Origin of the sequence: Brachybacterium sp. EE-P12, assembly GCF_003711805.1 — a bacterium.
Classification (GTDB): domain Bacteria; phylum Actinomycetota; class Actinomycetes; order Actinomycetales; family Dermabacteraceae; genus Brachybacterium.
This window is the reverse complement of the sequence record NZ_QXCP01000009.1, coordinates 500312-557982: the sequence shown is the minus strand read 5'-3', so window position 1 is coordinate 557982 and position 57671 is coordinate 500312. Positions and strand designations below refer to the sequence as shown.

Below are 57671 nucleotides of genomic sequence, written 5' to 3'. Positions count from 1 at the left end.
GCGGCCCCGAGGACCGCGGCCACCAGCGGGGAGAGCAGCCCGAGCAGCGCGGTCGCCGTCACGGGCAGGCGACGGATGCCGGAGAACCAGAGCGTGTACGTCAGCAGCGCACCGATCAGGCCCAGCCAGGCGTAGCCGAGCACAGCAGCGCCGTCGATGCCGGGCGGAACGCCGTCGACGAGGAGGGCGGGGAGCAGGAGCACGAGCCCGGCGGCGGTGAGCTGCCATCCGGCGAGACCGATCGCGGAGACCCCCGAGGGGCGTCCCCACTTCTTGGTGAGCACCACCCCCGTTCCCATCGAGGCGGCCCCAGCGAGGCCCGCGAGGACGCCGACGGGTGACATGGCCGCCTCCGGGCCGAGGACGACGAGCGCGACGCCGACCATGCCGAGCACTCCCCAGCAGAGGCGCCAGAGGGACAGCGTCTCGTGCAGGATCGCCACCGCCAGGAAAGCGATCACGATCGGCTGCGCCGCACCCAGCGTGGCCGCGACACCGCCGGGGAGCTCCTGCGCGGCGACGAACAGCAGCGGGAAGAACGCCCCCATGTTCAAGGTGCCGAGCACGAAGCTCTTCCACCACCACGACCCGCGCGGCAGACGCCGGGCGATCAGCAGCGCGATCAGCCCGGCGGGGAGGGACCGCATCATGGCCGCGAACAGCGGGTGGCCCTCGGGCAGCAGATGCGTGGTGACGATGTAGGTGGTGCCCCACACCGTCGGCGCGATCGCGGTCAGCGCCGTCCAGCCCACGCGGTGCGGGGTGATCGCCGGGGCGTCCGCAGGCGCAGGCCGGGTCGGCGTGATGTTCATGGATCCATCGTCGAGCCGCACTCATCCATGAGTCCAACAGATTGTTGTCATGGCAAGAATGAACTGTGACCATGGGTGTATGGAGTTGCAGCAGATGCGGTACGTCATCGCCATCGCCGAGGAGAAGAACTTCACCCGCGCGGCGGAGCGGTGCTTCGTGGTGCAGTCCTCGCTCAGCCACCAGCTCAAGGCGCTCGAGCGCGAGCTCGGGGTCGCGCTGTTCGCCCGCAGCAGCCGCCGTGTCGAGCTCACCGCCGCCGGTGAGGCGTTCCTCGTGCAGGCGCGGGCGAGCCTCGACGCCGCCGAGCGCGCCGCTTCCGAGGCGGCGGCGGCGAACGGACAGATCCGCGGCTCCCTGACCGTCGGCGTGATCCCGACAGTGACCACGATCGACGTCCCCGCCGCGCTCGGGCGGTTCCACCGCGCCCACCCGGCCGTGCGGATCAGGCTCAGGGGCGGCGGCAGCGACGAGTTCATCGCCGCGATCGGTGCGGGCAGCATGGACGTCGCCGTGCTCGGCCTGCCCGACAGCACGCGGCCGACGGGCGTGGACACGCGAGTGCTGGCCAGGGAACGACTCGTCGCCGTCGTCTCCGCCGCTCACCCGCTCGCCGGTCGGCGCAGGGTGCGGCTGGAGGACCTGGGCGATGAGGTGTTCGTGGACTTCCCCGAGGGAACGCCCGGCCGCATCCCCTCGGACCTCGCGTTCCACGCCGCCGGGGTCCGTCGCGACGTCGCGTTCGAGTTCATGAGCACAGACCTCATGCTCGACCTGGTCCGACAGGGGCTCGTCGTCGCCCTGCTCTCACCAGCGGTGATCCCCGGCGACAGCGACGACCTACGCACGATCTCGCTCACGGCGGGCCCCACCCGCATCGAGTACCTTGCATGGAGCAGCTTCAACCCCACGCCGGCGGCGCAGGCGTTCCTCGACAGTCTGCCGACGCCTCCGCACGAGTGATCGCGCGCTGATCGGCGTCGAGCGCGAGGCCGTCTCGGATCAGAGCAGTGGCGTTCTTGGTCATGTCTCCGAATCCACGCCGAACTGCCGCCGAGTGCTGCGTTTGGACCGCTTTCGGGCCGTCATAGCGGTCCAAACGCAGCACTCGGTGCACGGGGTCTACGTCTGGGGAGGGGGAGGGCGTAGGCCGCCTGGGCTGCGGGGCCATTGCTACCTGAGAGGCGTGGCTTCAGCCGTGTGCTCTGGAGTCTCGGAACCAGGCGGCGGTGGTCATTCGTGCCTGCTCAGTGATTCAGGCGGTGGAGCCAGTAGCCGGGTTCGCGGCGCTCGTGGGCGTAGGCGAGGATCAGAATCGAGTCCGGCTCGACGGTGTAGACGATCCGATACGGGTAACCGCGAACGGCTTTGCTGCGGATCACGGTGCCGTCGTCCGCGGTCGTGAACGGTGGTGCGGCATCCGGCCAGAGAGCGAGGTCTTTGCGCGCTTGCTGTGCCCGATCGATGAGCATCAGGCCGATCCCGGGTTCCTGCTCTTGGTACCAGCGCACGGAGGCGTCGAACTCGGCGGCGGCCTCGGGGTGTTCGCGCTGGGGCAGGGTCATTCGGCGAGTGAAGCACGCAGGCGGGCGTAGTGCTCGTCAGCCTCCACCAGCTCGACGTCACCGGCACGCACCTCGGCCAGTCGCCGGGTTGCCTCGGCACGCCAAGCTGCATCGACGTCGTTCACATCGCCACCCTCGTGAAGACTCTCGAGCAGAGCGTTGGCGACGACTGCGCGCTGATCGGCGTCGAGCGCGAGGCCGTCTCGGATCAGAGCTGCAGTGTCGGGAGTCATGCTTCCAAGGGTACGTCGAACCGACGTGAAACGCCCGGGGAAGCTCTGCCCTCTTTCACAGCTGCAGTGCCCGTCCCTCGTAGCCCCAGGCGGGGTCCACGGGGACGGCGAGGTGCTCCATGAGCGTCGGGGCGAGGTCGACGGGCTCGGCCGCCTCGCGCCACGGGTCCGTCGGCCCGCCGCCTAGGAGGCCTGCGATGAGGAACGACTGGCGCTCCTGCCAGGAGCCGCCGCCGTGGCCGCCTTCGTCGAGGTGGCCGTGATCGGTGCTGAGCACGACCAGCCACTCCTCTCGGTCGAAGGTCGAGCGCTGCCTGACCGCCTCCAGGAGCCGGCCCAGATAGCTGTCGAGCACCCCGATGGTCTTGCGGTACTGCTCGCCCGCGCCGTGCTCGTGCGCGATCTTGTCGCCCTGGCCGAAGTAGACGAAGGAGAGGTCGTGCTCCCCGGAGCCGAGCTCGCGCGCCGCGTCCTCGAGCACCAGGGGATCGGTGTCGTAGAAGCCCCGGGGGTGCTCGCGTCGGTCGTAGAAGTCGAGCACGTTCACGCCGGGTCCGAGGATCGGCCCGGGGCCGAAGTGTGTGCCGAAGATGAGCGCCGAGGCGGCGGCGTAGGTGCGGATCTCCCGGTCGGCGCAGTAGGCGCGGGTGAGCACCGACGGATAGCGGTGCAGCAGATGCAGCTCGTCCTCGTTCCCGGAGACCCGGTGGGTCGCCGGCCCGACCCCGGTCAGCAGCGTCGACCAGCCGACGGCGGTGACGGTCGGGGCGACGTCGACGTCGGGCATCGTCGTCGACCACCAGCGCCCGCAGGAGGCGAGATCCCGGACGGAGGGCGGGGCGAGCTCGCGCAGCACGTCGTCGCGCACCCCGTCGACCCCGACGAAGAGAGCCTTGCGTCGCTTGCCGTCGTGCGTGTACCTCATGGTCATCCTTTCAGTGCTCCTGACATCAGTCCTCGCTGCAGGCTCCGGACGCCGAACAGCAGCACCACCAGCGTCGGGACGATCGCCATCACCACGGCGGCCATCACCACCGGCCATGCCGTCATCTCCTCGCCCTGCATCATCTTCAGGCCGATCTGTACGGTGCGCACGCGGTCGTCGCTGGTCACCAGCAGCGGCCACAGGTACTTGTTCCATGTGGTGAGGAAGCCGTACACCGCCAGCGTGGCGAGCATCGGGCGGGACAGCGGGATCACCATCGTCACGAAGAACCGTCGGCGCGGGCAGCCGTCGATCCGTGCCGCGTCGTACAGGTCCTGCGGCAGCGTCAGGAAGGACTGGCGCAGCAGGAAGATGCCGAAGGCGGTGGCGAACGACGGCACGGACAGGCCTGCGAAGGTGTTGAGCCAGTCCAGATCCCGCACGGTCTGGAAGTTCACGATGATTGTCGCCTCCCAGGGGATCATCATCGTCGCGATGATCAGCCCGAAGAAGATGCCGCGTCCCCGGAACGCCACGAAGGTGAAGGCGAAGGCCGCCGTCGAGCTGGTGACCAGCAGCGCCACAGTCACCAGCAGCGACATGATCACCGAGTTCGCGAGGTACTTCAGCAGCGGGAAGCTCTCCATCGCGCGGGCATAGTTCGCGGGCTCGGGGCGGGAGGGGAGGAACGCCCCGGCGTTGAAGTCCGCCTGCGACATCAGGCTCACGGAGAGGGCGTAGAGCACGGGGAAGGCGGTCATCAGCGCGAGCGCCACGAGCACCGCATAGGTGAGCACCCTCGAGCGTCGGCCCATCACGGGTTTCATTGGTAGTGCACCTTCCTCTCCGAGATCTTGAACTGGAGGGCGGTCAGCACCAGGACGATCAGGAACAGGACCACCGCCTGCGCGCTCGCGAACCCGACCTCGTTCCTGGTGAACGCGTTCTGGTAGATCTCGTAGACGATGAGGTTCGTCGACCCGGCGGGGCCGCCCTGGGTGAGGATGTCGATCTGGCCGAAGGACTGGAACGAGTCGATCACCAGCACGATCCCGACGAACAGCAGTACGGGGGAGAGCAGCGGGACCGTCACGTGCACCAGCCGTCGCCAGCTGCCGGCCCCGTCGATCATGGCCGCCTCGTAGAGCTCGTCGGGGATCGACTGCAGGCCTCCCAGCAGCACCAGGAAGTTGAACCCGAGGCTCATCCACACCGTCGTCAGCGCCACCGAGATCAGGGCGAGGCTCGGATCGGTGAGCCAGCCGACCTCGGGCAGACCCAGCATCCCCAGGATCGTGTTGAACGCGCCGGCGCTCGGATGGAACAGAGCCCGGAACATCACCGCGGCCGCCGCAGCGGAGACCGCCATCGTCGAGGCGTAGGTGGTGCGGAACAGCGTGATTCCGCGCAGCCGACGGTTCGTCATCACCGCCAGCAGCAGCGCGATGACGATCGTCGACGGCACCGTCATGAGCGCGAACAGGAACGTCAGCCGCAGCGAGGGGAGGAAGGTCGAGGAGGTGAGGACGTCGAGGTAGTTCTCCCACCCGGCGAGCCTCACCGCTCTCCCGCGGACGTCGGTGATGAAGGCGCTGAGATAGCCGGTCTTGAGCAGCGGGTAGAAGAGGAACACCCCGAGGATGACCAGGGCCGGCGAGAGATAGCCGATCCCGCTCACCGCCTCGAGCAGTGCCCGACGCCGGCGCCGACGGGCGCGCTCGACCGGTAGTGCGCCTCGCGGGCGCCCGCTCGAGGACCCTGGACTCGCGCCGTCGGCAGGAGCCGCCGACGTCGCGGCACTCGACGCGGAGCCCGGACCCGCCTTCGCCGGCCCCGTGCCCGCCGGCCCTGCGCCCGGCGATCCCGCCTGCTCAGCCGTTCGCATCGTTGTACGACTCCAGCGCGCTGGTGACCTCCGCGGCGGCGGCGTCCAGCTCGGCCCGTGGGTCCGCGCCGTCGTAGATCCGCTCCCAGGCGTCGGCCACGTACGTCGTCACGCTGACCCCGGAGACGGTCCCGAGCGAGGCGGGGCTGGTCTCGCTGTCGCCGACCTGCTCGTTGGCGACCCGAATCGACTCGATCTCCTCCATCGCCTTCGTGAGCACGGGCTCGTCGTAGGACGCGGTCGTGATCGGGTAGTAGCCGGTGCCCGCGGCCCACCGGGCCTGCACCTCCGGGTCCAGCAGGTGGGCGACGAACTCGAACGCCGCAGTCTGCGTCTCCTCGGCGGAGTCGGCGAAGATCCACAGATCGGCGCCGCCGATCACCGAGCCCTGCGACTCGACCCCGTCGGGGACCGGGAAGTACCCCGCGCCGACGGCGAAGCTCGTCTCCTGGTCGTGGATGATCGAGGCGGCGCTGGTGTCGAGGATCATCGCGACGTCCCCCGCGTACCACGGCGGTCGCAGGTCGTCGAAGGAGCGGCCGAAGTTCGCCAGGAGCCCGTCGGCGTGCATGTCCCGCACCCAGGTCATCGTCTCCACCCCGGCCTCGGAGTCGAAGACCGCCGTGGTGGGCCGGCCCGAGCGTCCGTTGTCCTGGTCGAGGATGAGTTCGCCCTGATTGGCCATCATGTCCACGAACGGACCACCGTCGGTGAGCATCGCGATGCCCTGGGAGACGAGCCCGGCATCGACGAGCGTCTGCGATGCCTCGCGGATCTCGGAGAAGGACTGCGGTGGCGCGTCGGCGTCGAGGCCCGCCTCCTCGAACAGGTCGCGGTTGAAGAACATCACGGCGGCCGACGTCGCCTGCGGCATCGCGGGGAGCATGCCCTCAACCTGCCGGGAGCTGAGGATGCTGGGCTGGATCGCCGAGGTGTCGAAGCCGGCGGCGTCGATGAGCTCCTGCATGGGCCGGGCGATGCCGGAGTCGATGATCTCCCGCTTCGCCCCGGATCCCAGCTGCATCAGGTCCGGGGCGTCCTTCGTCCCGACCACCTGCATCAGCTTCGTCTGCGCCTCGTCGTACATGCCCTGGAAGGACGCGTCGATGCGGATCTCGGACTGGGACTCGTTGAACTCCTCGACGAAGGACTCGAGCTGCTCGGCGTTGTTGCCGCGCATCGAGTGCCAGAAGGTGACGATGAGCTCGTCGTCCGGTCCGCGCTCCGCGCCGCCGGATCCGCTGCAGGACGACACGGCGAGGCCGGCGGCCGAGACGGCGGCGGCGAGCGAGAAGGTACGGCGCCTCATGATCAGTGCTCCTCGGGCAGTTGGTGGAACAGGTCAGTGACGGGAAGGGCGGGATCAGCGGGATGCAGCGGTCTGCGGGGCAGCGCTCGATGGCACGCCGGCCGACGGCCCGAGTGCCGACTGGGCCGGCGCGCGGAGGCGCTCGCCGAGATACGCGCCCTGGTCCAGCAGGCCCTCCTGCAGCGCGCTCACGTCGATCTCGCGCGGGGCGAGATGGGCGTCGACGGCGCTGGCCGCGGCGGCGCCGGCGGCCTCGCCGAGCGCGAAGGCGGGCGGCATCACGCGGATCGCTGCGAGCGCCTCGTGGCTGCCCGAGATGCAGCGGCCCGCCATCAGCAGACCGTCCAGCCGGGCGGGGACGAGGGCGCGGTAGGGGATCTCGTAGACGTTCGCCGTCGACGGGACGCCGTCGTCGAAGGGGCCGTTGATCGAGGTGGGGCTGTGGATGTCCACCGGATAGCCGGCGACGGCGATCACGTCGTCGAAAGGACGGCCTTCGACGAGGTCCTCCAGGGTGAGCGTGTACTCGCCCTCGACCCGGCGGGTCTCGCGCACCCCGATGGTCCCGGCGGTGTCCAGCAGTCGGCAGTTCTCCATGCCCGGGAGCTCGCGGCGGAAGAAGTCCAGCAGCTGCACCACCTGACGGCGTGCCTCGACCTCTGCGCGGGTGAGGTCGTGGACGTCCGTGCCGTCGACGCCGGTGACACGCGTGGTGTTCACGCGCCACACGCCGGGCTCCAGGGTCTTGAACAGCTGCACCCCTCGGCGCGGCAGCGAGTACGTGCCCTCGCGGTGCACGCGCTCCACGACGGACTGGAAGGGGAAGCGCTCCTCGGGGTGTGCCTCCTGGTAGCGCGTCACCGCCTCGTCGTCCACGTCCCGGATGCGGAAGAACAGCGTCATCGGCTGGACCTCGCCGTCCTCCTCGCGCCCGTAGCCGAACTCCGCCCCGCTCCGCGCGGCGACGTCGCCGTCTCCGCTGGCATCGATCGTCACCTCGGCCGGGAGGAAGGAGAGGCCGCCCTTGTGCGCGACGATCACCCCGGTCACCGCCCCGTCCTCCACCACGGTGTCGATCACCAGGGAGTGCAGCATCAGCTCCACGCCCGCCTCGAGCACCATCTCCATCGAGACGCGCTTGGCGACCTCTGGGTCGAAGGGCGTCACCGCCTCGTGGCCGAACGTCATGAACCCCGAGTACGGGCTGCCGGAGACGGTCTGGGAGGGATGGACCGCGCCTCCGAGCGCCTCCATCCTGCGCACGAACTCGTCGAAGATCCCGCGGATCAGCTGGGTCCTCCCGTCCAGGGAGAACGAGGTCATACAGGGCCCGACGAGCCCGCCGGTGAGGTTCCCGCCGAGGAACCCGAAGCGCTCGACCAGCCGCACGGACGCCCCGCCGCGCGCCGCCGCGATCGCGGCGGCGATGCCGGCAGGGCCGCTGCCGACGACCAGCACGTCGGTGCTCGGCTCGGTGGTGATGCTCCGGGTGTACTCCCGCATGTCCCATCCCTTCTCGGTTCCGGCGCCGGTCCCTCGAGCAGTCCCGCGCGGCGCGTCGGACGGTGTGCCGTGCGCCGGGGGTGCTCGAGTCAGGTGTGCTCATCCAGAGCGTGCGGGCGGGCCACGACGGCCACAAGGGCGATGAACGGATGTTCGCGCTCTGTCGAGCGCTCGCCCTCTGTCACGTGGGCTTCCGTCCAGGGATGAACGCATTCGCATCCACAGCGAGGCCGAGTATGGCTCCGGCCAGGGAAGTTCTGTCCGGCAGGAGGGCGGGGGAGCAGCAGACTCGCAGGTGACAGGCGCATGATGAGCGGGTGAACGTCGGTTCACCGACGGGTGAGACCTCGGCGACGTCGGAGCGTGCCTGGCATGATCCGGGCATGCACAGCCCAGAGGAGCAGCCGGCCACCGAGCACCGCGCGGAGGGCCGGGACGGCCTGTCGGAGCAGGAGGGGAGAGCTGTTCGTGCGGCGGTCGCGTACTACATCGAGAAGAAGACCATGGACGCGGTGGCGCGTGAGCTGCAGACCTCCCGTGCCACGGTTTCCCGGCTGCTGGCGCGGGCCCGCGAGGACGGCATCGTCGAGATCAAGGTGTTCCAGCCCGGTGCCCGCGCCTCGCAGCTCTCGGCGCGGCTCGCGAGCACCTACGGCGTGACCCCTCACGTTGTGCCGGTCACCGAGGAGGTGTCGGCACAGGAGAAGCACGCGCGCACTGCGGAGGCCGCGGCCCGGCTCCTGCGCGATGTCGTGACCTCGGACGCGGTGCTCGCCGTGGCGTGGGGGACCATGGTCAACGCCATCAGCAGCAGGCTCCGGCCGAAGGCCGTCACGAACTGCCGCGTCGTCCAGGTCAACGGGATGGGCAACGGAACCGCCGTCGGCGTGCACTATGCGTACGCGATGATGGACCGCTACGGGCATGCCTTCGGTGCTAACGCCCTGCAGCGGCCGCTGCCGCTGTTCTTCGACACCCCGGGGCTCGCCAGGGCCCTGGAGCGGGACCGGCTGATCCTGCAGAGCACGCAACTGATCCAGAACGCCGACGTCTTCGTGTTCAACGTCGGCACCGTGTCCGACGGTCTGCCCAGCGCCCCGCACCTGTACGGGAACTTCCTCGAGGACGCCGACTTCCGCCTGCTCCAGGAGGACGGCGCCGTCGGCGACATCGCCGCCACCTTCTTCGACGCGGACGGGGAGACCGCGCCCGTGCGCCTGAACGCCCGCACCAGCGGACCGGACCTCGAGGCGCTGCGCTCCATCCCTCGACGGATCTGCGCCGTCTCCGGGATCCACAAGATCACCGCGCTGCACGCCGCGCTGGTCGGCGGGCACATCACCGACCTGGTGATCGACGAGCAGACGGCTGACGCCCTCCTCGACACCGGCGCGGGCCCGCCCGCAGCCGCCACCGAGTGCTGCGATTGAGTCGTTATCGGGCCGTCATAGCGGTCCAGATGCAGCACTCGGCGGTGGAAAGTTGTCGGGGCGAGGACGGACGGCGGTGGAAAGATGTCGGGGCGAGGACGGGCGTCGGTGCGGCAGCCCCGACCAGCCCCTGGCCCCGAACCCCCGCTCACCCCTTCACTGACCCCTGCATCAGCCCGGCCAGGAAATACTTGCTCAGCACGATGTACACCACGAGCGTGGGCAGGGAGGCGAGCAGGGCGCCGGCCATGGAGACGCCGTAGTTGGCCAGCAGCGCGCCGTTGGCGAGGTTGTTCAGCGCGAGGGTGACCGGTCCGTTCGCGGGCGAGGAGAAGAACACGGCGAAGAGGAAGTCGTTCCAGGCGTTGGTGAACTGCCAGATCAGCACCACCACGAAGGCAGGGATCGCCAGCGGCAGCGCGATGTGCCAGAAGGTGCGAAGCATCCCGGCGCCGTCCATGGTCGCGGACTCGATCAGCTCGTGCGGCACGGACTCGAAGTAGTTGCGGAAGATCAGCGTGGTGATCGGGATGCCGAACACCACGTGCAGCAGGATCAGCGACGGGATCCCGTTGGGCACGCCGACGTCCAGCAGCATCTGCATCAGCGGGATCATCACGGCCTGGTAGGGCAGGAACATCCCGAACAGGATCAGGGTGAACACGATGTCCGCGCCGGGGAAGCGCCAGCGCGAGAGCACGAAGCCGTTCATGCAGCCCAGCACGGCGGAGATGATCGTGGAGGGCACGACCATCTGCACGCTGCGCCCGATGGAGGGGCCCAGCGCCTCCCAGGCCTGGGTCCAGTTCTCGAAGGTCCAGGCCTGCGGGAGGGCCCAGGCGCGGGCGGCGCTCGCATCGCCCTGCCCCTTGAAGCTGGTGATCACCAGGACGTACACGGGGATCAGCACGACCACGACGCCGATGAGGACCAGCAGCAGTCGCAGGGCGCGCGCCCAGGGCAGTCCGCCGCGGGGCGGCGGGGCCGCGGCGGGGGAGGGGGCCGGCACGTCGGCCGGGGCGGTGGCGGAGGCGGTGCTCATCGGGTGCGGCTCCGATGCTGCTGGACGAGATAGGGGACGATCAGGAACGCGATGATGATCAGCAGGAACGCGCCGACCGCCGCCGAGTTCGCGTAGTCGAAGCCGGACTTGAACACGAACATGTCCACCGCCGGCACCTTGGTCTGGTACGCGGAGGCGGAGGAGATCGACATGATCAGGTCGAAGGACTTCAGCGACATGTGCGCGATGATCACCACCGCGCTCATCAGCACCGGGGTGAGCTGCGGGAAGATCACCAGGCGGTACACCTGCCATTCGGAGGCGCCGTCCATGCGGGCGGCCTCGCGCAGCTCGTCGGGCACCCCGCGGAAGCCGGCGAGGAACAGCGCCATCACGTAGCCGGAGAGCTGCCAGATCGCCGGCAGCGCGATCGCCATGATGCCGAAGGTGATGTTGTTCCACCACGGGTTCTGCAGGAACCCGATCCCGAGCATCTGGAACAGCCGGTTCAACCCGGAGGCGCTCTCGCCCTGGTTGGAGTTCAGCAGCCACCGCCACACCACGCCGGAGGCGACGAAGCTGACCGCCATCGGGAAGAGGTAGACGGTCTGGAACAGCCGCCCGCCCTTCATCGGCCGCTCCAGCAGCCACGCCCAGACGAAGCCCATCGCGAGCGCGCCGATCAGGAACGTGGCGGTGAACAGCACGAGGTTCGCCAGCGAGTGGCGGAAGTCCTCGGTCAGCAGCAGGTCGATGTAGTTCCTCAGCCCCACGAAGGCCGACGGCTCACGGCCCGAGGCCTGCGCCGCGGTGTGGTTGTCAGTCATGGACGTCCAGAAGTTCACCCCCAGCAGCCCGTAGACGAACACGCCGATGAGGATCAGCGAGGGCAGGATCATCAGCAGCGGCGCGCCGTAGCGCGCGGTGAAGGCCTTCACAGGTGCTCCTTGCTCCCGGACGCGCCGGGGCTCGGTGACGACGGCGAGCCGACGCCCGACGACGGGAGCGGGCCCGGGCGAGGCGCGCTCCCGTCGCGGCGGTCGGCTCAGGCCGAGGCGTGCTTCTCGGCGATGGTGGCGAGCTCCTCCTGGTATCCGGCGACGTCGCTCGCGCCGGTGGTGAACTTGCTCGTCGCGTCCGAGATCTCGTTCAGCCAGGCGACGGGGGTCGCGGCGCCGTGGGCGAGGGACGGGGAGATCGCGTCCTCCGCGTAGGACGTGATGGCCGTCTGCTGGTAGGCGGGGAACTCCTCGGTGTCCACGTCGGTGCGGGCGGGGATCGAGCCCTTGGCGAGCGAGAAGGCGAGCTGGCCGTCCTGGGAGCTGATCGTGTCCAGCCACGCCTTCGCGCCGTCGGGGTTCGGGGCGCCGACGGGCAGGGTGAAGGAGTCGGCGAGGAAGCCGAAGATCGCCTCGCCGCCGGTGAGCGGGAAGTAGCCGAAGTCCTTCCCGTCCTCCCACTCGGCCTGCTGGAAGGAGGCCACGGCCCAGTCGCCCATCACGCTGTAGGCGGCGGTCCCGTCGATCTGCATCTGGGTCGCGTCGGTCCAGTCCAGGCCGTCGCGGTCCGTGTTGGTCAGCGCGATCAGCTGCTCGAAGTGGCCCACGGCGGTGGTGACCTCGGCGCCGTTCCAGTCGGTCTCCCCGGTCCACAGGCCGTTGTACGCCTCGCTGCCGAGGTCGGCCATGAGGATCGCCTCGAGGAGGTTCACCTGGGTCCAGGTGGTGCCGATCGACAGGCCGGTCACGCCGGAGTCCGCGGCCTTCTGCACGTCGGCGATGAACGCGTCGACGTCGGACGGGACGGCGGAGGGGTCGATGCCTGCCGCCTCCAGCAGCTCCACGTTGGTCCACACCACGTTCGAGCGGTGGATGTTGGAGGGGACGGAGTAGATCTCGTCGTCCAGGGTCAGCAGCTCCACGAGGTCGCTGGGGAACGCCTCGGTGAGCCCGTACTCGTCGTACAGGTCGGAGACGTCCTCGAGCTGGCCGGCGTCGATGTAGTCGGCGAGCTCGAGACCGGCGTGGGCCTGGAAGGTGTCCGGCGGGTCGCCGGCCTGGAGGCGGGACTGCAGCATGTCCTTCGCGGCGCTGCCCGCGCCGCCGGCGACGGAGCCGTTGACGAAGGTGAGGTCGGGGTAGTCCTTCTCGAACTGCTCCACCAGCGCGTCCAGGCCCGCCTTCTCCGAGCCCTGCGCCCACCAGGTGAAGACCTCGACCTCGGAGCCGCCGCCGCTCTCACCCCCTCCGCCGCCCGAGCCGCCGCAGGCCGCGAGACCCGCCGCTGCGAGGCCGCTGCCGGAGAGGAGGAGGAAGTTCCTGCGCCGCATGATGTTCTCCTTCGAACATGACGAGCGCGTGGGGCATCCGGGGGTCGTCGTCGACGGTCGGGTCCACGCGGGCATGGCGAACGTACCGCACGGAAGTCCCTGGTCGCGAGCGTTCCGGGACACAGCTTCACAACGATGCGGCGGCGGCCCGGGAGCGACCGCGCACACGCCGACGGGCCGGGCGCCCGGCACCGCTAGACTCGCTGACCGTGACCACGACCGAGCCGAACCGGTGGACCGACCGCCGCAGCGACGCCGTGTCCGCGCGCAAGGAGGCCTACGAGCAGCTGCGCCGGGCCAGCACCTGGCGCCTGCTCGCGGCGACGAAGGCCCCTGCGGTGCTCGCGATCCTGCAGGCCACCTTCCCGGCGGGGGACCGACGCCTGCCGCGCAGCGAGCTCGTCGCCCGCGTCGGCGCGCATCTCGCGCTGCTGCACGACGAGCAGGACGACGCCCCGACCGAGGGCGCCGACGGGGACACCGGGGCCGGCGGGGAGGCGCGCGGCGGGCGCAGCGCGGCCGAGTACGTCGACGCGTGGGTGCGCGAGGGCTATCTGACCCGGCGCGACGACCCGCAGCACACCGAGACGACCTTCGAGCCGAGCCCCGCCACGATCGACGCGATCCAGTTCATCGCCTCGCTCGAGGAGCACCGCCCCACCACCACCCAGTCCCGCCTGCAGTTGGTGATCCAGCAGTTCGACCGCCTCGCCCAGGAGACGGAGACCGACCGGGACGTGCGACTGGCCGATCTGCAGCGCCGCCGCGAGCGGATCGAGCAGGAGATCCGCGAGCTCGCCGAGGGGGAGCTGCTGCTGCCCAGTGCCGAGGCGTCCGTGGACCGTCTGCGCGACATCCTGCAGATCGCCGCGGAGCTCTCCGGCGACTTCCTCCAGTACCGCGAGGACCTGCGCGCCGTGGACCTGCACCTGCGCGAGCAGATCCTCTCCCCGGAGGGCTCGCGAGGCGAGATCCTCGAACAGCTGCTGGCCGGCGACGACCTGCTGGGCCAGTCGACGGTGGGCCGCACCTTCACCGCGTTCTTCCGGATGCTCAACGACCCCGTCCAGACCCGGACCACGCAGGAGCTGGTGGACCGGCTGCTGGAGCGGGACTTCGCCCGCTCCCTCTCCCGCGACGAGCGGGAGCGCCTGGCGAACGTGTTCAGCGACCTCTACGAGCCCGCGCAGGAGGTGCTGGACGTCAAGACGGAGCTGTACCGCTCCCTGGCCCGCTTCGTGCGCTCCCAGGACTTCCGCCAGCACCGGGTGCTGCTCGAGGCGCTGCAGGAGGCGCAGGGCCTCGCCCTCGCCCAGAAGGACGAGGTGCCCACCCGCACGCCCTTCCCGCTCGAGCTGGACCTGTCGCGGGTGCTGATGAGCTCGGTCGCCCAGCACCGGCTGAAGGACCCCACCGACCCGGGTGCGCCCGCGGAGGCGGAGGTGCACGATGCGACCTCGCTCAGCGTCGAGGTGCTCCAGGACCTCGTGCGCACCAACGACATCGACATCGTGGGCCTGACCACGCAGGTCAACGACGTGCGCGGCCGCTCCGGGCAGGCCTCGATCGGCGACATCCTGCGGGAGAACCCGGCCGAGCAGGGCCTCGCGAGCGTGATCGGGCTGATGTTCCTGGCGACCACCCATGCGCAGGAGCGCGAGGGATCCACCGAGATCGTCACCTGGCGGGAGCTGGACGGCCACGAGTACGCGGCGAAGGTGCCCTCCTTCTACTTCCTGGACGACGTCCCGGTGGAGTGAGCGCCGCAGCCGCGGTGAGCGCCGCGGCCGCGCGGTCTCAGCCCTTCGACATCCGGCGCCGCAGGCTCTCCTGGACCTCCGCGGGGAGGTCCTCGAAGCGCTCCGCCTGCTGCGGGGCGGGCCAGCCGGGGATCTCGGTGCGGTGGGAGTCCTTCCGCCCGGACAGCCGGCCCGGGGGCAGGGCGGTGCGGGGCACCTCCTCGGCACCGGGGACGCCGGCCGCGACCAGCAGCGGGACGAGCGCGCCGATGAACCGCTCCGCGGAGCCGCCGAGCGCGAACAGCTCGACGGTCCCGCCGAGGGAGGCGACCAGGTCGTCCTCGACCAGGCGCCCGCCCTGGAGGCGACCGGAGCGGCGCACCCGCAGGGTGACCCCGAGCCCGGACAGCGGGGTGATCAGCTCTCCGCTGGTAAATGCGGTCCTGCCGGAGGAGCGCAGATAGGCGCGCAGGTTGGACCAGGTGCGGATCGTCGAGGTGTCGACGTCGGAGTAGAAGAGCACATTGGGCGCGACGCCGGGGACGAACGCACCCATGACGATCGCCCGGTCGGTCAGGATCATCCGGTGGCGTCGCAGGAACCAGGTCAGCGGCAGCGAGATCACGAGCCAGAGCACCACCAGCAGCGCGACCGCCGTGCCGGGACTGCCGGTGGCGAGGATGAGCGCGGCGACCACGAGCGGGGTCAGCCACAGCACGGCCCAGACCACGGCGGGCCAGTGCATCCGGAACTGCGCCCGGGGCGCGCCGAGCTGGTCCTGGGCGCCGCGCAGCGAGGGGCTCATGCCTCGGCCTCCACGAGGACCTCCCGGAGCAGGTCGACGGCGGTCGCCCGGGCGACCTCGACGAACTGCAGATGCGGGTCCTCGGCCCCGTCGCCCTCCTCGGCGAGGGAGACCAGCAGGCGGTCGCTGGTGGCGTAGAAGCTGTACTGGACCGGATCGGCGTCCCGGCGCACCGAGGACAGGACGGTCAGCGCCCGGGTGTCCGAGAGGATCGTCGCGAGCTGGGGGTCCTGGTCGACCTCGGACAGCCGTGCCCGTCGTCTCCCGCCGTCGTCGGCGGCGACCTCGTCCTGGTCGATCACCATCATGGCGCGGTCCGGCGCGGACTGCGCGGGCAGCACCGTGAAGTGGTGGAACCCGTCGTGGGTGATCTCCTCCTCCAGCATCCGCCCCTCGCCGAAGTCGTAGTGCACAAGCGTGTGCGACTGGATGTCGACGATGCGCTGCAGGGTGGTCACGGCCGAGGCGGAGCGGCGCAGGGTGAGGATCCCCTGGACCGGATCGACCGCGTACAGGCGGCGCGGGTCGTCGCCGAGGTCGTCCCAGTCCTCGGCCAGCAGCTCGGCGGGAAGCACCAGGCGGCGCGCGATGAGGGAGCGCAGGGAGACGCCGGCCGCGACCTCGGCGGGGACCCGCTCCTCGTTCTCGCGCAGCCAGGGGAGCGGGACCAGCTGCTCGGTGGCGAGGCCGTCGAGGGCGGTGAGCTCCTCGTCGGTGAAGACGCCGAGCGCCGTCGGGCCGTCCTCGGCCCCCTCGAGCACGAACAGGGCGCAGGCGGCGCCGCGGTCGGGGCCTGCGGTCGCGGTGGGCTGGGACATGGGGTTCCTCTCCCGTCGGTGGGGTGGGGCGCGGCGGCGCGGAGCGGCGGCGGGTCCTGGGCATCCTCCCACGGGTGGGGAGGCGGTCTCGGTCAGCCGAACACGGAGGCGAACCCGTCGCCGATCTTGCCGAGGCCCTCACCGATCGCGCTGCCCACGTCCTTGACGGCGCCGACGGCGGAGTCCACGGTGTTCTGCACGGCGGGGATGTTCTCGTAGGCCATCTTGCCCAGGTCCATGCCCGCCGAGACGACTCCGAGCCCGATCCCGACCCCGGCGACGATCGGTGCGGCGGGCCCGGCCAGCGGCGCGGCGAGGGTGAGCACGCCGCCCACGGTGGAGAGGCCGCCGGAGAACTTGTCGTAGCCGGTGGAGTCCGGGTCCATCATCTGGCGGACGCCCAGGCCGATGTCGAGGCCGGGCAGGACCTTCCCGAAGGTCTTGGAGCCGAGCTTGACCCAGGGCTTGGTCGCGTCGGTGATCTCGTCCATGTGGGAGAGCATCTTGCCCGCCCATTCCTTGCCCGGGATGTTCACGCCGAGCAGCGAGCTGATCTTCTGGGGGATGGCGTTGCCGAGCTTCTCCCAGCCCCTGCCGAGCAGCTCGTCGGCCCATTCGGCGCGGATCGTCCTGCGCTCGAGCGCGCTCAGCGCCGGGAAGACCTCGTCGAGGTTCTTGAGGTCCTTGAACGTCTGCCGCAGCTCCGGGAAGCGACGGAACATGTCCATCATCTTCTTCGGGTCCTGGATCAGCTTCTGGAGATTGCGGGCGAAGCGCGTGACCTGAGCGGGGACGTGCAGGAAGTCGTTGATCTTCTCCCACGTCCCGCGGGGGTCGGAGGCGTCGTCCTGCTCGCGGGCGTGCTCGCCCAGCTCCTCGGCGCGACGGCCGAGGTCCTCGATCGCGGTCGAGATCGGTGCGGTGACCCTCGAGCTCGCGTCGCCGCGGAACGTCTCGGCGTCGGGGCCGGTCCACTCGACGGTGGCCACGCTCTGGACGATCTGCCGCTGGATGTCCTGCAGCGTCATCATGCTCACGCGCATGCGCTGGCCCATGTCCATCAGCTGCGCGGTGTCGGCTCCGTAGAAGCTCACTGCCATCCCCCGAGGTCGTTGAGCGCCGGGCCGCGGGTCCCCGCGCGGTCGGCATGCTGTGCGTTGCGGATCGACTCTAGGCGCGCACGCCCCGCAGCGCCTATGGGGAGGACTCCCCATCGAGCTCGGCCAGCGCCGGGCCGGCGTCGGTGCGCAGCTGCGCGAGGTCCGCGCCGAACTGGGCCATGCGGCAGCCGCGCCGGTTGGGCTTCAGCACGATGCCCTCCTCCTGCCAGTGCGGCAGCGCGCGGGCGAGCAGCGGATGGTCGCCGTAGCTGTCGGTCACCCGCCACCACGGCACGGAGGAGCCCCAGGTGCGCATGATCCGGCCGACGAGCCGCGGTCCGACGCCCACGATCGCGCCGACCTCCCCGTACGCGGCGACGCGGCCGGGCGGGATCGCCTCGACCACCCGCAGCACGCGCTCGACCGTGAGGTCGTCCATGCGGGTGCGGGGTGAGCGGTCGGTCATGGCGGAAGTCTGGCATGACGCGGCCCGGGGACCCTCGGGTTCCCGGGCCGCATGCTGCGTGGGAGAGGGCGGTCAGCGGCGCGGCTCGGCGCCGTCCTGCCCAGTGCCCTCCTGCGCAGGGCCGTCCTGCTCCGTGCCGGGCTCGGGCCGCTCCGGCGGGAGCTCGTCGCAGCCCTCGTGCAGCAGCCGCTCCTGACGGAAGAACGGGTCGTCCTCCTCGGCAGGTGCGGCGGGTGCGGACCAGTCCTGGACCCCGCCGGGCTCCTCGACGGGGGCGGTCTCTGCGCCGTCTCCGGTCGCGGCGTGCCGCGCGGAGCCCGGATGGGCGGGGTCGTCGGCCGCCGACGGCTCCTCGGCCACGGGGCGGGCGGCGTGCCGCCCGCGCAGTCGATCCTCCGGGCGAGCGTCCGGGCGGTCCTCGAGGCGGTCCTCCGGCCGCTCCTGCAGGCGCTCCTCCGAGAGCGTCTGCAGCCGGTCCTCGGCACCGGCCTCGGCCTCGGGATCCAGGCGGTCGGCCTCGGCGCGCCGCTCCTCGACGTCGTTGCGCTCCTGGTCGACCTCGCGGCGCCGTGCCTCGGCCTCGCTGCGCCGACGCTCGGCGGCGATCTGCTGCTGCTGGGCGTCCTTCGTCTTCCGCTCGGCCTCGAGATGCGCCCGATCGGCCTCGAGCTCGGTCTCGCGCGCCTCGAGGTCGCGCTCCTGGACGGCCTGTTCCTTCTGGGACGCCTGCTCGCGGATCTCCGCGGCGCGACGGCGGTCCTCCTCCTGCTGCCGCTGCCTGCGACGCCTCGAGACCCCGACGCCGACGGCGATGAGGACGATGACGACGAGGACCAGCAGGATGATCCCGATGATCACGGGGGTGGAGAGGTCGGACATGGTCGTCTCCTTCGTGGTCGACGGCTCCGCCGCCTGGCGGTGGAGCTCGCCCCGACCGGGTGCCCGGTCGCGGGCGCTGTCCCGATTCCACCAGACATCGGGTGCTCGTGGTGCACATACCGACCAGCTGTTCGGGGTCCGGGCGTGTCGATCTCCGTGACCTCGACGTGAGGAGAGCGGCGACGAGAGGGGCGAGCGCTGCGAGGCTCCGGGGAGGTCAGCTGCGGCGCTCGGCGGAGCTCTCGGGGGCGATCTCCCAGCTCTGCGCCGTCGGCCGGCCCTCTGCGGAGGGGTCCTGCGCGGAGGGCGGGGGCAGCTCGCCGAGCAGCGGCCGCGAGGCGCGCCGGCCGTGCCGCTCCCGCCAGGGGCGCGGGTCGTCGTCCACGGGGGCGGCCGGAGTGTCGGGCGCTGCGCCGTCGAGGGTAGGGCCGCCCGGGTCCGTCTCCTCGGAGGCTGCGCTGTCGGGGCCCGCCGCGTCAGTGGCTGCGGCCTCGGCGTCCCCCTGCGGAGCATCCGACGCCGGGTCGTTCGGCGATTTGTTGGCCGACGGGGCGGGCGCAGGGGCGTCCCGTCGGCCTCGCACCACGAGCGCGATCAGCACGATCAGCACCAGGAGCGCGAGCACGAGGATCGCGAGGACTGCAGGGGCGGGCAGGGTGGACATGACGGCTCCTCGTGGTCGTCGGCGGAGCTCGGGCGGAGGACGGTTCCCGGGCGTCCCCCGATTCCACCAGAAGCATGTCCGTTTTGGGTGGATTTCTCACCAGTCGGTCAGATTCCGGCCCCGGGCCCGCTGCGCCCTCCCGCGGCGGGGGAGCGCCGGTAGGCTGGGTCGCCGTGACCAGTCCTGCGCACCGCCCCGATCCCGACGATCTCGCCGCGAGCGAGGAGGCGAGTCCGTCCGTGCCCGGCGGCGCGCTCGTGGACGACTCCCGCCGGGTGCTCGTGCACCTGCTCCAGGGCCCCTTCCTCGACGGGCGGCGCGACGGTGCCCGCTACGCCCAGCTGCTGCGCGACCGCTCCGCGATCGAGGCGCGGCTCGCCGATCTCTTCCTCGAGCTGATCGTCGACGACGACGCCCAGGTCGCCTTCGTGCGCCAGAGCGAGGACGATCCCGACGCGCCGAAGCTGCTGCGCCGTCTGACCGGCATGAACCGTCTGGACTCGGTGCTGCTGCTGGTGCTGCGCCAGATGCTGCTCACCCAGTCCTCCCGGGGTCAGCGCACCGTCGTCTCCGAGGCGGAGATCCAGCAGGCGCTGGCCGCCTACCGCCGCACCACGTCGACCGACGAGGCCGGCTTCGCCAAGGAGGTTCGCGCCTCGATCGCGAAGGTCCAGCGCGCCGGGCTGCTGGACGAGCAGGGCGACGACTTCGAGGTCTCCCCGGTGCTGCGCCTGATGATCGGTCCTGACACCGCGCGGGAGTTCATCGCGCTGTACCGCCAGGCGGGGGTCGACGGCCTCGAGGACCCGGATGACGCGGACGTGCCCGGCGACGACGCCCCGGCAGGGGGCGAGAGGGCGGCCGGGGACGCCTGATCCCGAGGTGATCCGCGCCGCACGGCGCGGCGGCCCCGAGGCTGCAGCGAGCGGGCTCGTGTGATCCCGCCCCCGTGGGCGTCCGGAAGCGACGCAGATGATTGAGCGCGCGCGCCATTGCGTAATAAGGTCAGGCTCACCTCACCACATCGTCGGGATCGCTCCGCCGATGATCCGTGGTGCCGTCCCCGCCGCATTGGAGGACCCGATGACCACGACCGAACAGGCCGCCCCCGCACTCGTCGTCGCCCACGAGGCGTCTCCCACCCTCGCCTACGAGCTCACCGTCGGCGCCCGGGAGATGGTGGGGAAGAACCTGGTGCGTCTGACCCTGACCGGTCCCGAGCTGCGCCACCTCGGCGTGGGCGGTCCGCTGCTGGACCTCCGCGTGAAGCTGATCATCCCCGCGCCGGGATCGACCCGCGACCTCTTCGCCGCGCTGCGACCGGACGCCGTCTCCGATCCTGCCGCCTTCGACGGCTGGTACCGCGACTGGCTGCAGGTCGACACCGCCGAGCGCGGCTGGATGCGCACCTACTCGATCCGGGAGCTGCGCGGCGCCGGCCACCCGGGGAACCTGGGCCCCGACCCGGAGCTCGACATCGACATGGTGCTCCACCTCGAGGAGCCCGTCGTGCCCGGCTCCGGGGTCGCCGCCCGCTGGGCCGCCTCCGCCCAGGTGGGCGACACGATCACGATGCTGGGCCCGAACCGCCGCCTGATCGGCCCCGACTACGGCGGCATCGAGTTCCGCCCCGGCCCCGCCCGGCGCCTCCTGCTCGCCGGGGACGAGACCGCCCTGCCCGCGATCTGCGCGATCCTCGAGACTCTCCCGGCCTCGTTCACGGGTCACGCCCTGATCGAGGTGCCCGACGCCGGGGACGAGCAGCGCGTGCTCACCCGCTCCTGCGTGGAGGTGACCTGGCTGGCTCGCGGCGATGCCCCGCACGGCACGCTGCTCGACCCCGCGGTGCGCGCCCTGATCGAGGACCGCCCCGAGCTGATCCGCGAACCCGCATCGGAGCAGGCCGAGGAGACCTCCACCGGCGAGTTCGAGGAGGTCGACATCGACCACACCATCCTGTGGGAGACCACCGAGGGCCACGGCCCGTTCTACGCCTGGCTCGCCGGCGAGGCCGGGGTGATCACCACCCTGCGCCGCCACCTGGTCAAGGAGCTCGGCGTGGACCGCAAGCAGGTCTCCTTCATGGGCTACTGGCGCAAGGGGCGGGCCGAAGGCTGATCGACGTGCTGTGAGGGACGAACGGCAGGAGATCAGCAGGTAGACGGAGGCTAAGACAGGGCAGAGCCTGACAGACTCTCCCTCATGCGCGCCGTCGTCATCGAGCAGTTCGGTCTCCGCCCCGAGGTCCGGGACCTCCCGGCCCCTGCGGCTCCGCCCGGCGGCGCGGTCCTCGACGTCGAGGCGACGGGGCTGTGCCGCTCGGACCACCACGCCTTCGCCGGTCACGACTCCGACGTGACCCTCCCGCACGTGCCTGGCCACGAGCTCGTGGGGCGCGTGGCCGCGCTCGGCGACGACGTGCGCACCGTGAGGGTCGGGGACCGGGTGACCACGCCCTTCGTCGAGGGCTGCGGGCGCTGCCGCTGGTGCCGGGAGGGGGCCTCCCAGATCTGCCCGGACCAGACCCAGCCAGGCTTCACACACGACGGCTCCTGGGCCGAGCAGGTGGCGATCCGGGCCGCCGACCACAACCTCGTCCCGGTGGGGGAGGACCTGCCCGCCGAGGCCGTGGTGACCCTCGGCTGCCGCTTCGCGACCGCGTACCGGGCGCTCACGGCCCGGGCCGGGCTCCGCGCCGGGGAGGCCGTCGTGGTGATCGGCTGCGGCGGGGTGGGGCTCTCGGCCGTGATGATCGCCGCCTCCCTCGGCGCGCGGCCGATCGCCGTGGACGTGGATCCGGGAGCGCTCGACCTCGCCCGCGCCCACGGCGCCGAGGTCGTCGTGGACAGCCGCGGCCTGGACTCGGCCGCCACGGCTGCGGCGATCCTCGACGCGGCGGGGGAGCGGCCGACGGTGAGCGTCGAGGCGCTCGGCCGGGAGGAGACCACCGATGCCGCGCTGCTCGCCCTCTCACCGCTCGGCCGTCACGTGCAGATCGGCCTCTACTCCGCCCCGCCCCGGCTCGCCATGCCGCGCGTGATCTCCGAGGAGCTCACGGTGCTGGGCAGCCACGGCATGGCCGCCGAGGACTATCCCGGGCTGCTCGCCCTGGTGCGGGAGGGATCGCTGCGCCCCCAGGACCTCGTCACCCGCACCCTCGATCTCGAGCAGGCCTGCGACGCGCTGGTGGAGCTCGGCCGGCGCACCCGTCCGGGCGTCGGCGTCATCCGGCCCTGAGCGTGCGCGGCGGGGCGGCGCGCTACCCTCGACGGATGCCTGATCCTGCAGCAGGGGTCCGTGCGAGCGGGCCGGACGCCGCAGCAGCGCGCCGCGGCACGGAGAAGCGATCGACGTTCCGCCCCGACGTCCAGGGGCTGCGCGCGATCGCCGTGCTGCTCGTGGTGCTGTACCACTCTGGCGTCGAGACCCTCTCCGGCGGGTTCATCGGGGTCGACGCGTTCTTCGTCATCTCGGGCTTCCTGATCACCACGCACCTGCTCGAGTCGCTCGCGACCCACGGACGGATCTCCTTCCCCGCCTTCTACGCGCGCCGCGCCCGACGGATCCTCCCCGCGGCGCTGCTGGTCGCCGCGCTGACGACGGTCGCCGCGTGGATCTGGATGCCGCCGCTCGCGCTCGAGGAGGTGGTGCGCGGGGCGATCGCGACGGCGTTCTACGTCCCGAACTTCCTGTTCGCGGTGCAGGGCACCGACTATCTGGCCGGGACCAGCCCCTCCGTGTTCCAGCACTACTGGTCCCTCGGCATCGAGGAGCAGTTCTACCTGTTCTGGCCGGCGATCCTCGCGGCCGGCTTCGTGCTGTGCCGGCGCCGGGAGGGGCGCCTGTTCGCCGTCGCGGCCGTGTTGACCCTCGCCTCCTTCCTCGCCTGCGTGCTGTGGATGGGCATCTCGACCCCGTGGGCCTTCTTCGGCCTGCACACCCGTGCCTGGGAGCTCGGGGTCGGGGCGCTCATCGCGTTCCTGCTGCGCTCCCGCGCGGCACGGCGGCTGCAGCATCCCGCGGTGGGCCTGCTGGCGTGGGCGGGACTGGCCGCCCTGCTCGCCGGCGCGCTGCTGTACGACGACGCGACCCCGTTCCCCGGGACGGCCGCCGCGCTTCCCGTCCTCGCGACGGCGGCGATGATCGTGGGCGGCACCGCTTCCGGCGGCCTGCACGCGACGCGGCTGCTGGGGCTGGCTCCCTTCCAGTTCTTCGGGGCGATCTCCTACTCGCTGTACCTGGTCCACTGGCCGCTGCAGATCATCCCGCAGGCGGCGGTGGGGGAGGAGTCTCCGTTGCCGCTCACGGTGCGCCTGGCGCTGGGGGCGGTCGGGGTCCCGCTCGCCTGGCTGCTGTACCGCTTCGTGGAGCGACCCGTGATCTCCTGGCCGGCGCTGCGGAACCGCTCCTCGCTCCTGACGGGCGCGGCGGCGCTCGCCGCGTCGCTCGCCCTCGTCGCGACCGCCGGCGGCGTGCACCGCGCCGCCGACGACGCCGAGCTGGGCACCGACGAGACCGCACCGGAGGCGGGGACGCTCCGCACCGATCCCGAGGGGACGGACTTCGTCCCCGAGAACCTCGAGCCGTCCCTCGAGGACGCCGCAGATGACAATCCCTCGATCTACGACGACGACTGCCACCGCACCCAGGCGAGCACCGACGCGAGCGGCTGCCGGATCGGCGAGAACCCCGACGCACCGCTGGTGTTCCTCTTCGGCGACTCCCATGCGGCGTCCTGGTACCCGGCGCTCGCCCGACTCGCCGAGGACGGCGAGATCCGCCTCGACACGAACACGAAGAGCTCCTGCCCCTCGGCGGACGTGCCCCTGCTGATCGACGGGGTCGAGTACGACGAGTGCGCCCAGTGGCGCAGCGGCGTCATCGAGCGCATCCAGCAGGAGGAGCCGGCGCTGGTCCTCCTCGCCAACCACGGCACCGAGGAGTGGGAGATGATGGACGGCGACGATCCCGCCGCGCAGTGGCGGGCGGGTCTGGAGTCGACGATCCAGGAGGTCGACGGCTCCGGCAACGTGGCCGTGCTCGCGGACGTCCCGCTGCAGGGCGCCGACCCGGCGCAGTGCCTCTCGAACAACCTCGAGCACGCCGGCGACTGCGACGCGACGGTCCAGGAGGCCTTCTCCCCCGAGGTGATCGAGACGGAGAAGGCTGCGGCGCAGGCTGGTGACGCCGAGTACCTCGACCTCACCGACTACCTCTGCAACGAGGAGACCTGCCCGACGATCATCGACAACCTGCTCGTGTACCGGGACGAGCAGCATCTCACCGCGACCTTCAGCGCCCGGCTCGCCGAGCCGCTCGAGGAGCAGATCCGGCCGCTGCTGGAGTGAGCAGGAGAGGCGCCGCGCTGACGAGGTCCTGAGCGGACGCCCTCCTGGGTCGACGGCCCGGGGCTGGCCCGGGGACACGGTGTCTGGAAGACTCGGCGCCCCCGAGATTGAAAGGTTGACGCTGATGTCGCAGTCCGCGGAGACGCCGCTCGTCTCCCTCGTGATCCCGGTCTACAACGCGATGCCCTATCTCGTCGAGCTGCTCGACATGCTGCCGAAGCAGGGCCTGGATCCATCGCAGCTCGAGGTGATCCTCGTCAACGACGGCTCCGACGACGGCTCGGAGAAGGTCCTGGCCGAGTACGCCGCACGCCACCCGAACTACCGTCTCATCGATCAGCCGAACTCGGGCGGGCCGGCCGACCCGTGCAACAAGGGCATCGCGGCCGTGACGGGCAAGTACTTCTTCGTCGTCGGCGCCGACGACGTGCTCACCGAGAACACGCTCGGCGACCTCGCCCGGTACGCCGAGGAGGAGGGCTCGGACATCGTGCTGGCGAAGATGGCTGGGCTGAACGGGCGTCACGCCCCCAGCTCGATGTTCCAGCGCTCCGTGGATGATGCCGACATCGTCGCGGACAAGCTCTACAACTCGCTCACCGCGATCAAGCTCTTCCGCACCGACCTGGTGACCAAGACCGGTGCGCACAATCCCACGCATCTGCGCGTCGGCTCGGACCAGCCCTTCACCCTCGCCTGCTATCTCGTCGCGGAGAAGATCTCCGTGCGCGCCGACCGCGACTACGTCCTGGTCCGCAAGCGCGACGACGGCAAGAACGTCACCTCCTCGTACCGCAGCGCATGGGACTACGCGCAGCTCGTCACCGCCAGCTTCGAGGTGATCGAGAAGTGGAGCGAGCCGGGGCCTCTGCGCGACGGGATCCTCCGACGCCCCGTGCGCGGGGCTCTGACCAAGGCGCTCTGGCCCCGGTTCCTCGACCTCGACGAGGAGCAGCAGCAACGGGTCGTCGACGAGCTGCGCCGCGTGGTGCCCCCGCTGCTCACCCCGGCCGCGGCCGCGCACCTGAGCTCCCTGCCACGCCTCAAGCTGCGACTCGCCCTCGACGGGAAGATCGACGCGCTGCGGCGCGTCATCGCCTGGCAACGGGACTCCACCAAGGAGCTCCTCGTGCCCGACGGGACCGGCTTCCGCTTCGACCTCCCTGCCGATCTCGCGGCGGAGATCGACGACGAGCTGCTCCACGACGTGCAGGTCAACGGCATCGTCGCTCTCGAGGACCTCGAAATCGACGGGATGACCCTCCACCTCGTGGCCAGCGCACGAGTCTCCCGCAGCACCGCCCCGCCCGACGAGGTCGCCCTGAGGTTGCGGGATCGTGCCGAGGACGACTGGGAGGACCTCCCGGCGATCGACGTCCAGGAGGTCGGACGCTCGGGCACGCCCGCTCTCCAGTTCCGGGCGACGCTCGACGCCGCGCGTTACCCGAAGGGGGTCCAGGACCTCTACGTCGTGCACCGGTACGGCAGCGTCGAGCTCGTCAACCGCCTGGGGAGGCATCGCTCCGAGCGCATCGAGGAGCGGCCCCGCCGGCTGCTGGATCCCGTGCGCGGACGAGACCTGGGGATCGCCTATTTCACCAAGGGGTACGGCAACCTCTCGCTCGACATCGGGTACACCGTGAACGACAAGCCCGGCCCCGACGCCCGCCTGCTCACGGTGCTGCGCAGCGGAGCGGAGGAACGGATCGCGATCCTCGGCGGCGACGAGACGGACAATCTCCGCGCCGTCGCGCACGCTGAGAAGGACGCGCCCGGAGACGGGGAGGAGGTCCGTGTGGTGCCTGCGGGGGAGGGGCTCGCCGCCGTGCCCCTTCCCCGCAGACAGGCGTCGCAGCTGAGGTGGCTCAGCGTGAGCGATCTCTCCGGCACCGTCACGCTCGAGCTGCCGCCGGCGGTCGTCCTGCCCTCCGGGACGGAGGCTGAGACGCTGGTGACCGGCGCACTTGCCGGGGCGGGGAAGGCGGGCCGCTCCGTCGCCAGGCGCCTCGGCTTCGGCGGACACCGCTGACGGAATGCCGGGCGCGCGCGGCCGCTCGTGACAAGATCATCGAATGCTCGGGCGTCTCGTGACGCTCGCGGCACGGTCATGCCCCTGAGAAGAGAGGTGCTGCGCAGTGACAGCGATCAGCCTGCGGAAGGCCGCGGACAAGCTCTCCCTGTGGCCGGCGGCCGTGAACGTGCTCGCCGCGGTGTCCGCAGTGGTGGCGGTCGCGGCGGGCGATACGACGGTCGCGCTCTTCCTGGCGCTCGTGGTGCTCGCCGCCGTCGTGCGGCGCCAGCGGAAGACGCTGCGGCGCGTGCCTCGAGGGATCGGCGGCGCGGGCCGGTACCTGACCTCCCGCTTCCTCCTGGTGGCGACATCGGCAGCGCTCCTCAGCACCGAGGGAGCTCTCACGCCGCTGGCCGTGGTCGTGCTGCTGCTCGCGATCCTCATCATCGCCGCGGAGCCGCTGCTGCGCACCCTGAACGGGATGGCGGTCCCCTACGGGGCCAACATCCCCGGCCGGCTCGCGCGGAACGCCGCGACCTTCCCCTATGGCTGGCTCTTCCCGCTGAACCTGCTCATCGTCCTCCTGCTCGTCCTCGCGACCCTCGCCCCGACGGTGCTCGTCCCGGTCGCAGCCGGGCTCATCGTGGTCTCGCTGGCGACCGTGGCGGCAGCGACGTTCGACGTGCTGCGGAGGATCCGGGCGCGGCACTCCTTCCAGCAGGATCTCCCGCAGATCCTCGAGGAGATGGAGCCCGTCTTCTACATCTACTGGCATGCCCCGGCGCGATCCGCCTTCCAGGTGATGATGTGGCTGCCCTATCTCGAGCGGCTCGGCGTGCCCTTCGCGATCGTGGTGCGCACCGTCGGCAACTTCCGCCAGCTGCACCGCCGCACGGAGCATCCTGTGATCCTGCGACGCTCGATGTCGGATCTCGACGCCCTCATCGTCCCCTCGGCGCGCGGCGTGTTCTACGTCAACAACGCGATGCGGAACACCCACATGATCCGGTACTCGGCCCTCACGCACATCCAGCTCCTGCACGGCGAGTCCGACAAGGCCGCGAGCGCGAATCCGATCACCAGGATGTACGACCGCGACTTCGTCGCCGGTCAGGCGGCGATCGACCGCTTCGACACCTTCGGCGTGCCCATGCCGCGTGACATCTTCCGCATCGTGGGTCGCCCGCAGGTCGAGAACGTGCTCCAGGCACGGGGTCCGATCGGCGAGCTCGAGGACCGCGCCGTCCTGTACGCCCCGACCTGGCTCGGGTACCAGGCCGAGACCAACTACTCCTCGCTGCCCGTCGGCGCGGACATCGTCCGCACGCTGCTGGAGCGCGGCTGCCGCGTCGTCTTCCGGCCGCATCCGTACGCCCGTCGCGCCCCGGAGCTGCGACAGGCCTGCCGGGAGATCACGGAGATGCTCGCCGCGGATGCCGCGGCGACCGGGCGCGAGCATCTCTTCGGCTCCGTCGCCGAGAGCGAGATGGACGTGGTGGACTGCTTCAACGCCGTCGACGCGATGATCTCCGACGTCTCCGGCGTGGTGGGGGACTTCCTGCACTCCGGGAAGCCGCTCGCGATGGTCTCCCCGCGCGCCGGCGCCGAGGAGTTCGTCGAGATGAACCCGATGGCCCGCGCCGCCTACGTCCTGGTGGCCGTCGACGGCGTGCTCCAGAACCTCGACTCCGTGATGGACGCGCTCACCCGCGATGATCCGTACCGCGCCGAGCGGGAGCGCTGGGCGACCTACTACCTCGGCGACATCCCTCGTGACGGGTATGCGCAGCGGTTCGTGGACGTGGCCCGCGAGGAGCTCGGCCTGACCGACGACTGATCCCCCTGGAGGACGTCGGAAGCTTCCGACGTCGAGCGGGAGGCTCCGCGCCGCTCCTGGCCGCGGAGTCGAGCCTCGGCGGGGGAGGGCCTCGCAGCAGTGCGCGCACGAGAGGAGCCCCGACCGCACCGGAGTGAGGTCCGTCGCGCGGATCCGAGGAGAACGGAACGCGTCGTTATGATGAACGCCAGGTTGCGACCGGTCGTGACCGTGAAGCAATGCCTCGGCGAGATTGGAGCTGCGTCTTGACCGTCGACGAGTCAGGGCCGAGCGCCCCGCCTGCACCGCCTGCGCCGCTGGAGAGAACCTTCGACCGGGACTCGGTGGACAAGGCCGTGGCCGACAACCACCTCGAGCAGATCGGGGTGCGTCCCCCTCTCGGCGCCTACTTCCGGGAGATGTGGCGCTACCGCCCGCTCGTCCAGACGATGGCGATCGCCAAGGCCGAGTCGGACAACCAGAACACCTACCTCGGTCAGGTGTGGGCCCTCATCTCGCCGACCATCAACGCGCTCGTGTACGTGCTCATCTTCGGCTTCCTGCTCAAGGTCGGCCGCGAGGGCATCGACAACACCATCGCGTTCATCGTGGTGGGCGTGTTCATGTTCCGCTTCTTCGAACGCTCCGTGATGGCGGGGGCGCACTCGCTGCAGAAGAACATGAACCTGGTGCGTTCGGTGCAGTTCCCACGGGCCGTGCTGCCGACCGCCGGCGTCCTCGCCGAGCTGACGGTCCTCGGGCCGGCGCTCGTGGTCATGTGCGTGATCGCGTACTTCTCGGGATTCCTGCCCATCGCCGGGCGGGTCACGATCGACTGGTACTGGCTGCTGCTGCCGGTCGCGGTGCTGCTCACCTGGGTGTTCTCGACGGGCTGTGCCTTCATCTCCGCACGGCTGGTCGCGCAGACCCCGGACATCGACAACCTGCTGCCGCACGTCATCCGGATCCTCATGTACGCCTCCGGCGTGATCTTCTCCGTGGACCGTTTCGTGAGCCAGTTCAGCTGGGGCTGGCTCATGGAGTATCAGCCGGTGGCCGTCTACCTCTACCTGGTGCGGTCCTCGATCCTGAACGAGACCGCGTACCCGCCGGACGCGTTCATGTGGCTGCTCGGCGTGATCTGGGCGGTGCTCTTCAGCGTCGTCGGCTTCCTGTTCTTCTGGGCAGGGGAGGAGAGGTACGGACGTGACTGACATCGAGGAAGAGGTCGACTTCGAGGTCGACCCCGAGGACCTCGGCGACGCTCCCGCGCTGCAGGTCGACTCGGATCGGCTGTCCCTGCTCGTGAACGACCTGCACGTCTCCTATCGCGTCTTCGGCGCGAAGAAGGTGGGGCACGGCCCTGCCCGGGACTGGGGGCTGCTGGACCGTCTCGTGCGCCGGGGTGCGAAGCAGCCGGCGATCCGCGAGGTCAAGGCCGTCCGGGGCATCACCTTCGCGGCGAACCACGGCGAGGCGATCGGGATCATCGGCGTGAACGGCTCGGGCAAGTCCACACTGCTCCGTGCGATCGCCGGCCTGATCCCGCCCGTCTCCGGCACCGTCCATGTCGCGGGGAATCCGGCGCTGCTCGGCGTGAACGCCGTTCTGATGAAGAACCTCTCCGGTGCCAGGAACATCATGATCGGCGCACTCGCCCTGGGCCTCAGCCGCAACGAGGTCAAGGAGCGCTTCGACGACATCGTCGAGTTCGCGGAGATCGGCGAGTTCGTGAACCTCCCGATGAAGTCGTACTCCTCCGGGATGGGTGCCAGGCTGCGCTTCGCGATCTCCGCCAGCGCCGTCCCGGACATCCTCATGATCGACGAGGCGCTGTCCACGGGGGACGCCGGCTTCCGGGCCAAGAGCAAGGCGAAGATGGACGAGATCCGCGAATCAGCGGGCACGGTCTTCCTGGTCAGCCATTCGCTCGCGACGATCCAGTCGATGTGCACCCGTGTGCTGTGGATCCACGAGGGAAAGCTCGTGATGGATGGGGAGCCGAGGGAGGTCTGCGGCAGCTACAAGCAGTTCGTCGCGGACAGGAAGAGGCACGCCGCGTCGCAGAAGTGACGTGCGCCTCCAGCTCCGGAGTAATGATCGACACGCCCGCGCGCTGTGTCCTCCGACCACGTCGCACGTCTACGATCGCACGATGTTTTCCGCACCGCTCCCCGTCTACCACCTCGGGGACAGTCATGTCCGCTACTTCAAGAAGGCCGCGAAGCTCGGGCTCCTCTCACCGCATGAGCTCTCCGGCGTGGAGGTGGGCGGCGCGACCGCCGTGGGCATGCGGAACCCGAACGCGAAGACGAACGCCCTCGGGCGCTTCCGCGACTGGATCCGGGACAAGCCGCGCAAGGCGATCGTGGTCCTCCATCTCGGCGAGGTCGACTGCGGGTACGTGATCTGGTACCGGGCCGACAAGTACGACGAGCCGGTCGAGCAGCAGATGAGGAACTCCATCGACGCCTACTTCGAGTTCGTCGACGAGCTCAGGGGTCTGGGCTTCCGTCGGATCATCATCACCGGTGCCACCCTGCCCACCATCACCGACGACGACCAGGTGGGCGAGGTGGTGGCGAAGCGGAGCTCGATCACCGCGACCCAGCGGGAGCGCACCGACCTGACGCTCCGGTACAACGCCGCGCTGAGGCACGAGGCCGAGGCACGCTCGCTGCCGTACGTCGACATCGACGACGACGTGCTCGACCCCGGCACCGGTGTCGTCGACGAGCGGATGCGGAACCCGAATCCGAAGGACCACCACATGAACGGCCCGGTGGCCGCCGTCCACTGGGCACGTGCGCTCCGGGGTGCGATCGCCACGTACCAGGCACCCGCTCGGGCTCCACGCACATGGACCTGCACCCACGACACATATCTCAAGGCGTACCCGGGGCACTCGAAGGAGATGCCCGCCGACATGCGGGTCCGGGTCGCCGCCGGCGATGTCGTCTCCGGGGATGCGGTGCGGGAGAAGGGCCAGTACACGGTCGTCCGGGACGCCAGGATCAACGGCGAGCCCTACCCGCTCCTGAGCCTGCTGCACACGCATCACTACGGGCCGGCGATCCGCGCCCCGCGCTCATCCGCGTCGACGACGGGTCGTCTCGGTCGGCTGCTGGGCCTCTGACGCCGTCATGACGAGGCCCCGCCGCGGGATGTCGCCTCCTGAGCCAGGCAGGCAGCATTCCGACGACGGTCTCAGGAGCAGCCCCGGGCCCTCGGCACGGTGCGGGGCGACTGTGCCGGGAGGGCGGAAGGTCGCCTTGTAGACTCCCTGCGATCACCTGTTGTCCACCTTCGTCTGGAGATCCACGTGCCGAGATTTCGACGGCTCCGCCGCCTCGCTGCATCGCGGTTGCCCATCGCCACCAAGGATCAGCTGCGGGACGCAGCTCGATCGCAGGACTGGGCGGAGGCGTACGAGCAGCTCCTCGCCGCCGCCGAGGGGAGAGAGGTCGGCACGCCGCCGGCGAAGGTGCCGTCGACGTCCGTCGCCGATCGCGTGCGCAAGAGCGTCGAGAAGAAGTCCGCCGATCCGCTGATGCGCGCGATCATGCAGGGCAAGGGGCTGGACCGTGCCGCCGCGGAGAGGGTCCGCGCCCTGCTGAAGGAGAAGCGGCTCAACGAGGCGCAGTCGCTCGTCGACGCACTGGTCCGTGACGAGACGACCGCCGCCGCCGGTCACCTCGCCGCAGGGATCGTCGCCGCCTCGCGCGACCACTCCTCGCTCGCGCTGGAGCACTTCGACGCCGCCGATGCCGAAGCGGCGCTGCGCTACGCCCCGCTCGAACGGATCAGGACGCTCTTCGCCGCCGATCAGGCCCGGGGAGTCGACGTCGCGCGCGCCTGGCTCTCCGAGGATCGGAAGTTCACCGCCCGCACCTGGTTCGAGGTGTACCGCCACCTGTTCGTCGCCGACGAGCTCGAGCTCGCCGACGAGGCCTTCGCGAAGACCTCGGCCGCGTACACGACGCCCGCGGAGAAGGCGGGCTGGAAGACAGGTCAGGACGAGCTCGACTGGGGCAGGCGCTGGGTGGGCGCCCGTCGAGGCCAGGACGGCGCGGCCGCCGACGACGGCCACGTCTCCTTCGGTCTCATCGACTACGTGCAGCCCGGGCGCGGTCGTGCCTCCCAGAACATCGGCGATCAGATCCAGACCCTCGCCTCCCTCGGCCACGTCGTCCGGCATCAGGACCTGCGCTTCCACGGGGACGAGGGTGTCGTGGACTTCGTGAGCTCCATGCAGGAGCGGGTGCGTCCGGAGCTGCGACGCAAGGGCGTCTCCGCCGACGTCGACCTCCTGACGATCGACCGGGACTCCACGACGTACCAGGCGATCCCGCCGAACACCTGGCTGCTCGAGTTCGGCTGGCACATGCACTCCCTCTTCGGTCTCGAGGTCTACGACTTCCCGCTGCACCGGAACCTCAACCCGATCTTCGTCTCCTTCCACTGCAGCAAGCGGGCTCTGCTCTCCGACGAGTCGCTCGAGTACCTGCGGGCGCATGCCCCCATCGGCTGCCGTGACTGGACGACGGTCGACCTGCTGCTCTCGCTCGACGTCCCGGCGTTCTTCTCCGGCTGCCTGACCACCACGGTCAACACCGTCTTCCCGGACCTCGAGGAGAAGCCGGAGCCCGCGACGGTCTACGTCGACGTCGCGCGCAGCCCTGTCCCCGAGGGGCACGAGAACGTGAAGCAGTCCTACGGCGAGGTCAAGAAGCGCGACTTCACCGCGAACATGTGGGACGCGGTCGAGGTGCTCGAGCGCTACCGCCGCAACTACACGGACGTCGTCACCACACGCCTGCACTGCTATCTCCCGACCACCTCCCTGGGCTTGAAGGTCGACTTCGAGCCGAAGAACAACGCGGACGTCCGCTTCAACGGCCTGTTCCGCCTGTCGACGGAGGACTTCGACGCGATGCGCTCGGCCATGCGCGATCGACTGGAGCCCGTGCTCACGGCGATCTTCGAGAAGAAGAGCCGCGACGAGGTGTACGAGACGTGGCGTCGGACCGTCGAGCCGGAGGTGGAGGCCGCCCGCGCCCGGCACGCCCGACGTGTCGAGATCCCCGCCGCCGGCGCGACCGCCGCGCAGCTGGTCTCGACGGTCTCGGTGCCGTCGGCGGATGCGCAGGACGACGCGATCGACGTCGTGCTGACGCCGACCCCGAAGCAGCTCGGACGTCTCGCGCCCGTGCTCCGCTCGGCTGCGGACCACACCTCCCGCCCGCTTCGGGCCTGGGTGGTCTCGCGAGCGCCCCGGCCCGATGATCTGCATGTCGACGGCCTCGACCTCCGATGGATCGACACCTCCTCGATCGATGCGGGGCGGGTCGGGGTGCGTGACCCCCGAGCCCTGGACCGGACGCTCCTGGCGCAGCTCGTCCCCGCCGAGCGAGCGATCCTGCTGCCGGTCGATGCCGCCGTGACGGCGGACCTCGACGAGCTCGACGCGATGGAGCTCGGCGAGGCCCTGTTCGCGGCGCGCCGCACCTCCCGCCCGGAGACGAGCGGATTCGCGGTGCTCTACAGCGCCGCACGACGCATGGACCGGAGCCCGGAGACCGCCTACGAGTTCTACCGGGACATCCACGGCCGCCATGTCTTCGACTTCGACGCGTTCGACACCGACGTCATGGTCCTCGATCTCGCCGGCCAGCGCGAGGAGGGCACGAGCGATCAGATCCTGCCGGCGATGGAGCTCTACCACCTGGACGATCGTGATGCGCTCCACTACGTGGCAGGTCCCAGGAGGTGCGCCCTGCCGGACGAGTGGGCCCACGTCCCGGACCGCGAGTCCGTCCAGGACCCGAAGATCCGCCACTGGGCGGACGGCGTGAAGCCCTGGTCCTCCTCCTACGTGACCGGCTCTGAGCACTGGAAGGCGTACGCCGACCGATGAAGCGACCGTGAACGGCACCGCGGCGCCGCGGGCATCCCCACGACGGGGGCCGCGACCCGCGGTGCCGTTCTCCCGGACCGAGAAACGACCTCACCATCGCCGACCTGCGAGGACTGCACCATGGGGCACGATCGCCGAAAGATCTACATCATCGTCCACGAGCTCGGCGCCGCCGGGCGGGCGGGCGCCATCCTCGACCAGTGCCACATGTTCCTGGAGCTGGGCCTGACCCCGGTGATCGTGACGTTCAAGTACGAGCCCGACTACGACCGGCGCATCCGTGAGCGCAGAGGCGCCAACGCCATCCCGGAGGGGGCCGAGACGCTCAACATCCATAAGGACCTGGCGAGCAGGCTCACCGAGGACCCGGATGCGGACTGGTCGCGGGAGGAGGACGAGGACGCCACCGGGCTCACGGTCTCCGAGACCAGGGACGGCGACAAGGTCGACTACCACTATCTCGACATGAGGGGACGGCTCGTCAAGCACCGCCAGACGGTCGGGGGGACCACCGTCAGGACCACGTACTACGCGCTCGGATCACCCCATATCGTGCGCCAGTACGACGAAGCAGGATTCTGCGGGCACGAGACCACTCTCGACGTCGCGACCGGAGCGATGCTCGAGGAGAGGTTCTTCACGCCCGAGGGCCGCTGCTATGCCACGCGCCACCTGAAGGTGACCACGGGGAAGCAGGACGGTGCTTTTCAGCACGACCCCGCGCAGGGGACCTCGATCCGTTACGGGCACAACACGCCGTGGCACACCGCATGGCTCAACGAGGTGCTCACGAGCACATCCCCCAAACCGCTCGCCATCGCCGAGCAGCCCAGCAGCATGCTCAAGCTGCTCGGCACCGATGCCGATGCCTCGGACAGGCTCTACATGTGCCATGCGAACGTCTTCAAGGCGCCGTACACCGTGGGCTCCGAGCTCCGGGGCGACTACGGTCCGCCGCTGAAGAAGCTCGACGAGATGCCTGTGATGGTCGTCCTGACGGAGAAGCAGAAGCAGGACTTCCGAGCGACCTTCGGCGACACCGGGAACGTGGTGGTCATCCCCAACGTGATGCGCGACAAGAGCGGGGTGGGGGATCCTCAGAAGGTGCCCGGCCGCATCGGCGTCGCCAGCCGCCTCGTCGCCGAGCAGAAGCGGCTCGACGACCTGCTCCACATCTGGAAGATCGTCGCGGACGCGGTCCCGCACGCGCACCTGGACATCTGCGGAGGCGGCCCCGACCGGCCCAATCTCGAAGCGCTGACGCGCGAGCTGGGCATCGAGGAGCGCGTGACCTTCAGGGGATGGGTGAAGAACGGGGCGGAGTTCATGGCCAGCTGCGTCGCGACCGTGAACACTTCACGGCACGAGGGGCTGCCGCTCTCCATCGGGGAGTCTCTCGCATCCGGCACGCCGGTCGTGGCCTATGACATCAACTACGGACCCTCCGACCTGATCCGGGACGGAGTCGACGGCGTCGTCGTCCCGGACGGGGACAGAGCAGCGTTCGCAGAGGCGCTGATCCGCCTGCTGAGCGATGAGAAGGCGACGAGGCGGATGGGCCGGGCCGGTGCGCGTCGGATGCAGTCCGACTTCTCGGCCTCGAACATCACACGACGCTGGAAGAAGGCGTTCGCGCTCGCTGCTCGACGCTCGTAGAGGAGTGCCGTGCTCGGTGCGGGCCTCGACCCGCGCCGCCGCCCCGGCGGCGAGCATGCCGTCGCCAGGAACAGAGGACTCCCCGCCCCCGCTGCAGCGGGGGCGGGGAGTCCGATGAGAGGGCCCGTCAGCGCCTCACTGGCGCACGACGATGTTCTCCGAGTCGATGAACCGGCCCACGGGCGAGATGAGCGTCTCGATGACCCGGGCGACGTGCTCGGGCTGCATGATCGTGGTCGGATCCTCCTCCGGTGCGAGCGTGCGGCGCAGGGCCGTCGCCGTGCGACCGGGGGAGAGGCACACCACGCGCGTGCCGTAGATCGCGAGCTCCTCGCGCATCACCTGGCTCATGTTGATCACCGCGGCCTTCGAGGCCGAGTAGGTGAGCCAGCCCGAGCGGCCGTTGATCCCGGCGGTCGAGGCGATGTTGACGATCAGCTTGAACGTGTTGCCGTGGTTCAGCAGCCACTTCACGATGAGGAAGGGCGCGTACACGTTCACGCCCATCGTCTTCTCGAAGTCCTCGATCTCCGCCTGCTGGAGGGGGACCGGGTTCGTGTAGCCCGCGTTGTTGACGAGGTAGTCGATGTTCCCGACCTCCTCGTGCACGGACTCGAGCGCCTCGTGCAGCGCGTCGCGGTCGCCCACGTCCACGGTGCGGGTGACGATCTTGCGACCCACCGGGCTCGAGGCGCGCAGCTCCTCGACGGCCGCGTCGAAGTCCTCGGACGCACGGGCGAACATCACGATGGTGGTGATCGAATCGCTGTTGTGGAGGAAGCGGCGCACGGTCTCCAGACCGATGCCTCGCGATGCTCCGGTGACGAGAGCTGTCTCAGTCATCGTCTTCCTCCTCCGGGCGCAGCAGGAAGCCCGCCATGCGCAGATCAGTGGGCGTGGTGACCTTGAAGTTCACGTCCGAGCCGTCGATGAAGTACACGGGGTGGCCGTACTCGGCGACCAGGGTCGCGTCCTCGGTGAAGACCTTCCCGTCCTGCCTGGCCTGCTCGTGCGCGGAGGTGAGGTCTGCGCGCGAGAACTTCTGCGGCAGCTGCACATTGCGCAGCCGGTCCCGCTCGAGAGAGCCGGTGACCTCGTGGGTCTCGGGATCGACGGGCGCCACCGTGAACGAGATCGGGGTCATCAGGGACACGTTCGCGTGCTCGTCCTCGATGAGGTCCTCGAAGTTCTTGCGGCTCACGAGCGGGCGGGCCGCCTCGTGGATGATCACGTCGTCCTCGGTGCAGTGCGGGAGCATCGCGGCGACCGAGGCATGGCGGGAGTCGCCGGCCTCGACGAGGGTGACCGGGGTGGCGATCGCGTAGTCGGCCAGGACCTCCTCGACGGCGTCCTTCCAGCCGGCGGGGTAGTTCAGGACGATCTGGCTGATCTTCTCCACGCGATCCGCCTGGATCAGCGCGTAGACGAGGATCGGGATGCCCCGCAGCTTGAGCAGCTGCTTGGGCTGATTCGCGCCGATGCGCGCCCCGATCCCCCCGTTCAGCAGTATCAGTGAGTACATGGACGTTCCTTCACATGGTGGTGACGCCCGCCGCGACGGTGCGGCCGGGCGAGCCGTTCCTGGTCGATCCTTCAACTGTCCTGCCCGACTGATGGTTCACCTGCCGGACATCTGCCGGTCACCCTACAAGGTGGAGAGGGCGTCGCCGACGAGGTCCCGGGGCCGGCGGCGCGCCGGATGCCCGGCGGGCGCGCACGGGACGGAGCGCGGCGCACTGCGCCGCAGGCCTACAGCCCCTCCTGCTCCCGGATCTGCTCCCACAGCTCGTCCCGCCGCGCGGACAGGTGCCGGCAGGCGTCGAGGAAGCGCTGCAGGGAGGCGCCGGGGGAGATGTCCCCGAGGTAGTACTCGATCAGCTCGATCCGCTCCTCGTGCAGCGGGTCGTGGGCGAGGATCCCCGTCGCCATCGCCCCCGCGGTGTGGGCCTCGGAGGCGTCCAGGCGCGGCACGAGATGCAGCAGCTCGGTGCCCGCGTCCCGTGAGGCGGGATCGGCGGAGCGGGTGATGATCATCGGCTTGCCGGTGGGAAGCCAGTCCCCGGAGACCGCGGAGACGTCGCACAGGATGAGGTCCGCATCCGCGAAGTCCTGCTGCAGCGATCTATCGGTGCTGACCAGGGCGCGCTCGCCCGCATCGGCGAGCATCCCGCGCAGCTCGCCGTCGGCCTCGCCGTAGGCGGGCACGCGCACCCCCGTCAGCGGATGCGGGCGGTAGATCACGTCCAGGCCCGCCAGGAGCAGGGAGTGCACCGCCTCGACGCCGTGCGAGAGCAGGGAGCTGTAGGCGGCCGTGGCCTGCCCGCCCTCCCAGGTCGGCGCGTACAGCACCGTCGGCCGGGAGGTGGTGCGGGGCTGCACCTCGGCGGGGTCCGTGTCCCGGGAGGGGCGGCCCACCGGGATGCAGCGGGCCGGGGCGTCGAACAGGGTGGTGTGCCGCTCGAGCCGGTCGATCGCCGCCTGCCCCGCGACGAAGGAGTAGTCGTAGGCCTTGATCTGGTTCGAGACGGAGACGACCTTGTCCGAGTCGCCGTGCAGCAGCGAGACGTGGATCGCGGAGCGGGAGCGCAGCGCGGCCGTGTTCAGCGGGTTGTAGTTCACGTACAGCACCAGCTTCGTGCCGCTGCGCAGGATGATCGCATCCAGCGTCGCATCCAGTGCGATCGTCACCACCGGCACCTCGAGCTCCGCCCGGATCACCGCGGCGGTGCGCGAGTCCATGCACACCACGGTCACGCCCTGGGCGCGGTGCAGCTCCCGCAGCGGCCCGTACCAGCTCTGCAGCTGGTAGAGGCTGTCCAGCGTGTCCGGGAAGTAGACGATCACCTCGCCGTCCAGGGTGCGATCGGCCAGCGCGGCGTCGTCGCCGATCCCGTCCGGCATCCCGCCGGGCAGGAGCCGGAAGCGGCGCAGCACCTTCCCTCCGAGGCTGCGCACCCGGCGCCTCAGCGCGTTCCCGCGAGCGGGCATGGTCAGTTCCTCTCGGTCGCGGTGGCGTCGGACACGGCGTCGAACAGCGCCGCCCAGGAGCCGTCGGTGGTGCGGCGCGGCAGCGCCGCCCCGTAGCGACGGCGCAGGGACCGCCAGCTGCGCGCCAGGCCCAGATGGGAGCGCAGCACGCGGCGGAGCATGCGGCGCATCGCCGTGCCGCGCACCGCGAACGCCACCTCGACCCCGCCGGTCCCGTCGGTGACGACCACCGCGTCGGCGCCCAGAGTGGTGCGCCAGTGCACGTCGTCGGCGTGCAGGGAGATGATCGTCCGGGGCGGCCCCTCCGGGCGGAGCATGCGAGCCACCGCCCGAGCGACGCCCACCGGCAGCGGCAGCGCGGTGCTGCGCGTCGGCGTGAGGGCGCCGGGCAGGTCGTTGCCCCGATGCCAGGCCTGCACCACGAGATCGCCGTCGGCACGGGCGCGCTGCAGATCGCTGCCCAGCCAGGCCTCGGGCCCCGCGCGCATCGCGTCGACGCCCTCCTCCCACAGCTCGGCGGTGAGCAGGTGCCCGGCGAGCACGTGCTTGAGCTGGTGCAGCAGCGAAGAGGCGATCACGCCGCGCCCGGCTCCGTACGCCGCAGCGATCGCGAGCCGGTTGCGGTGCAGGATCCGCGCCGTCCACGTCATCTGGGTGCGGTAGGCATTCCACGGCGGGTGATGGACCGCGGTGCCCGGCAGCACGGCGTGGTCGTAGCCGTGCGCGGTCGCCCGCAGCCCGTACTCGGCATCGTCCCACTTCAGGAACAGGGGAGCGGGCAGGCCCAGCTCGGTGACGGTCCCCGGCGGCAGCAGCGTCCCCCACCAGCCGGTGTAGTTCGCCGGCCCGGCGGAGATCACCGCGTCCCAGTCCGCGGGGGTGGTGCCGGCGAGGTCGACGGCGCCGCGCATCCGATCGGCGCTGCGCCACTGGAAGGCGCGGGCGTCGACCCGCTCGGTGTGGGCGAGCAGCTGCGTGGGGCGGGCGGAGGAGAACAGCGGCGTGCCGAGGATCGTGGGCCGTGCGGCCAGCGCCTGGTAGGTGAGCATCCGCCGCAGCGACTCCTCGGAGAGCACCGCGTCGTCGTCGGAGAGCAGCAGGGCCGCACCGGGATCCTCGGAGGCCTCGAGCATCCCGCGCGCATAGCCGCCGGATCCGCCCAGGTTCGGCTGGGTGATCAGCTCGATCTTCGGGTGCTCGCGGCGCAGGCGGGTGAAGGCCGGCAGGTCCTCGAGCGTCCCGCCCTGATCGATCACGAGCACCCGCTGCACGATCCCCATGCGCGCGAAGCGCTGCGCCTGCGCGACCGCGTCACCCTCACGCAGACGGGTGGGCATGATCACCGTGACGGGCGGCAGCTCGACGCCGCCCTCGACGCTCCAGGTGACCGAGTCCGCCGGCCCCTCGACCCAGAACCAGTCCGGGCCGTCGACGCTCAGGGGCAGCGCCAGCTCCGCCACACCCGAGGCGAGAAGACGGCCTCGGCCGGCGCGGGCGCTCCAGACCTCGGCGGGACCGCCCTGGATCCGCAGCGTGACCGTCGCCTCGCCCAGCACCGTGCGCCATGCGGCGGCGGGCAGGGCCTGCCCCCACGCCCCGGCGTCGGAGTCGGCCGTCCATGTGCCCAGGACCAGCGGCTCCGCCGCCGGATGCGAGGAGGAGGGCGGGGCGGGCGGGAGCCCCGACGGCTGGGAGGCTCCGGACGAGCGCGCGGACCGTCCGTCCTCGGTGCTCGGGAGGCGACGGCCCGAGGAGCTGCGCAACACCATGCGTCGACCTGCCTCCCTTCGGACGTGCTCCCGGCAGCGACGCGTGCGGCCGGGACCTCTGCGTGCACACGCGCGGCATGCGACGCCGGGATTCCTCGCGGATCCCGGTCGTCGGACTATAACAAGGTGAACGCCAGGTGAACGGGAGGTCTGTGGGCGAGGCATCACCCATAGACTGTCCGCCCGTGAACCACCTTCGTCGACGCGCCGCGAGCCTCTGGCGGGGCGACGCGATCCGGGGTGCGAGCCGTGCCGCCGGGAAGCTGCTCCCGGCCCCGCACGCAGGGGCCGTGTGGGCGGGGACGCGCAGCGGGCCGCGGCAGGCACTCGACGTCAGCGCACCGGACCTCCATGCCCTGCGGGGCGAGGTGCTCGACACGGTCCTCGCCGTGCTCGCACCGCTCGAGCCGGTGCTGCTGCCGCCCGTGCCCAGGATGGCGTGGCGGATCGCCGTCCGGCAGCAGGACGCCGCGGCGGCGCGTGCCGCGCTCGGGACGCTGCCCCCTCACTGGGAGGTGCTCACCTCGCGCGACGGGCGGGGGATCTCGCTGCGCCCCCACTTCGCGGCGGCCGGCCGGGAGCTCGAGCGCACCCCGGACCTCGAGCTGAGGATCACCGTGATGACGCGCAGCGGGGACGTGCACGTCGGCACCGTCGACGGCTCCCCCGGGCGGATCGACGCCGAGCAGTGGGAGCGGACCTCGCGCGAGAGCCTCGCCCCCGAGCGGCGCCGGTACGGCCCTCCCGTCCCCCGGATGCCGATCGACGCCGTCTACACCTGGGTGGACGGGGCGGACCCGGCCTGGCGCGCCCGGCGCCAGGCCGCGCTGCGGCAGGGCGCCGACGGCGACGTGCCCCCGGTGCACCCCTCGGCCACGGACGAGAGCAGGTTCACGAACTCCGACGAGCTGCGCTACTCCCTGCGGTCCCTGCATCGCAGCGCCGGCTGGGTGCGGCGCATCCATCTGGTCACCGACGGACAGGTCCCCTCCTGGCTGCGCCTCGACGACCCGCGGATCCACGTCGTGGACCACCGCGAGATCCTCGGCGGCAGCCGCTTCAACTCGCACGCCATCGAGTCCGCGCTCCACCGGATCCCCGGCCTCGCCGAGCACTACCTCTATCTCAACGACGACGTGATGTTCGGGCGCATCGCCCACCCCGGCGACTTCTTCGCCGCCGAGGGGATCTCGCGCTTCTTCCCCTCGGACCTGCCGATCGACGCCGGACCGGCCTCTCCCGCCGACCCGCCGATCATGGCCGCGGCCAAGAACGGCCGTGACCTGCTCGAGGCCCGGTTCGGGATGGACGTGCGCACGAAGATCCGCCACACCGTCCATCCGCAGCTGCGCAGCGTCGCCGAGCAGATCGAACGGGAGCACCCCGAGTCCGTGGCCCGCACGCGCGCAGCGCTGTTCCGCTCCGCCGGGGACCTGTCCATCGCCGCATCCCTGCACCACTGGTACGCCTACGCCCTCGGGCGAGGAATCCCCTCCGGCGTGAACTACCAGTACGTCGACCTCGCCTCCCCGCAGGCGGCGCAGACCCTCGACGCCCTGGAGTCGCTGCGCCGCTACGACACCTTCTGCCTGAACACGGAGGAGAGCGCGCTCGAGCCGTCCATGCGGGATGAGCTCGCACGCTTCCTGCGGAGATACTTCCCGGACCCCGCCCCCTGGGAACGCGCCCCCGACGCGGAGCAGGCCGTGCACGCGGACTCCCGGTGACATGCCGGCCCCTGCTGCGCCGGAAGGGCATGGCGAGGCGCCCGGGCTCGGTACCCTGGCGGGGTGCCTTCGACGACTGAGACCGTGAGCCAGCAGCAGGACGGGCTGGAGCTGCCCGGCGTCCCCACGGACCCCGCGGCGGACGAGACGATCACCGACCCCGACCACCCCCACCCGGGGCAGTGGCGGCTCACCCACGTCCAGATCTCCAACTGGGGCACCTTCCACGGCACCCACGACCTGGCGATCTCCTCGAAGGGCTACTTCCTCACCGGTGGCCCCGGCACCGGCAAGTCCACGCTGCTGGACGCGATCAGCGCCCTGCTCACCCCGCCGCGCACCCTGCAGTTCAACGCCGCCGCCTCCGACGCGGGCCCCCAGCGCTCGAAGTACCGCCGCACCGTGGCCAGCTACGTGCGCGGCGCCTGGGCGATGCACTACGACCAGGCCACCGGCGAGTTCAGCCAGGAGGTGCTGCGCGAGAAGACGACCCTGTCGGTGCTGACCCTGCGCTACGGCGACGGCCGCGGCGGCACCGTCCAGCTCTCCCGCCTGCTGCTCCTGCACGCCGGCCACTCCGCGGACTCCGACGTGAAGAGCCTCTACGTCATCTCCCGCACCCCGCTGGACGTCACCGACCTGCGCCGGTTCGTCTCCACCCAGATCGAGGGCAAGGCGCTCGAGGCGGCCCACCCCGGCACCCAGACCTTCCGCCAGTTCCGCGAGTACCGGGCCGCGTTCTGCCAGCTGCTGGGCATCCCGGACGAGAAGGCGCTCGGGCTGCTGCACAAGATCCAGTCCGCCAAGGAGCTCGGCGACGTCAACGCCCTGCTGCGCGACTACATGCTCGACCAGCCCCGCACCTTCGAGCTCGCCGATCAGGCGCTGGCGAACTTCCACAACCTCTCCGAGGTGTACGAGGCGCTGGTCACCGCGCGCGAGCAGCGCGACCTGCTGCGCACCCTGCGCAGCACCCACGAGGACTGGTCGGCGATGCGCGAGCGCGGCGGCGAGCTGGTGGATCGCCGCGCCGACATCGACGTCTTCGCCGCCCAGCACCTCGTGCGCCTGCTCGGCCAGGAGACCGGCCGGCTCCAGCTCGAACGGGACTCGCTCGCCGCCCAGCAGCGCCGCCTCACCCAGGACGTGGCCGAGGCCCGCTCCGACCTCGCCCAGCTCAAGGAGCAGCGCAAGCGCGCCGGCGGCGGCGAGATCGACGACTGGAAGCAGCAGATCGCCGGGCTCGAGGTCGAGCGGGAACGGCGCCGCGAGCGCGCCGCCGAGTTCGCCTCGCAGCTGGCGACCGTCGAGCTGCGCACCCCGGCGGGGGAGGACATGTTCCTCGCCCTGCAGCGCGAGGTCGCCGCGCTGCGCGAGAGCCTCGAGGAGGAGGAGAAGGGCGCCGACGCCGCCCGCTGGGAGGCGGAGGCGACCGTGCGCGAGCTCGGCGAGACCCTCCAGCGCACCCGCGAGGAGCTCGCCTCCCTCACCTCCCGCGCCTCCAACCTCCACTCCCAGGACGTCGCCCTGCGCGACCACATCGCCGCCGAGGTGGGCATCGCCCCCACCGAGCTGCCCTTCGCCGCCGAGCTGCTGCAGGTGCGCGACGGCGAGGAGGAGTGGACCGCCGCCGCCGAGCAGGCGCTGCGGGGCCTCGCCCGCTCGATCCTCGTCCCCGACCGCGTCTACCGCGAGGTCGCGCAGGTCATCGACCGCACCAAGCTGCGTCGGCGGATCTCCTACAACCGCGTGAACACCGACCTGCGCCGCCCCGCGAAGAACATCGACGAGCGCTCCCTCGCCGCGAAGCTCGACGTCAAGGACGGCGAGTTCCACGTGTGGCTCTCCCACGAGATCGCCTCCCGCATGGACTACACCTGCGCGGAGAGCCTCGAGGAGTTCACCCGCCTGAACCGGGCGGTGCTCCGCTCCGGCCAGATCAAGCACTCCGCCACCCGGCACGAGAAGAACGCCGACCGGCAGATCAACGACCGCTCCCAGTGGGTGCTCGGCTTCGACAACCGCGCCAAGCGCGCCGTGTTCGAGCAGGAGCGCACCCGCGCCGAGCAGGCCCTGTTCGAGGCGCAGGCCCGCCGCAAGGACGTCGAGGTGGAGCGGGAGCGGCGCCGCGAGCGGCTCTACGCCTTGCAGGCGATCAGCGCCGTCACCTGGGACGACATCGACGCCGCCTCGGTCGCGCGGCGCGTGGCGAACCTGCGCGACATGGTCCGCGCCGCGGAGGACGGCTCGGCCGCCCTCACCGAGCTGGCCCGCCAGATCGACGAGGTGGAGTCCTCGATCGCCGCGAGCGACGAGGAGCTGCTCGAGGTGGTGCGCTCGGCCGGCAAGGTCGCCGAGCAGGCAGAGCGCGCCGAGGAGCGGCTCGCCGAGGCGAGGAGCCGCATCGAGGACTCCGCCCTGGACCCCGAGGTCGAGAAGGAGCTCGCCGAGCGCTTCGCCGCGATCGCGCCGACGCTCGTGCTGTCCACCATCGACCGCGTCACCAAGGACGCCTCCGCGACCCTCGACGCCGAGCTGATGGACCTCACCCGCCGCACCTCCCGCGCCGAGGAGGACATGCGCACCGCCATGCGCGAGTTCGCCCGCCGCTGGCCCGCGCAGGCCGGGGACACCGCCCCCACCCTCGAGGGGATCGAGGACTTCCTCGCGATACTCCAGCGCATCGAGGAGGAGAAGCTGCCCGAGGTCGAGGACCGCTTCTTCGAGTTCTTCACCGGCAACACCCTCGGGGACGTGCAGGCGCTGGCCACCGCGATCGCCCGCGAGCCGGCCGAGATCCGCAAGCGCCTCCAGCGCATCAACGCGCTGCTGGCCCAGGTCGAGTTCCACTCCGGCCGCTTCCTGCAGCTGTCCATGCGGCCCGTGCACCTCGCGGCGCTGGACGAGTTCAAGAAGGCGCTCGAGGACGCGGTCGCGGACACGGCCCTGAACGACATCTCCCGCGACCGGGAGCTGGCCGAGGAGCGGTTCCTGTCCCTGCGCCATCTGATGGACCTCATCGGTGCGGCCCGCACCCGCGACGACCAGGTCTCCCGCGTCATCCTCGACGTGCGCCGCCACGTGCATTTCCACGCCGAGGAGGTCGACGCGGAGGGCACCGTGGTCCACGCCCACGAGTCCGGCGGCCCCCTCTCCGGCGGCCAGAACGAGCGCCTGGCCACCTTCTGCCTCGCCGCCGCGCTGCGCTACCAGCTCGCCGGCACCGGCCAGGAGGTGCCGCGCTACGCGCCGATCATCATCGACGAGGCCTTCTCCAAGGGCGCGGGCAAGTTCATCACCGCCGCGATGGAGTCCTTCCGCCACTTCGGCTTCCAGGTCATCCTCGCCAACCCCGGCAAGAACCCGCAGGCCCTGGCCCCGTTCATCGGAGGCGTCGGCGTCGTCGCGATCCGCCAGGACCGCTACTCCTCGGTCTCCCCGGTGCAGTTCGTGCCGGCCGAGGAGGACTGAGCCGCCGCGCCGACGGGCACGTCGGCCCATGGGGAGTTCTCCCCATCGGCACCTGCCGCCTGCGCCGATACCCTGGACGCCGCCCGTGCGGACGGGCGAGGCAGCGTTGGTGAGCAGCGGGACGTCGTCGACGGCGGCATGACGGGAGGGCGGTCGAGGATGTCAGCGCTCCCCAGCGGCGCCGAGGACGAGATCCCCGGGCAGGACGAGACCCACGACCGGATCCGCGTGCTGCTGCGGTCCGCGACCTCCGCGCTGCTGCAGGCGCAGCCGGGGCTGCTCGCCTTCCGCGATCACCGACCCCAGCGCGACCGCTCCTCGGGCGGGGCCTGGCACGGGCTGCAGACCTTCTGCCACGTCAGCGCGCTCCTGGCCGCCGACGGCCGCCCCGACCCCGACCCGGCCCGCAGCGCGCGTCTGCTCGAGGCCGTCGAGCGCAGCGTCCTGCCCCACGGCCTGCACCGCCGCTCCGCCGAGGAGGCCCACGGCGTGCGCACCGCCACCTGGGCCGGCCCCGAGGGCGACCTGCTCGAGCTGATCGTCGGGGTGCGCGTGGCCGTGCGGGCGATCAGCGGCCCGTTCCTGCCCGGCTCGCTCGACCCCGTGACGACGACCAGCCCGGTGACGGCCCTCAGTCCGGCGACCCCTCCGGCGCGCCCGGCGCGCTGATCCGCTCGAGCGCCCCCAGCGGGATCGGCAGCCAGGCCGGGCGGTGCCGCGACTCGTACAGCGCCTCGTAGACCGCCTTGTCCGCCTCGAAGGCGTCCAGCACCGCCGACCGGGCGGTGCCGTCGGCTCCCGCGCCCCAGCCCGCGAGGAAGGCGCGGCGCGCGGAGGCGGCCCAGGCGCTCGCGGCCGCACCGTGCTCGAGCGCGACCGCCCCGGCGACGTAGTCGAGGCTGCGCAGCATCCCCGCCACGTCGCGCAGCGGCGAGTCCGGCAGCGAGCGCTCTGCCAGCGGACGCAGCGGCTCGCCCTCGAAGTCCAGCAGCACCCAGCCGTGCTCCGGCGAGGCCAGCACCTGCCCCAGATGCAGATCGCCGTGGATGCGCTGCAGCGGCGGCCAGGGAGCCTCCGCGGCCGCGTCCAGCAGCGCGGCGAGCCGGTCGCGATGCACGGCGACCTGCTCCACCTCCGCGCACACCAGGTCCAGGCGTCCGCGCATCTGCGCGAGCACCGCGCCGACGGTCCGCTCGTCGGCCGGCATCGTGCCCAGCGCCGCGGCGAGATCGCGGTGGACCTCGGCGAGGGCCGCGCCGAGCGACCGGGCCGGGCCGGTGAAGTCCTCGCCCGCCCGGGCGAGCCGCAGCGCGACCCGCCAGGCGTCCTCGACCTCGGGCAGGAACTCCTGCGCCACCAGACCGTGGGTGCGCACCGCGCCGATCCGCAGCCGGGCCGATCCGACCACGGCCGGCACCCGCGAGGAGCCCTGCGCGGTCAGCGCCTCCTGCAGCACGACATCGGGATTCTCGCCGTCCTGCAGCACCCGGAACAGCTTCACGATCAGCGGCGCGGCGCCGTCGGCCTCGACGATCAGAGAGGTGTTGGACTGCTCCCAGGTCAGGAGCCGGGTGCGCATCGCCCGGCCCGGCGCGAACGGGGACGGCTGCCGCGCGGAGGGCTGCGGCGCGCGTCGCGTGGAGACGCCCAGCTGCGGACCGGCCGCGCCGTCGCCCGCGACGAGCGCGGCCACCAGCGCCTCCCGCCCCTCGGGGTCCCGGGTCGCGTCGTCCACCTGCAGCCGGCCACCGGGCACGGCGAGCACCCCCACCTCGGCGCCCTCCTCCGGGGCGCCGGTGCCCGGCCGGCGCAGGACCAACGGCACCTGGTAGAGCGCGCCGGAGTCCCCGGCAGCCTCCTCCGGCGCCCGGCGGACCTCCGCGACGAGCAGGACCACCGCGTGCTCGGCGGCGATCCGCAGCGGCGCCCAGCCGGCGACCGACACCTCCGGCGCGGCAGGTCGCCGGTGCGCGAACCAGCGCTGCGCCGGCATCCACGCCGCGAGCTGCGCCGTCGCGAGCTCCAGGATCTCCTCCAGCGGCGGCAGAGCGGTCAGGTCCAGAGCGGCCGAGGAACGATCGTCGTCCATGACCACACTCTACGAGCGTCCGGCCGGGCGCCGCAGGGCCTCGTTGCTACGCTGGGCCGGTGCTCGAGCCCCCGCCCCGCCCCCGACGCGCGCGCGGGGCACGCGCCCTCGCCCGCGCGGTGCCCCTGCTGGCCGCCGCGGCGCTGACGGCATCCCTCGCGGCCCCTGCCGCGGCGCTCGGGGAGGACGGCCCCTTCGACTTCCCCGCCCAGACGCAGACCCTCGAGATGATCCCCGGATCCGTCACCCGGATCCCGCTGCGCGCCCTCGTCGCCGACGACGCCGAGGACGAGGTCGACCTCGCCTCCGCCCGCCTCGCCGTGCCCGAGCAGCTCGACGAGGCCGAGCGCGCGACGATGGAGCTCGGCGAGGACTCCCTCAGCATCGCCGTGGCGGGGGAGGGGACCTGGACGCTGCTGGGCGAGGAGCTCGTGTTCACGCCCCTGTTCGGGGTCGACGGGCCCACCACCCCGATCGCCCTGACCATCGGCAGCCTCCACGACACCCGCTCCCTGCCCGTGCAGCTGACCCCGGAGCTGCTCGAGCTCGAGGAGGTCCGGGCCCACGGCTCCGCCGGGACCGCCACGGCCGTCGACCTGCCCGGCGACCTCCCGGCCGACGGCTCCGTGCGGCTCGAGCTGGCCGAGCTCCCCGCCGGCTCGACCGTCGGGCTCGACGGCATGCGCGTCACGGTCCCCGACCAGGGCACCTGGCAGCTCTCGAGCGACCACCGCACCCTCACCCACACCCCCGCCGGGCCCGACCTCGGTCGGCAGCTCGAGCCGATCCGCTACGTCGTCGAGGACGAGGAGGGCGCGGTGGCGCGGGCCGGCGAGGTCACGCTGACCATCCCGATCATCTCCGACCTCGACCGCTCCGCCCCCTTCGGCGAGGACATCGTGTTCGTCGTGGGGGAGGGGCAGCAGCACGTGGACCCCACCACGCTGCGCCTCGAGCCGCTCGGCGACCCTGACTTCTACGAGGCCTCCGCCGACGGGACCCGGGTCGTCCAGGACGGCGTCGGGGTGTGGACGCTGGATCGCGACACAGCCACCGTGCGCTTCGCCCCCGACAGCGACGAGGTGCGCGAGGTCGCACCGATGGGCATCTCCGGCGGCGACGGCGAGGGGGCCACGGCCGCGACGGCCCTGCTGAGCACCGCGTACCCGATCCTGGTCCCCCGCACGCAGGCGGCGCAGCCCGGCACGGAGATCGTCTTCGACCTCACCACAGGCATCCGCGACGTGCGCTCGGACTCGCTGCGCTTCGGCGGCGAGCTGCCCGAGGACGCCGAGATCTCGGCCGACGGCTCGGAGCTGACCGTGCCGGGGGAGGGGACGTGGCGGATCGACCTCGAGTCCCGCTCCGTGGTGATGAGCCCCGAGGACGGCTTCAGCGGCACCGCCACCCCGGTCACCGTCGCGGCCCGCGGCGTCTACGCCGACAACTCCGTCAGCGCGAGCATGACGGCGATCTTCTCCCCGGTCATCGCCACGCTGCGCGACGACGAGGCCCGCACCGCCCCCGGCAGCCCGGTCTCGGTGGACGTGCTCGGCAACGACACCGCCGGCAGCGGCTCCCAGCCCCTCGAGCCGAGCACCGTGGAGATCAGCTCCCTGGCCGCGACGAACGTCGCCGAGCTCGACAGAGGCCGCGGCACGCGGCTCGTGATCCCGGGGGAGGGGGAGTTCGCCGTGAGCGGCAACGGCGCGGTGACCTTCACCCCCGAGGAGGGCTTCACCGGGCGCACCACCACGGTGACCTACCACGTCACCGACAGCGCCGGGACCCCCGCCTCGGCGAGCCTCGCCGTGGACGTCGACGCCGGGCTCGTCGCGGGCGAGGAGCAGGGGCCCCAGACCGCCGGCATCAACAGCCTGCTGGTCGGGCTGATGCCCGACTCGCCCAGCACCGCCCTGGTCTTCGGGACGATCGTGATGCTGATGCTGTTCGGCGGGGCGGTCTCGCTGTGGACCGGCGCGCGGATCGAGACCGACCGGCGCGACTGGGAGGACTGACCGCCCCGGAGCCTCAGCAGCCCTCGGGGGCGGGGACCGCCTCCTGCAGCGTCGCCGAGGCCTCGGACTCCTCGGCGAGGCCCCGGTAGCCGCTGCCCAGCAGCAGGTCCACGGCCGCCCCCTCCCGGTCCTCGGCGAGCTTCAGCACCGGCTCCTGCTCAGCGGTGGCCAGCTGCGCGTTCACCGACATCGCCGCGAGATACCCGGCCGGCCCGTACACGATCGTGACCGGGGCGCCGGCGCTGCGGGTGTTGCCCACGTCGGCGACCTCGTAGCCGCGCTCGCCCAGCTCCTCCGCAGTGGTGCCCGCGAGCCCGCTGCGGGTGGTGCCGTTCAGCACCGCCACCGTCACCTCGCCCGGCTCCAGCGGCATCGCCTCCGGATCCGGGCACTCCACCTGCGCGGGGTCGGGGCCCAGGGACTTCGGGGAGATCACCCCGGGCTCGGCCGACGGCTCCTGCAGCTCGCCCACCGCGTACACGCCGATCGCGACCAGCGCGACGGCGAGCACCGAGAACATCGCCAGCTGCGTCGCCCGCAGCCGCCGGGTGCGGCGCAGCCGCTGGTCCCGACGGCGCACGTCGTCAGCCGAGCGTCCGTAGGGGTGCGCGTCGCGGTGGGAGGTGGGCACGGCGGGATCAGTCGTCGAGCGGGCGGTACCGGATCCCGAAGGCGTCCAGACGCGGGAGATGGGCGCGCAGGCGCTCCTCGAACTCCTCGAGGCTCTGCTCGGGCGAGCCCCAGGCGCGCTCCGCGAAGGCGCACAGGCGCGGGAAGGCCATGTACTGGACCGCCCCGGCATCGGGCAGGTACTCGGTCCACAGCTGCGCCTGCATGCCCAGGATCAGCCGCTCGCCGGACTCGTCGAGCTTCTTGGGCAGCAGCCGACCGGTGTAGACGTCCTCCAGGGTGGTCCGCCCGCCGATCGCGAGCGGCTCGTCCTCGGGGGAGGCCTGATAGTGGTCGAAGTAGAGCAGGTCCGAGGTCGCCACGATCGTCTGGAACCCGCGGGAGGTCGCCTCGGTCACCCCGTCCGGGCCGCGCCAGTTCATGATCACGGTGTCGTCGGGCAGGTGGGTCTCGAGCACCTCGTCCCAGGCGATCGTGCGCTTGCCCTGCTCGGCGAGCACCTCGGAGGCGAAGGTGGTGAAGTGGCCCTGGATCTCGGAGACGCGGGTCAGGCCCCACTCGTTCATGCGCTCGCGCGCCTGCGAGGAGCGCTCCCACTCGCCGGTGGGGCACTCGTCCCCGCCGATGTGCACGTAGGGCGCGGGGAAGATCGCGGCGACCTGGGTGAGCACGTCGCGGATGAAGTCGAAGACCTGGTCCGAGACGCCCAGGACGTGGTCGGAGATGCCCCAGACCTCGCGCACCCCGAGCTGCTGCTCGGGGACGTTGCCGAGCTCGGGATAGGAGGCGATCGCGGCCTGCATGTGGCCGGGCAGGTCCACCTCGGGCACGATCATGATGCCGCGGCGCCGCGCGTACTCGACCAGGCCCCGCAGCTCCTCCTGCGTGTAGGAGCCGCCGTGGCGGACCCCGTCGAAGCTCCAGCTCTCCTCGTCCCCGCTCATGTGGCCCACGAGGGTCTGCTCGCGCCAGGCGCCGACCTCGGTCAGGCGCGGATAGCCCTTGATCTCGATGCGCCAGCCCTGGTCGTCGGTCAGGTGCAGGTGCAGCACGTTCAGCCGGTGCAGCGCCATCGCGTCCAGCAACGTCTCGATCTCCGCGACCGGCAGGAAGTGGCGGGAGACGTCCAGGTGCATGCCGCGCCAGGCGTGCTTCGGGCCGTCGGCGATGGTCACGCACGGGATCGCGCCGTCGGCACCGGTGACGATCTGCGCGAAGGTGTTGCGCCCGTCGGCCAGCGCGGCCTCGGAGCCGGCGCTCAGCGTCGCGCCCTGCGGCGAGATCGACAGGGTGTACTCGGTCGCCGGGAGATCCTCGTTCAGGCCGACGGAGAGCCCGTCCCAGGGATCGGTCGTCTCCCACGCGCCCTCCGACCACACGACGGAGCGGGGGAGCGGGACGAGGGCGATGGGGTCGGGCATCCGGATCTCCTGACGGACGTGGGAGTTCGTGACCGCACCAGTCTGCCACGTGGATCACATGGTCGAGGCGCGTTCCACAGCGCCCCGGACGCGGAGGAGCCCGGCCGGCGATGCCGACCGGGCTCCTCCACCATGTCGCCCTGCTCCTTCCCGGTGACGCGTTCTGCGTCGAGCAGGCCGTCATGGCCGTATGTGCGTCTCCTGCGGACTCAGCGGTAGGTGACGAACACGTGCGGGGCGTTCCAGATGGTGCGCTCGACGACCTGCTGGCGCGAGCCGGAGGCGTCGATGATGCCGTTGCCGCCGGTGTAGATCCCCATGTGGCCGTAGTCGTTGCCGGTGAAGGCCACGAGGTCGCCGGGCTTGGCCTGCGACTTGGGGATGATCCGCCCGCCGAAGGTGTAGCCCTTGGCGGTCTTGCGGGGCAGGTTCACGCCGGCCTGGTTGTACGCGTGGTACACGAGGCCGGAGCAGTCGAAGCCGCTGGACGGAGTGGAGCCGCCCCACTTGTAGCGCACGCCGAGCTGGGCGCGGGCCGCGGAGATCACGGCATTGCCGTTGATCGTGGTGCCCGAGCCCACGCCGGTCCCGCCGGAGGGGATCGACACGGAGCTGTACAGGGCGTTCCAGGTCTTCGGACCCACCACGCCGTCCACGCCGATGCCGGCGGCGGACTGCAGCGAGCGGACCGCGGAGCGGGTGGCGGAGCCGAACACGCCGTCGACCGCGATGCTCGCACCGCGGGCGTTGAGCTGGCTCTGCAGGGTCCGCACCGCGCTGCCGCGGCTGCCCTGACGCAGCTTGGGCTGTGAGGACGGGGCCGTGGACGTGGAGCCCGACAGGGCGTTCCAGGTCTTCGGACCGACCACACCGTCCACGCCGATGCCGGCGGACGACTGGCGGTTCTTGACGGCCCGCAGCGTGGCGGAGCCGAACACGCCGTCGACCTTCAGGGACGCGCCGTGGGCGTTCAGGCGCTGCTGGAGGTAGGTGACGGCGTTGCCGCGCGCGCCGAGACGGAGCTTCACCGAGGTGTAGCTGCTGCTGGCGGGCGCGGAGGCAGGAGCGGCGGCGGGCGCCGTGGTCGCCCCGACGGCGGCGGCGGGAGCAGCCGGTGCCTGGGCGGTCGCGGAGGCGCTGCCGGCGAGGGCGGCGGTCGCGGAGACGGCGCCGATCACGGCGGCCCCTCCCACGCCCTTGCCGACCGGGGCGGCGAGCCCTCGGTAGTCGATCACGGCACGACCGGGAGCCCGGTGCGTGGCGCGTGGAGCGGTGCGGAACATCGTGGGCGATCACTTTCTCCGTCGCCTCGCAGAGATGCTCCGTCGTTCTCGGGCCGGGCCCGCGGAGCCTGCGCCCGTCACCCAGGGAAGCGGAGGAAGGAACCGGACCGGTGACGGGAAGGCGGCGGCCCGGTGGATACCGCCCGAGAAAGGCGGCACCGCTGGTCACCATATGTCTGCGCGAGGAGGGGGCCACAGGGGGATTTACGGCCCGGCGAGCACTTCTTTACGAAGATTTTGCCCCCTGAGCCGAGAATGCCGCGTGTTCCGTCGAGGAATTGAATTCCACCGTGATAACTACTCCGTTGTCATTCACAAGGGTTCTACGTCCAGAATGTCTGATTCGGGCGATGTCGCAGGTCCAGGCGTCGGCGGGCGAGATGTCCGATATGCCCGGAAAGGGCGCCGGTGTGATGCGGGGCTGCCGGAGAGGTTCTCGGAAGAATGCGTGACCGCTCTGTCCCGGAATGGGCACGTGGCGATAAAGTGTCGTCTCGAGGGTGGTGTGCGGAGCGGGATCCCTCCCGCGGGGACGCCGCGCGGCCGATATGCGCGAGCATCGGCCGACGAGAAAGGGGAGTCGCGAGATCCGTGGATCTTGCGACTCCCCTGAGGGTCGGGGTGACAGGATTTGAACCTGCGACCTTGCCGTCCCGAACGGCACGCGCTACCAAGCTGCGCCACACCCCGGTGGACCACGCCGGAGCGGGTCACCGAGGAGAAACTCTAGCAGGCTCCGAGGTGCTCAGCCGACCTCTCACGGCCTCCGGGCGCGCAACGTGAGCAAGGTCGCCTCCGGCGGGGTCAGCAGGCGGTAGTCCGAGTACGGGCTCGCCCCCATCCCGGCGCTCACGTTCATCGGCACCCCGTGCCAGTGGGAGACCCCGCGCGCCTGGTGGCGCGGCAGATCGCAGTTCGTCACGAGCGCCCCGATGCCGGGCAGACGCAGCTGGCCGCCGTGCGTGTGCCCCGCCAGGATCAGCTCGGACCCGTCGTCGACGAAGGCGTCCAGCACGCGCCGGTAGGGCGCATGCGCGACCCCGATCCGCAGCACGTTGCCGTGCTCCGGAGCGGGCGGCTCCGCGGCGGGCGCGGGGGGCATCTCATCGCGCTCCAGATGCGGGTCGTCGACGCCGACCAGCCGGAGCTCGAGACCGCCCAGCTCGATCGTGGCGCGCGTGTTGGTCAGGTCCTTCCAGCCGTGCGCGGTCAGCGTGGCGGCGAGCTCCTCGACCGGCAGCGTCGGCTCGCGGGGCTCGGTCATCCCGGCCGGCCTCGGATCCGGCAGCAGGTAGCGGGCGGGGTTCTTCGGCGACGGGGCGTACATGTCGTTCGAGCCCATCACGAAGGCCCCCGGGCGGCGCAGCAGCGGAGCGATCGCCTCGGCCAGCACAGGGATCGACGCGGCTGCGGCGATGTTGTCGCCCGTGTCGATCACCAGGTGCGGGCGCAGCGTCTCCAGATGTCGCAGGAAGGCCAGCTTCCGCTCCTGGCCGGGCACGAGGTGGATGTCGCTGATGTGCAGGACGCGACGGGTGCGGGCGCCCGGCGGGAGGATCTGCAGCTCCGCCTCGCGCAGCGTGTAGCGGTGGATCTCGACGTGGCGGGCCCACACGTGCGCGGCCGCAGCGGCGCCGAGCCCCAGGGCGCCCATGCCCCCGGCGACCGCGAGGACGGGCCGGCGCCCGTCCCTCGGTCCCCGCTCACTCATCGGTGGAGGACTCGCGGATCACGACGGTCTCTCCCTGGGGGAGCTCCGTCCCGGCCGGCGGATCGGTGTCGATCGCGCTGTCCGGGCCGACGTCGTCGCTCTCAGCCTCCTCGATCTCCACCGAGTACCCGGCGGCCTCGACCGCCGCCCGGGCCTGCTCGATCGGCATCCCGCCGACGTCCGGCACGGTGCCCTTCTCGATCGCGTCGCCGGCCGCGGTGGACGTCGGTGCGGGCGCGGAGGGGAAGTCCTCCGAGGGCAGGCCCTTGTGCACGTCCGTCATGTACTCCTGCCAGGTGGGCAGGGAGACCGTGTTGCCCCAGACGCTGCCGCGCTCGAGCATCTCGCCGTCGACGGAGAACCCGCCGGGGCGGATGTTCGACTGCGGGTGGCCGAACCACACCGCGGTGGACATCTGGCGGGTGAAGCCGACGTACCAGGTGTGGAACTGCGAGCCGGAGGTGCCGGTCTTGCCGCCGGCCGGGTGGCCCTCGACGACCTTGCCCTTGCCGGTCGCGCGCGGGTCCTCGAGGTCCTGCTGCAGCACCCAGGCCATCGTGTCGGCGATCTCGGGATCGACCGCCTGATGGCAGTCGGCGCCGGAGATCTCCATCGAGTCGCCGTTGCGGTCCACGACCTCGCTGATGCCCTGCGGCGTGCAGAACGTGCCGTTCGCGGCCCAGGTCGCGTAGGCGGCGGCCATGTCCAGCGCCGAGATGCGCAGCTCGCCGAGCACCACCACGGAGGGGGCCAGCTCGGTGCCGTACAGCTCGTCGATCGGCATGTCCCAGGTGGTGGGGTCGTAGGGGTTGTAGGTCGCCGGGACCACGCCGATCTCGCGGGCGCTCTCGGCGATGCTGCACAGGTCCAGCTGACGGGCCATGTTCGCGTAGGAGGTGTTGATCGAGAACTTCGTCGAGTTCAGGACCGTCTCCATCGGGGCGATCGGCACGGAGACCGCGTTGTCGGGGTTGTAGCCGGGGCTCTCGCGCCAGGCGCCGCGCGGCAGGCACTCCGCCGGGAAGGACGACATCGCCTCGCGCCGGGTGCTCACCCGGTCCTCGATGCTGCGCCCGCTCTCGAGCCAGTTCTGCAGCACGTAGGGCTTGAAGGTCGAGCCGACGGGGAAGCCGCTGCCGCCGCCGAGCGCCTGCGGCACGTTGTAGTTGATCGCGGTCTCGCCGGGCTTCACGTCCTCATGGGGGTTGAAGGTGCGGTTCTCCGCCATCGTGAGGATGTTGCCGGTGCCCGGCTCCACGGTGACGATCGAGTGGCCGAAGCCGCTCTGGGAGTCGCCGGGCACCTTGCGCTGCAGGATGTCGACGGCCGCCTTCTGCGTCTCCGGGTCCAGGGTCGTCTTGATCGTCAGCCCGCCGCCGTAGAGCAGCTTGCGCCGCTCCTCGTAGGTGGGGGCGAAGTTCGGGTCGTTCAGCAGCGAGCGGGTGACGTAGTCGCAGAAGAACCCGCTGTCGCCCGCATCGGCGCAGCCGGCGCGCACGTTCTTGATCTCCAGCATGTCCTCGACGGACTGGGAGGTGTACTTCTCGTACTCCTCCTCGTCCACGTAGCCCTCGCGCTTCATGTCCGCGAGCACCTCGTCGCGACGCTTCTGGCCGGCCTCGGGGTGGGCGACCGGGTCGTACTGGTTCGGACCGTTGGTGATGCCCGCCAGCAGCGCCGCCTCGCCGGGGTCGAGGTCCTTCGCGCTCTTGGAGAAGTAGTGCTGCGCGCCCGTCTCGACGCCGTACTGCGAGGGCCCGAACTGGGCGACGTTCAGATAGGCGTTGAGGATCTCGTCCTTGTCCCAGCGCTTCTCCAGCGAGATCGCGAGCTTCGCCTCGCGCAGCTTGCGGCCGTAGCTCTGCTCGGTCGCGGCGAGCTGGTCCTCCTGGTCGCCGCGCTGGACCGCGTCCATCAGCAGCGCGTTCTTCACGTACTGCTGGGTGAGCGTCGAGCCGCCCTGGGTGGAGCCGCCCGCGGCGTTCGAGGCGAAGGCGCGGACCAGGCCCTTGGGGTCCACGCCGCCGTGCTCGTAGAAGCGGCGGTCCTCGACCGCGATCACCGCGTGCTGCATGTGCGGTGAGATCTCCTCGATCGGCACCATGATGCGGTTCTCGGTGTAGAAGGTCGCCAGCAGGGAGCCGTCGGACGCCTCGATGCGGCTCGCCTCGTTCAGCGGCTCGACCTCGAGCTCGCTGGGGTAGGACTCGAAGAGGTCCACCCCGTCCTTCGCGACCGCGGAGGAGGCGGAGACCGCCGGCAGGAAGAACGCCGCCAGCAGGACGCCGGCGAGCGCGGAGACGGCGAGGAGCCCCAGGAGCAGGTAGACGGTCTGCGCCAGGGCGACGGGCAG

At 71.3% G+C, this 57671-nt stretch carries 45 protein-coding genes and 1 tRNA gene (2 of these 46 running past the window's edge); 18 read left to right on the top strand and 28 right to left on the bottom strand.

Annotation, left to right across the window (positions count from 1 at the left end):
• Nucleotides 1-812: the 5' portion of an EamA family transporter gene (locus tag D1648_RS14825; protein ID WP_122943220.1), read on the bottom strand. The gene continues 115 nt to the left of window position 1, outside the view; 812 of the gene's 927 nt are visible here — the first part of the coding sequence; the start codon lies at nt 810-812; its stop codon lies off the left edge, out of view.
• A 79-nt stretch (nt 813-891) separates the two neighbouring features.
• On the opposite strand from D1648_RS14825, the gene D1648_RS14820 reads away from it, so the two are divergent.
• Nucleotides 892-1773 carry a LysR family transcriptional regulator gene (locus tag D1648_RS14820; protein ID WP_122943217.1) on the top strand — a complete coding sequence of 294 codons (882 nt, stop codon included), beginning with the start codon at nt 892-894 and terminating at the stop codon, nt 1771-1773.
• 284 nt (nt 1774-2057) lie between these two features.
• Here D1648_RS14820 and D1648_RS14815 read toward each other — a convergent pair whose 3' ends face one another.
• The 7 genes from D1648_RS14815 to D1648_RS14785 all read right to left on the bottom strand — a co-directional run bounded on the left by D1648_RS14815 (nt 2058) and on the right by D1648_RS14785 (nt 8230).
• A complete protein-coding gene (locus D1648_RS14815) occupies nt 2058-2375 on the bottom strand; it encodes a type II toxin-antitoxin system RelE/ParE family toxin (protein ID WP_122943215.1) in 318 nt (105 codons plus the stop codon).
• Complete coding sequence (locus D1648_RS14810; RefSeq protein ID WP_122943213.1) at nt 2372-2608, bottom strand: addiction module protein; 237 nt, start codon at nt 2606-2608, stop codon at nt 2372-2374. The genes D1648_RS14815 and D1648_RS14810 overlap by 4 nt, the downstream gene beginning before the upstream one ends.
• A 55-nt stretch (nt 2609-2663) precedes the next feature.
• On the bottom strand, nt 2664-3533 hold the full coding sequence (locus tag D1648_RS14805) for an alkaline phosphatase family protein (protein WP_164518738.1): 870 nt from the start codon (nt 3531-3533) through the stop codon (nt 2664-2666).
• A 2-nt stretch (nt 3534-3535) separates the two neighbouring features.
• Nucleotides 3536-4360 (bottom strand): carbohydrate ABC transporter permease, encoded by an 825-nt coding sequence (locus D1648_RS14800; RefSeq protein ID WP_122943207.1) that lies wholly within the window; start codon nt 4358-4360, stop codon nt 3536-3538.
• Nucleotides 4357-5211, bottom strand: a complete 855-nt coding sequence (locus D1648_RS14795; protein ID WP_206424817.1) for a carbohydrate ABC transporter permease — start codon at nt 5209-5211, stop codon at nt 4357-4359. Before D1648_RS14795 ends, D1648_RS14800 begins: the two co-directional genes overlap by 4 nt.
• Before the next feature lie 193 nt (nt 5212-5404).
• A complete protein-coding gene (locus D1648_RS14790) occupies nt 5405-6727 on the bottom strand; it encodes an ABC transporter substrate-binding protein (RefSeq protein ID WP_122943203.1) in 1323 nt (440 codons plus the stop codon).
• Nucleotides 6728-6781: 54 nt separating this feature from the next.
• Complete coding sequence (locus D1648_RS14785; protein WP_122943200.1) at nt 6782-8230, bottom strand: FAD-dependent oxidoreductase; 1449 nt, start codon at nt 8228-8230, stop codon at nt 6782-6784.
• 383 nt (nt 8231-8613) lie between these two features.
• On the opposite strand from D1648_RS14785, the gene D1648_RS14780 reads away from it, so the two are divergent.
• The gene (locus tag D1648_RS14780; RefSeq protein WP_122943198.1) at nt 8614-9660 is read left to right on the top strand and encodes a sugar-binding transcriptional regulator; all 1047 of its coding nucleotides are present in this window, start codon (nt 8614-8616) and stop codon (nt 9658-9660) included.
• A gap of 148 nt (nt 9661-9808) precedes the next feature.
• Here D1648_RS14780 and D1648_RS14775 read toward each other — a convergent pair whose 3' ends face one another.
• From D1648_RS14775 to D1648_RS14765, 3 genes are all read right to left on the bottom strand, one after another.
• Nucleotides 9809-10702: a carbohydrate ABC transporter permease gene (locus D1648_RS14775; RefSeq protein WP_122943196.1), complete on the bottom strand. Its 894-nt coding sequence runs from the start codon at nt 10700-10702 to the stop codon at nt 9809-9811.
• The gene (locus tag D1648_RS14770) at nt 10699-11562 is read right to left on the bottom strand and encodes a carbohydrate ABC transporter permease (RefSeq protein WP_206424821.1); all 864 of its coding nucleotides are present in this window, start codon (nt 11560-11562) and stop codon (nt 10699-10701) included. Before D1648_RS14770 ends, D1648_RS14775 begins: the two co-directional genes overlap by 4 nt.
• A 146-nt stretch (nt 11563-11708) precedes the next feature.
• Entirely contained in the window at nt 11709-12992 is a 1284-nt protein-coding gene (locus tag D1648_RS14765; protein WP_122943191.1) for an ABC transporter substrate-binding protein, read from the bottom strand.
• A 209-nt stretch (nt 12993-13201) separates the two neighbouring features.
• Here D1648_RS14765 and D1648_RS14760 point away from each other — a divergent pair, with 209 nt between their 5' ends.
• Nucleotides 13202-14752, top strand: a complete 1551-nt coding sequence (locus D1648_RS14760) for a DUF3375 domain-containing protein (protein ID WP_122943189.1) — start codon at nt 13202-13204, stop codon at nt 14750-14752.
• A 37-nt stretch (nt 14753-14789) separates the two neighbouring features.
• Here D1648_RS14760 and D1648_RS14755 read toward each other — a convergent pair whose 3' ends face one another.
• From D1648_RS14755 to D1648_RS14730, 6 genes are all read right to left on the bottom strand, one after another.
• Complete coding sequence (locus D1648_RS14755) at nt 14790-15536, bottom strand: hypothetical protein (protein WP_122943186.1); 747 nt, start codon at nt 15534-15536, stop codon at nt 14790-14792.
• Nucleotides 15533-16354, bottom strand: coding sequence for a hypothetical protein (locus D1648_RS14750; RefSeq protein ID WP_122943184.1), 822 nt, complete (start codon nt 16352-16354; stop codon nt 15533-15535). The genes D1648_RS14755 and D1648_RS14750 overlap by 4 nt, the downstream gene beginning before the upstream one ends.
• A 92-nt stretch (nt 16355-16446) precedes the next feature.
• Nucleotides 16447-17454, bottom strand: coding sequence for a hypothetical protein (locus tag D1648_RS14745; protein ID WP_122943182.1), 1008 nt, complete (start codon nt 17452-17454; stop codon nt 16447-16449).
• A 94-nt stretch (nt 17455-17548) separates the two neighbouring features.
• Nucleotides 17549-17920, bottom strand: coding sequence for an MGMT family protein (locus tag D1648_RS14740; protein ID WP_122943180.1), 372 nt, complete (start codon nt 17918-17920; stop codon nt 17549-17551).
• A 72-nt stretch (nt 17921-17992) separates the two neighbouring features.
• Nucleotides 17993-18799, bottom strand: coding sequence for a hypothetical protein (locus D1648_RS17965; RefSeq protein WP_164518737.1), 807 nt, complete (start codon nt 18797-18799; stop codon nt 17993-17995).
• Between the two features lie 217 nt (nt 18800-19016).
• Nucleotides 19017-19463, bottom strand: coding sequence for a hypothetical protein (locus D1648_RS14730; protein ID WP_122943178.1), 447 nt, complete (start codon nt 19461-19463; stop codon nt 19017-19019).
• Nucleotides 19464-19636: 173 nt separating this feature from the next.
• Here D1648_RS14730 and D1648_RS14725 point away from each other — a divergent pair, with 173 nt between their 5' ends.
• The 11 genes from D1648_RS14725 (at nt 19637) to D1648_RS14675 (ending at nt 36211) form a co-directional block, all read left to right on the top strand.
• Nucleotides 19637-20338 carry a DUF4194 domain-containing protein gene (locus tag D1648_RS14725; RefSeq protein WP_122943175.1) on the top strand — a complete coding sequence of 234 codons (702 nt, stop codon included), beginning with the start codon at nt 19637-19639 and terminating at the stop codon, nt 20336-20338.
• 208 nt (nt 20339-20546) lie between these two features.
• A complete protein-coding gene (locus tag D1648_RS14720) occupies nt 20547-21581 on the top strand; it encodes a siderophore-interacting protein (RefSeq protein ID WP_122943173.1) in 1035 nt (344 codons plus the stop codon).
• 84 nt (nt 21582-21665) lie between these two features.
• Nucleotides 21666-22700, top strand: coding sequence for an alcohol dehydrogenase catalytic domain-containing protein (locus tag D1648_RS14715; RefSeq protein ID WP_122943171.1), 1035 nt, complete (start codon nt 21666-21668; stop codon nt 22698-22700).
• Nucleotides 22701-22735: 35 nt separating this feature from the next.
• Nucleotides 22736-24811: an acyltransferase family protein gene (locus D1648_RS14710; protein WP_122943169.1), complete on the top strand. Its 2076-nt coding sequence runs from the start codon at nt 22736-22738 to the stop codon at nt 24809-24811.
• 124 nt (nt 24812-24935) lie between these two features.
• On the top strand, nt 24936-26840 hold the full coding sequence (locus D1648_RS14705) for a glycosyltransferase family 2 protein (protein ID WP_122943167.1): 1905 nt from the start codon (nt 24936-24938) through the stop codon (nt 26838-26840).
• 106 nt (nt 26841-26946) lie between these two features.
• Nucleotides 26947-28659 (top strand): CDP-glycerol glycerophosphotransferase family protein, encoded by a 1713-nt coding sequence (locus tag D1648_RS14700; protein ID WP_122943165.1) that lies wholly within the window; start codon nt 26947-26949, stop codon nt 28657-28659.
• A gap of 245 nt (nt 28660-28904) precedes the next feature.
• Nucleotides 28905-29852, top strand: a complete 948-nt coding sequence (locus tag D1648_RS14695; protein WP_241155515.1) for an ABC transporter permease — start codon at nt 28905-28907, stop codon at nt 29850-29852.
• Entirely contained in the window at nt 29845-30711 is an 867-nt protein-coding gene (locus D1648_RS14690; protein ID WP_122943161.1) for an ABC transporter ATP-binding protein, read from the top strand. The genes D1648_RS14695 and D1648_RS14690 overlap by 8 nt, the downstream gene beginning before the upstream one ends.
• A gap of 82 nt (nt 30712-30793) precedes the next feature.
• Nucleotides 30794-31774: an SGNH/GDSL hydrolase family protein gene (locus D1648_RS14685; protein WP_164518736.1), complete on the top strand. Its 981-nt coding sequence runs from the start codon at nt 30794-30796 to the stop codon at nt 31772-31774.
• Between the two features lie 228 nt (nt 31775-32002).
• The gene (locus D1648_RS14680; RefSeq protein ID WP_122943157.1) at nt 32003-34555 is read left to right on the top strand and encodes a hypothetical protein; all 2553 of its coding nucleotides are present in this window, start codon (nt 32003-32005) and stop codon (nt 34553-34555) included.
• Between the two features lie 120 nt (nt 34556-34675).
• Nucleotides 34676-36211 (top strand): glycosyltransferase, encoded by a 1536-nt coding sequence (locus D1648_RS14675; protein WP_122943155.1) that lies wholly within the window; start codon nt 34676-34678, stop codon nt 36209-36211.
• A gap of 135 nt (nt 36212-36346) precedes the next feature.
• On the opposite strand, the gene D1648_RS14670 is transcribed toward D1648_RS14675, so the two are convergent.
• From D1648_RS14670 to D1648_RS14655, 4 genes are all read right to left on the bottom strand, one after another.
• Complete coding sequence (locus D1648_RS14670; RefSeq protein ID WP_122943153.1) at nt 36347-37054, bottom strand: SDR family NAD(P)-dependent oxidoreductase; 708 nt, start codon at nt 37052-37054, stop codon at nt 36347-36349.
• Nucleotides 37047-37733 (bottom strand): 2-C-methyl-D-erythritol 4-phosphate cytidylyltransferase, encoded by a 687-nt coding sequence (locus D1648_RS14665; RefSeq protein WP_122943151.1) that lies wholly within the window; start codon nt 37731-37733, stop codon nt 37047-37049. Before D1648_RS14665 ends, D1648_RS14670 begins: the two co-directional genes overlap by 8 nt.
• Nucleotides 37734-37960: 227 nt before the next feature.
• The gene (locus tag D1648_RS14660) at nt 37961-39199 is read right to left on the bottom strand and encodes a CDP-glycerol glycerophosphotransferase family protein (RefSeq protein ID WP_122943149.1); all 1239 of its coding nucleotides are present in this window, start codon (nt 39197-39199) and stop codon (nt 37961-37963) included.
• Between the two features lie 2 nt (nt 39200-39201).
• The gene (locus tag D1648_RS14655; protein ID WP_122943146.1) at nt 39202-40968 is read right to left on the bottom strand and encodes a glycosyltransferase; all 1767 of its coding nucleotides are present in this window, start codon (nt 40966-40968) and stop codon (nt 39202-39204) included.
• Nucleotides 40969-41153: 185 nt separating this feature from the next.
• Between D1648_RS14655 and D1648_RS14650 the strand changes: the two genes are divergently transcribed.
• The 3 genes from D1648_RS14650 to D1648_RS14640 all read left to right on the top strand — a co-directional run bounded on the left by D1648_RS14650 (nt 41154) and on the right by D1648_RS14640 (nt 46835).
• On the top strand, nt 41154-42695 hold the full coding sequence (locus tag D1648_RS14650) for a stealth family protein (RefSeq protein ID WP_122943144.1): 1542 nt from the start codon (nt 41154-41156) through the stop codon (nt 42693-42695).
• 63 nt (nt 42696-42758) lie between these two features.
• Nucleotides 42759-46166 (top strand): ATP-binding protein, encoded by a 3408-nt coding sequence (locus D1648_RS14645; RefSeq protein WP_241155514.1) that lies wholly within the window; start codon nt 42759-42761, stop codon nt 46164-46166.
• A 159-nt stretch (nt 46167-46325) separates the two neighbouring features.
• On the top strand, nt 46326-46835 hold the full coding sequence (locus D1648_RS14640; RefSeq protein WP_122943140.1) for a hypothetical protein: 510 nt from the start codon (nt 46326-46328) through the stop codon (nt 46833-46835).
• Here the strand turns inward: D1648_RS14640 and D1648_RS14635 are convergent.
• The gene (locus D1648_RS14635; RefSeq protein WP_122943385.1) at nt 46798-48255 is read right to left on the bottom strand and encodes a trehalose biosynthesis protein; all 1458 of its coding nucleotides are present in this window, start codon (nt 48253-48255) and stop codon (nt 46798-46800) included. The two genes, D1648_RS14640 and D1648_RS14635, sit on opposite strands and share 38 nt — an antisense overlap.
• Nucleotides 48256-48314: 59 nt before the next feature.
• Between D1648_RS14635 and D1648_RS14630 the strand changes: the two genes are divergently transcribed.
• Nucleotides 48315-50273, top strand: a complete 1959-nt coding sequence (locus D1648_RS14630) for an Ig-like domain-containing protein (protein WP_122943137.1) — start codon at nt 48315-48317, stop codon at nt 50271-50273.
• A 13-nt stretch (nt 50274-50286) separates the two neighbouring features.
• On the opposite strand, the gene D1648_RS14625 is transcribed toward D1648_RS14630, so the two are convergent.
• From D1648_RS14625 to D1648_RS14600, 6 genes are all read right to left on the bottom strand, one after another.
• Entirely contained in the window at nt 50287-50904 is a 618-nt protein-coding gene (locus D1648_RS14625; RefSeq protein WP_122943135.1) for a LytR C-terminal domain-containing protein, read from the bottom strand.
• A gap of 7 nt (nt 50905-50911) precedes the next feature.
• Complete coding sequence (locus tag D1648_RS14620) at nt 50912-52324, bottom strand: beta-N-acetylhexosaminidase (RefSeq protein ID WP_122943132.1); 1413 nt, start codon at nt 52322-52324, stop codon at nt 50912-50914.
• Nucleotides 52325-52533: 209 nt separating this feature from the next.
• Nucleotides 52534-53559: a peptidoglycan-binding protein gene (locus D1648_RS14615; protein WP_241155513.1), complete on the bottom strand. Its 1026-nt coding sequence runs from the start codon at nt 53557-53559 to the stop codon at nt 52534-52536.
• A 664-nt stretch (nt 53560-54223) separates the two neighbouring features.
• Nucleotides 54224-54297, bottom strand: a tRNA-Pro gene (locus D1648_RS14610).
• Between the two features lie 67 nt (nt 54298-54364).
• The gene (locus tag D1648_RS14605) at nt 54365-55318 is read right to left on the bottom strand and encodes a metallophosphoesterase (RefSeq protein ID WP_122943127.1); all 954 of its coding nucleotides are present in this window, start codon (nt 55316-55318) and stop codon (nt 54365-54367) included.
• Nucleotides 55311-57671 carry the 3' portion of a transglycosylase domain-containing protein gene (locus D1648_RS14600; protein WP_164518735.1) on the bottom strand. 39 nt of this gene lie beyond the right edge of the window, so only the last 2361 of its 2400 coding nucleotides appear in the window; its start codon lies off the right edge, out of view; the stop codon is at nt 55311-55313. Before D1648_RS14600 ends, D1648_RS14605 begins: the two co-directional genes overlap by 8 nt.

Coding starts and splice junctions, on each gene's coding strand:
- D1648_RS14770 (WP_206424821.1), bottom strand. CDS start 11,562: ATGATCCTGCCCTCGCTGATCCTCATCGGCGTGTTCGTCTACGGGCTG.
- D1648_RS14740 (WP_122943180.1), bottom strand. CDS start 17,920: ATGACCGACCGCTCACCCCGCACCCGCATGGACGACCTCACGGTCGAG.
- D1648_RS14715 (WP_122943171.1), top strand. CDS start 21,666: ATGCGCGCCGTCGTCATCGAGCAGTTCGGTCTCCGCCCCGAGGTCCGG.
- D1648_RS14805 (WP_164518738.1), bottom strand. CDS start 3,533: ATGAGGTACACGCACGACGGCAAGCGACGCAAGGCTCTCTTCGTCGGG.
- D1648_RS14785 (WP_122943200.1), bottom strand. CDS start 8,230: ATGCGGGAGTACACCCGGAGCATCACCACCGAGCCGAGCACCGACGTG.
- D1648_RS14780 (WP_122943198.1), top strand. CDS start 8,614: ATGCACAGCCCAGAGGAGCAGCCGGCCACCGAGCACCGCGCGGAGGGC.
- D1648_RS14620 (WP_122943132.1), bottom strand. CDS start 52,324: ATGCCCGACCCCATCGCCCTCGTCCCGCTCCCCCGCTCCGTCGTGTGG.
- D1648_RS14665 (WP_122943151.1), bottom strand. CDS start 37,733: ATGTACTCACTGATACTGCTGAACGGGGGGATCGGGGCGCGCATCGGC.
- D1648_RS14660 (WP_122943149.1), bottom strand. CDS start 39,199: ATGCCCGCTCGCGGGAACGCGCTGAGGCGCCGGGTGCGCAGCCTCGGA.
- D1648_RS14675 (WP_122943155.1), top strand. CDS start 34,676: ATGGGGCACGATCGCCGAAAGATCTACATCATCGTCCACGAGCTCGGC.
- D1648_RS14800 (WP_122943207.1), bottom strand. CDS start 4,360: ATGAAACCCGTGATGGGCCGACGCTCGAGGGTGCTCACCTATGCGGTG.
- D1648_RS14810 (WP_122943213.1), bottom strand. CDS start 2,608: ATGACTCCCGACACTGCAGCTCTGATCCGAGACGGCCTCGCGCTCGAC.
- D1648_RS14815 (WP_122943215.1), bottom strand. CDS start 2,375: ATGACCCTGCCCCAGCGCGAACACCCCGAGGCCGCCGCCGAGTTCGAC.
- D1648_RS17965 (WP_164518737.1), bottom strand. CDS start 18,799: ATGTCCGACCTCTCCACCCCCGTGATCATCGGGATCATCCTGCTGGTC.
- D1648_RS14775 (WP_122943196.1), bottom strand. CDS start 10,702: ATGAGCACCGCCTCCGCCACCGCCCCGGCCGACGTGCCGGCCCCCTCC.
- D1648_RS14790 (WP_122943203.1), bottom strand. CDS start 6,727: ATGAGGCGCCGTACCTTCTCGCTCGCCGCCGCCGTCTCGGCCGCCGGC.
- D1648_RS14730 (WP_122943178.1), bottom strand. CDS start 19,463: ATGTCCACCCTGCCCGCCCCTGCAGTCCTCGCGATCCTCGTGCTCGCG.
- D1648_RS14655 (WP_122943146.1), bottom strand. CDS start 40,968: ATGGTGTTGCGCAGCTCCTCGGGCCGTCGCCTCCCGAGCACCGAGGAC.
- D1648_RS14670 (WP_122943153.1), bottom strand. CDS start 37,054: ATGACTGAGACAGCTCTCGTCACCGGAGCATCGCGAGGCATCGGTCTG.
- D1648_RS14685 (WP_164518736.1), top strand. CDS start 30,794: ATGTTTTCCGCACCGCTCCCCGTCTACCACCTCGGGGACAGTCATGTC.
- D1648_RS14605 (WP_122943127.1), bottom strand. CDS start 55,318: ATGAGTGAGCGGGGACCGAGGGACGGGCGCCGGCCCGTCCTCGCGGTC.
- D1648_RS14820 (WP_122943217.1), top strand. CDS start 892: ATGGAGTTGCAGCAGATGCGGTACGTCATCGCCATCGCCGAGGAGAAG.
- D1648_RS14745 (WP_122943182.1), bottom strand. CDS start 17,454: ATGGCAGTGAGCTTCTACGGAGCCGACACCGCGCAGCTGATGGACATG.
- D1648_RS14705 (WP_122943167.1), top strand. CDS start 24,936: ATGTCGCAGTCCGCGGAGACGCCGCTCGTCTCCCTCGTGATCCCGGTC.
- D1648_RS14710 (WP_122943169.1), top strand. CDS start 22,736: ATGCCTGATCCTGCAGCAGGGGTCCGTGCGAGCGGGCCGGACGCCGCA.
- D1648_RS14720 (WP_122943173.1), top strand. CDS start 20,547: ATGACCACGACCGAACAGGCCGCCCCCGCACTCGTCGTCGCCCACGAG.
- D1648_RS14750 (WP_122943184.1), bottom strand. CDS start 16,354: ATGTCCCAGCCCACCGCGACCGCAGGCCCCGACCGCGGCGCCGCCTGC.
- D1648_RS14640 (WP_122943140.1), top strand. CDS start 46,326: ATGTCAGCGCTCCCCAGCGGCGCCGAGGACGAGATCCCCGGGCAGGAC.
- D1648_RS14755 (WP_122943186.1), bottom strand. CDS start 15,536: ATGAGCCCCTCGCTGCGCGGCGCCCAGGACCAGCTCGGCGCGCCCCGG.
- D1648_RS14765 (WP_122943191.1), bottom strand. CDS start 12,992: ATGCGGCGCAGGAACTTCCTCCTCCTCTCCGGCAGCGGCCTCGCAGCG.
- D1648_RS14635 (WP_122943385.1), bottom strand. CDS start 48,255: ATGGACGACGATCGTTCCTCGGCCGCTCTGGACCTGACCGCTCTGCCG.